The organism is Cupriavidus sp. 10L43_2, from assembly GCF_056395265.1.
The window spans coordinates 1-57,671 of record NZ_JBFTJE010000024.1 but is presented as its reverse complement, the minus strand read 5'-3'; the positions used below and the strand labels follow the sequence as shown (position 1 = coordinate 57,671).

Here is a 57,671-nt window from a genome sequence, read left to right as displayed (position 1 = left end):
GCCGAGATGACGCTGCGTCACCAGAACGGCGAGACGGAAACCGTGAAGGCGCTGCGCTATGACCTGACCGACAAGGGGCGCGGCTTCGTCAATGCCCATCCCGGGACGGCAGCGAAAGGCACGGACACCGCCGAGCCGGATCTCTGCTACGGGCACGTCCGCGTGAACAAGGTGACTGGCTGGGACACGCCCAAGGCCAGCGGCGTGGGCGACAAGGCGGCGCACGCCACCACCACCGTCCGCTACACCTATATGCTCGATCCGGCCCCCTGGGCCAGTGACGCGGCGGTGCAGGGCGCCTTCCCGGTGTTGGCCCGCGTGGTGCGGGGCAGCGGCACGATGGAGTTGACGCAGCAGTTGGTGGCCACCAGCGGCGGCTGGCAGCCGATGTAAGGAGGGGAAATCAGGCGTTGACGACGCGGCGCGCGAAGCGCTCCAGGTAGTCCATCAGCCGCTCCGCGCCGTCGGCGGCTTCGGCTTCGTTACCGCTGGCGATGGCCTGCGCCATGACCAGGTGGGCCTGGGCGCCTTCGGCAATCTCGCCCTCGTGCTGATAGGCGTACCAGAAGCGCCGGCATTGCACGATCAGCGGGATCACCGCCTTGACCGCCGAGCGGTTGCGGCAGGCCGCGTGGTTCACGTGGTCCAGCGCCTGGTCGGCGGCCATGTATTCGTCGAGGTTGCCACGCTGGGCGGCCTTGACCATCTTCTGGGCGCTGGCGATCAGCGCCTTGCGCTGGGTATCGGTGGCGCGGCGCGCGGCATTGGCGGCAATCAGCCGCTCCAGCACGCGGCGCGTGGCCAGCACGTCCAGATGGTCCATGACGTCGATGGTCGAGACGATCAGCCCACGCCGGGGCTGCTGGAGCACCAGCCCCATCGACACCATGCGCACCAGCGCCTCCCGCACGGGCGTGCGGCCCAGCCCGGTGAGTTCGGCCAACTCGGCCTCCACCACGGGGCTGCCGGGGGCGATCTCGAGCTTGGAGATCAGCGTCTCGATGCGGTCGTAGGCCACGTCGGCGGCGCGGCGCTTTTCACGGTTGTCGGTCTCGGCGCTCTGGTTTCTGGAAGGTGTCGGCATCTCGAACAGGTTGGCAGCGGGGGCGGCGGTCGACATTATGCCGTGACCGCCGCCGGGGGGCTCAGGGGGCCTTGGCGCACTCAGAGCGTGGCGCCGATCTTGCGCAGCTCCGGAATCGCCGGGGCCTTGGCCACCCACAGGGCGTCGAACTTCTGGATCGCCGGCGCCGGGTCGTAGTTGGCGACGCTCTTGAAATGGACCGACGATTGCTTGAGCTTCTCGATCAGCCCCGCCTCGGTGGTGACGATGTCGTTGATCTGCGCGGTCAGCGACTGCGTGACCAGCGCGCGCACGATGTCCTTGTCCTTCGCGTCCAGCCCTTGCCAGATCCGGCCCGAGACCAGCGGCGCGAACGGCATGAACAGCGCGTTCATCGGCAGCAGGGACTTGGAAATCTTGTCGTAGCGCTGGTTCCAGGACAGTTCGATGTCGGCCTCCAGCCCATCCACCTGGCCATTGGTCATGGCGTCGAACACAGCCGGGGTGGGGATCGGCGTGGGCGCGGCGCCCAGCATCGAATAGAAGTCGCGGTAGACCGGCGTGGGGTTGATGCGCAGCTTCATGCCCTTGAGGTCGTCCGGCGAATTGATGTCGCGCGTGGCGAACACGACCCGCATGCCGGTGATGCCCCAGCCCAGGCCGATGGTGCCGGTTTCGCGCGGCAGGGCGTCCAGCAGCTTCAGGGCCGCCGGCGTGCGCACCAGCTTGGCCACGCTGCTGGTGGAGCGCACCAGATAGGGCGCGTTGATGGCGGCCACGCTGGAGACGCGCGAGCCGAGTTCGGCCGCCTGGATCCAGCCCATGTCGAGCGCGCCGGACTGGAGCTGCTGCATCATCGCCGACTCATTGCCAAGCTGGCCCGAGTGGAACACGGTCACGGTCAGGCGGCCGTCGGTTTCCTTCTTGAGCGACTCGCCGAAGGCCACGGCGGCCCGGTTCCACGAGTGCCCGGCGGGCGTGATCAGCCCGAGGCGGAACTCCTTGGTCGTGGCGGCGCGCGTGGTCGAGGTGATGACCATGGGCGCGGCAACGGTGGCCAGCGCGGTGGTCTTGAGGAAACGGCGGCGGGTGATGAGGGTCATGGCGGCTCCTGTGCGGTTCGATGGGTAACGGCGAGGCGGATGGGACGGCTATGGATCGGGTTGGATCGGGTTGGATCGGTCGGCTAGTCCAGCAGGGCGATGGACAGGCTCGGGAACAGCGAGAGCAGCACCAGGGCCACGCAGCTGATCAGGAAGAAGGGCAGCGTGACCATGAACATCTTCCCCGGCTTGGCGCCGGTGACGGCGGAGGCCACGAAGAAGCTCAGCCCCACGGGCGGGGACATCAGCCCGAGCACGAGGTTGATGACGATGACCACCCCGAAGTGGCGCGGGTCGATGTGGTAGACCTCGGTGGCGATTGGCAGCAGGATCGGCACGGTCATGATCAGGCCCGGAATGCCGTCGATCACCGTGCCGATGATCAGCAGGATCACGTTGGCCAGCAGCAGGAATTCGACCGGGCTGTGGGCGATGGTCTGGATCCAGGCCGCCACCATCTGCGGGATCTTGCCGTAGATCAGCAGCCACGAGAACACGGCGGCGGCTGCCACCAGGAACAGCACGATGGCCGAATAGATGGCCGAGCGCAGCAGGATGGCCGGCATCGTGCGCAGGTCGAACTCCTTGGTCACGTAACGGCCGACGAGCGCCGCGGCCAGCGCGCCCACGGCGGCGGCCTCGGTCGGGTTAGCCACGCCGGCGAGGATGGAGCCGACGATCACCACCGGAATCAGCAGCGTCGGGCTGGCCTGGATCACGGTGGTGGCGCGCTCGCGCAGCGTCTTGCGCGCGCTGCGGGGGTAGTTGTAGAAGAGCCCCATGATGGCGATGATGATGAAGAACAGCACCGTCAGCAGCAGCCCGGGCAGGATGCCGGCGATCAGCATGTCGCCCACGGCCACCTGGGCCAGCACGCTGTAGACCACGAACATTACCGAGGGCGGGATGATCGGCCCCAGCATGCCGCCGTAGACGGTCAGCCCCGCCGCGAAGGTCTTGTCGTAGCCCTGCTTCTCCATCTCGGGCACCATCACCTGCGACATGATCGCCACCTGGGCCGTGGCCGAGCCGATGATCGACGACACCAGCATATTGGCCAGGATGTTGACGTAGGCCAGGCCGCCCTTGATCGAGCCGACGAAGGCCATCGACAGATCCACCAGCCGGCGCGTGATGCCGCCGCTGTTCATGATCTCGCCGATCAGGATGAACAGGGGGATGGCGATCAGGCCGTAGCTGTCCACGCCCGCGAACATCTGCGAGGGGAACGATTGCAGCAGCACGGTGGCGCCGGTGCTGAAAATGAACGCCAGTCCGGCCAGGCACAGGCAGATGCCGATCGGCACGCCGACCAGCATCACGCCGCAGAAGAAGAAGGTTGTCGGCATGTCAGTTCACCGTCTCGGAGTTGCCCACCTGGAACTCGGGGTAGGCGCGGCGCGGCGCCAGGTCGAGGTCTTCGAGCAGGTTGGCCAGCGCGTGCAGGCTCAGGGTGCAGGAGAACAGCGGCATGATCAGCTGGAGCACCCAGACCGGCCATTCGAGCGTCTGGGTGTGCTCGGTGTAGAGGAAGTTGAACGATTCGGCCGCGTACTCGCGGGCGTCGAAGCCGTAGCGGACGATGCCGACCGGGTCCATCCAGACCCAGCACATCGCCAGCAGAGCCAGCCCGAACAGCAGCACGCCGCCCGTGGAGATGGCCTTGGCAGCGCGGGCGGCCTTCGGGGGCAGGTGCTCGGTGAGCAGCCCGACGGCAAAATCGAGCCGCAGGCGGGTCATGACCGACGCCCCGACGAAGGTCAGCCAGACCACCGCGTAGACCGACGCTTCGTCCACCCAGTACAGCGGCAGCCCCGCGTAGCGCGTGACCACGTTGAGCAGGATCAGCAGCACGAGCAGCGTCATCAGGCCGCCGAGCGCATGGCGCTCCACGGCGAGCACGGCGTCCGAGGCGCGCATCACCCAGCGCACCGGTCGCTTGACGGTGGCCGTGGCCGTGGCGGGCGCATCGGTGGCAGTGAGGGAGGGAAGGTCAGGCATGGCAGGCAGACTCCAGGACGAAGGGGGCGGTCGTGACGATCACGGACACGACGGCTGGTGCAAGTTGGATGCCTGCTGCGGCCCCGGGGGCCGCCGCAGGCATGCATCACGCAGTTGGCCTCATACCACCGACTGGTACTTCGCCGGCCGCGTCTCCAGCGCCTGGCGCACCACGCGTTCGACGAAGGCGCGCTCCTCGCCCACCAGCGGCAGGCGCGGGCGGCGCATGAACTCGGAGCCCACGCCGACCAGGGTGTCGATCAGCTTGAGGTTCTGCACCAGCTTGTTCGAGACATCGAGGTGGAGCATCGGGGTCATCCACTGATACAGCTTGAGCGCCTCGGCGAAATTGCCCGCTTTCATCAGGTCGAACAGCGCCACGGTTTCGCGCGGGAAGGCGCAGCCCACGCCGGCCAGCAGGCCGTCGCAACCCAGCGCCAGCCCTTCGTAGGCCAGGTCGTCCACACCCATGAAGATCTGGTAGCGGTCGCCCAGGGTGTTGCGCAGGTCGGTCACGCGGCGGACATCGCCCGTGCTTTCCTTGATCGCCGCCACCCACTTGCAGTCGGCCAGCTCCACCATGTGCTCGGGCTTGAGGTCCACCCGGTAGGCGACCGGGTTGTTGTAGACCATCACCGGCTTCTGGGCGGCTTCCGCCATGACGCGCACGTTCTGCATCGCCTCGCGGGCATCGGCCACGTAGATCACCGAGGGCATCACCATGAAGCCGGACACGCCGAGCTTGTTCGCGCCGTCGATATAGCGCAGGGCGTCTCGCGTGCTGGTCTCGGAGACGTTGGCCAGCACCGGGATGCGGCCATCGGCGGCTTCCACGGCGATGCGCGCCACGTCGAGCTTCTCCTCCAGCGACAGCGTGCTGGCTTCGCCCAGCGAACCGCAGGTCACCAGGCCATGGATGCCATTGCGGATCTGGAATTCGATGTGACGGCTAGTGCCCTCGGCGTCGATCCGCTCGTCGGCGTGGAACTTGGTGGTGATGGCGGGGAAGATGCCGGTCCAGCGGGGATTGGTGGCGTTGCTCGAATTGGTCGAATTGGTCACAGGGGACTCCTCGGTTGGGTCGGGTTGGGCTCGCAAATATCTGCTTAATATATTTAGGATATCTTCCAGCATTGGTCTAGCAAGAGCAATGCCAGTGAATACCCTGATAGCCGGCGCGCCCGGAATCCGGCTTGGGGACTGGGATTGGGGGAAATGGGGAGGGAAAGGCGGGCGGAAGGGGGAGGAAGCCCGGGCCCCGGAGCGGGGCATGGCGTGCACCGCCGGCGGGTCCGGTGCACCGGCGCGGACGCGCCGCGTCAGCTAGATGGGCGGCTGTGTGGGCGCTTCAGCCCGCCAGTGCGAAGCCGTAGAGCGCGGCGGCATTGCGCCAGCGCAAGCCTTCCGACAAATCCGGCCGCTGTGCGAGCCAGGCCATCACCGCGCGGCATTCGTCGGCACGTGCGGGGGCCTCGTGGTTGGTCCACGGCCAGTCGCTGCCCCAGAGCAGGCGGTCCGGCCCGGCTATCTCGGCCCAATGCGCAGCCAGTGTCGGCCACTGGTCAGGGCTGGCCAGCCGGTAGGGCGCGCTGATCTTGATCCAGAGCGGGCGTCGCACGGCCACGGTGCGGGCCGTGTCGAAGACCGGGTCGTCCACGCCGAGCGGGCCGGGGCGGCCGAAGTGATCGAGCACGATGGGGGCCGGCGCATTGTCGAGCGCGGCATCGAGCGCGGCCAGCACCATCGCGCCGTCGCCATTGTTCGTGTGGACTTCCACGTGCCAGCCCAGCGCTGCCACGCGCTGGAACAGCGAGCGCCACGGCGCGGTGTTGATGCGCCGCCAGCCGGCATCGCCATACAGGTTCAGGCGGATGCCCCGGACCCCGGCGGCATCCAGCGTGGCGAGTTCGGCGTCGTCCACGGCCGGATCGACCACCGCCACGCCGCGCAGCCGCCCCGGCATGCGGCGCAGCGCAGCCAGCATCGCCGCGTTGTCGGTGCCGAGGAAGCTGGTCTGGACCACCACGCCGTAGGGGTCCACCGACGGGTCGCCCATCGACCCGCCCATCGACCCGACCATCGACAGCCAGTCCGCCAGCGACGCGGCGTAGGGCGGCCGGTAGCGTGCCGAAGCCACGGCCACGCCGGCATCGAAGACATGGAAGTGGCAGTCCACCAGCGTCTGGCTTGTCGTCATCGGCACGATTCTCCTCTGTGCGGGTTAGCCCCGATATGGCGGGCTGGCCCGGTCCGGATACTCTAGTCCTCTATAGGAGTGGAATCTAACACGGACACCAGATGCCAGACAATGCCATGCGCCAACCGGCCGCCGCCTCGGCAGGCATGAGCCGCTACGGGCAGATTGCCGCGCTATTGCAGCAGAAGATCGTCACGGGCGAGTGGTCGCCGGGCACTGCCATTCCGGCCGAAAGTGCGCTGGCGGGCGAGTTTGGCATCGCGCTCGGCACGATCCGGCAGGCGATTGCCGTGCTGGTGCAGCAGGGGCTGCTGGAGCGGGTGCAGGGCAAGGGTACTTTCGTGTGCACCGGGCTGACCGGGGGGAGCGGCGCCAGCATGATGCGCTTCTTCCGCTTCCGCTCGGAGGCCGATGCCGATGCGGCGCCCACGGCGGTGCCGCGCTCGGAGATCCTGTCCTGCCGCAGCGTGCGGCTGGACAAGGCCATGGCCAGCCGCTTCGGGCTGGAGGCCGGCGCGCGGGGTCTGGCCATCTCGCGCCGGCGCTGGGTGGCGGACACCCCGCGCCTGCTCGAATCGATCTGGCTGCCGTTGCCGCGCTGCTCGGCGCTGCAGGAGACGCCGATGGCCGAGTGGGGCGAGCTGCTCTATCCGCTGCTGAGCCAGCGCTGCGGCATCACCGTGCACCGGGCGATGGACGAGGTGACCTTCCGGCTGCTCGATGCCGAGGAAGCCGAGCTGCTCGCGCTGCCGCCCTCCCATCCCTGTGCGCTGGTCACGCGTCAGGCGTTCGATATCCAGGGCCAGTGCGTCGAATACCGGCTGACCCGGGGCGATGCCTATGCCTTCCGCTACACGGCCGAGATCCGCTGACCTCGCCCCAACATTGATTTGACGGAGACACCCCCATGCGTTCCCTGATCCCCCTCACGCTGGCCGGCCTGGCCTTGCAGCCGACCTTGCTGCACGCCGCCGACGCCGCCCAGCCGTGGCCGACGCGCCCGCTGACCATCGTCGTCACCTATCCGCCCGGCGGTGGTGCCGACCTGATGGCGCGGCTGATCGCGCCGGGGCTGGGACGGGAACTCGGCCAGACGGTGATCGTGGAAAACCGCCCAGGGGCGGGCGGGCAGATCGGCGCGTCGTACGTGGCCAAGGCCGCGCCCGATGGCTACACGCTGATGGTGGACGCGTCGTCCTACGCGGTGAACCCGAGCCTCTATCCGCGCCTGCCCTACGACCCCGCCAAGGCGTTCCGGGCGGTGGGCGTGCTGGCGCGCTATCCCAATGTGCTGGTGGCCAATCCCGCCTTCCCGGCGACGAACGTCAAGGACGTGCTGGCGCTGGCGAAGCAGAAGCCGGGCACGGTGGCGTTCGCCTCGTCGGGCAATGGCTCGGCGCAGCACCTGTCCGGCGTGCTGTTCGAGCAGCGCGCCAGCGTGGACCTGCTCCACGTGCCATACAAGGGCGGCGGTCCGGCGATGACCGATGTCATCGCCGGACAGGTGCCGCTGTTCTTCGCCAACGTGGCTTCCAGCCTCCAGCACATCAAGGCAGGCAAGCTGCGCCCGCTGGCGGTGACCAGCCATACGCGCACCTCGGCGCTGCCCAACGTGCCGACCATGCAGGAAGCCGGCGTGGCGGGCTACGAGGTCTATGAATGGAATGCCGCCTTCCTGCCCGCCAACACGCCGGAAGCCGTGGTGGCCCGGCTGTCGGACGCGCTCCAGAAGGTCATGGGCAGTCCGGAGATCCGCCAGCGCGTGGCCGAGCTGGGCGGCGAGGTGGTAGGCGCCCCGCCGGCCGAGGCGGCGCGTTATATCGACACCCAGACGCGGCTCTGGGCCAAGGTCATCAAGGACGGAAACGTCAAGCCGGAATAAGCGCCGGCTTGACGTCGTAGCACACTAAAAACGAAGGAGACCCCCATGTCCACAGATTCCCCCTTTGACGCCGATCGCCGGCACCTGCTCGGGTTGATGGCTGCGCTGGGCGCCGGCGCCCTGGCGCCCACGCTGGCGCGCGCGCAGGCAACCTGGCCGTCCAAACCCATCCGGCTGGTGGTGCCGTTCGCGCCGGGCGGCAGTTCCGAGATCGTGGCGCGCTCCACGGCGGCGGAGCTGACCAAGCTGCTCGGCGTATCGGTATTCGTCGAAAACAAGCCGGGCGGGGCGGGCAATATCGCCATGGGCGAGGTAGCGCGGGCCGACGACAACCACACGCTGATCCTCGGCCATATCGGCACGCTGGCGGTCAATCCGTACATCTTCCCCAAGCTGCCGTACGACCCGAACAGGGACTTCCGGCCGATTTCGCTGCTGTCGAAGGTGCCCAGCCTGTACGTGGTGCACCCGGACCTGCCGGCGAAGAACCTCAAGGAGTTCGTGGCCCTGGCCAAGAGCAAGCCGGGCAAGCTGAACTACGGCTCGGCGGGCAATGGCAGCGCCGGCCACCTGGCTTTCGAGTACCTGAAGGCGACCACCGGCACCTTTATCACCCACGTGCCGTATCGCGGCAGCGGCCCGCAGATCACCGACCTGCTGTCCGGGCGGCTCGATGCGGCGGCGGTGGGCGCGCCGGCCATCATCCAGTTCATCAAGACGGGCAAGGTGCGCTGTATCGCCACGGGCACGGCGCAGCGCATTCCGCAGCTCCCCGATGTGCCGACGGTGGCGGAGCAGGGCTATCCGGGCTTCGAGATGACGCAGTGGTACGGGCTGCTGGCGCCGGCCTCGCTGCCGCAGCCGGCGGTGGCCAAGCTGGCGGAGGCCACGATCAAGGCGGTGAAGAGTCCCACCTCGGTGGAGCGGCTGGGCGCGGACGCCGCCCTGGTGGTGGGCAGCACGCCCGAGGAATTCGCCCGCTTTATCGCGGCGGAGCAGCAACGCTGGAAGCCGATCGTGGCGCGCGCGGGCATCAAGCCGGACTAGGCGTTGCCGCCGTCCTACCTATACTTCAAGGCACCGGCCCCAGGCCGGTGTCAGGAGGCGATATGGGACGCAAGTACATCGATTGCCGCGACTATCCGAGCGAGAAAAACTGCACTGTGGCGCTGAGCGCCGACAATGAAGACGAACTGCTCGAGGCTGCGGTCCAGCATGCGGTGGCGGTGCATCAGCATCAGGATTCCCCTGAACTGCGCACGCAGCTGAAGTCCTTGTTCAAGGAGGGTGCCCCGCCGGCCTGAGCGCCGGCGTTGTCAAGCGAGAGGCGGGACCGGCCAGCGGCTGATCCCGCACTTCCGGCGCGCGGCTAGCGGTCCTGATACGGGTCGTACCATGCCCTGCGCAGGTGCACGTCCCCATCGTGACGATGGATGTGCAACTCGGCGTGCTCGCGCCGGGCCATGTCCCAGCCGGCGGCGATGGCCGCTTCCATGGTCGTGAAGCGCTGGGGCTTGATATCGAGACCACCGAACTGCAGTGCCCAGCCATACTCGGCGGGCAGAACGCGAATGATGCGCGATTGCATATCGTTCTCTCTCCGTATTCCCCGCCATTTTCTTCCGTCAGATTTACCGCTAGGCTAGATCCGTACCAAGGTACGGAGTCAAGCGCAATGCATCACACCATGACAATCGGGAAGCTGGCCCAGGCCGCAGGCGTTGGCGTGGAGACGGTGCGTTACTACCACCGCTGCGGGCTGCTGCCGATGCCGGAGCGCGCGTTCGGCGCCGTCCGCCAGTATCCGGAGGCGAGCCTGCAGCGGCTGCAGTTCATTCGCCAGGCGCAGTCGTTCGGCTTCACGCTGGACGAAGTGCGAGTCCTGCTGCGGCAGGGCCATGGCGACACGTGCGGCACGGCCCGGGTGCTGGCCGAGCAGAAACTCGGGCTGGTGGAAGATCGATTGAAGGATCTGCTACGCCTGCGCGACGAACTGAAGACCCTCATTGCGCAATGCCACGCCAATGGCAGCGGGACGTCCTGCCCCTTGATCGATAGCTTGTCCAACGTCAGACGGCAATCGCCGCCACCCGGGCCCTGAGCCGGGGCGCGGCGAAGTCCAGGAAGGCGCGCAGCTTCAGCGGAAGGAGGCCCTGCCCGGTGTGGACCAGGCTGATGGGCCACGGCGGCGGCTCGAACGCTTCGAGCACGATCTGCAACGCGCCCGCGCGCAGGGCGCCCGCCATCTGATAGGACACCACGCGCGTAATGCCCACGCCGGCCACCGCCGCATCGACAGCCGCCTCGGCCGTGCTCACGGCCAGCCGCGAACGCACCGGCACCGCAATCTCCGCCTTGCCCGCCTTCGCCCCCTTCACCCCCTTCGCCACCTTGCCCGCCGTGAAATGCCAGACCTGCCGCGAAGTCATCTGCTCAAACGTGATGCAGGCATGCTCGGCGAGATCCTGGGGGCGAGCGGGCGTGCCGTGCGCGGCGAAGTAGGCCGGGCTGGCGCACACCACCCGCCGGACGGTGCCGATCGGCATCGCAATGAAATTGCTGTCCGGCAGGTCGGCAATGCGCAGGGCGATATCGACATGCTCGTCCAGCAGGGCCACCACGCGGTCGGTCAGCACCATGCGGACGTCGATGTCCGGATAGGTTTTCAGGAAATCCGCCACCACGGGCAGCAGGTGCAGGCGGCCGAAGACGATGGGCGCCGTGATGACGAGTTCGCCCTTGGGCGCGGCATATTCGCCGGACGCGGCGCGCTCCGCCTCGCCTACCTCCTCGAGGATGCGCCGGCAGGCGGCCACGTAGGCGTGGCCGGTCTCGGTCAGCGAGAGCTGCCGGGTGGAGCGATGCAGGAGCCGGGTGTTCAGGTGCGCCTCCAGCTCGCCCACCTTCCGGCTCACGGTGGCAAGCGGCATCCGGAGCTGGCGCGCGGCGGCGGAAAAGCTGCCGGCCTCCACCACGGCCACCAGGATCGACATGGATTCGAAACGATCCGCCATATTCTCGATTTTTGGGAGAGTGATTCCCGATCGTGCCAGATTATCTTTATGGGTGGAAGGGCCTAGTATCGGGCGAACCCCTCAATCTGGAGTCCCTGCCGTGTCCACGCTTTCGAACCCTCACCCCCAAACCCTGCGCAAATCCGCCTCCGTCAGGCACCTGCCCGTCAACCTGTTCGCGTCGGTGATGGGGATTGCCGGGCTGTCGCTGGCATGGCGGCAGGCCAGCCAGGCGTTCGGGGCCAGCCCGTGGATTGCCGATGTGGCCGGCTGGCTGGCGCTGGCTGTGTTCGTCGTGCTGGGCACGGGCTATCTGGTCAAGGCGGCGAAGTACCCGGCGGCGGTGGCCAGCGAGTACCGGCATCCAGTCGCGGGGAATTTCTTCGGCACGATCACCATCGCCATCCTGCTGCTGTCCACGGTGGTCGCCCCGCTGAGCCAGCCGCTGGCCGAGGGGATGTGGACCGTGGGCACCGTGGCGACGCTCGCCATCTGCTTCGCCATCTCCAGCCGCCTGCTGCGCGGCAAGATCGACGCGGCGCACGCCGTGCCGGCCTGGTTCATCCCCGGCGTGGCCACGCTCGATATCGCCGTGGCCGGCGCCACCATGCCGATGCCGTGGGCCCATGAGGTGAACCTGTTCGCCATGGCCGTGGGGACGATGATCGCGCTGCTGTTCTTCACGATGATCATGGCGCGCATGATCCACCACGAGCCGGTGCCGGCCGGCATGGTGCCGTCGCTGCTGATCCTGCTGGCGCCGTTCGAGGTCGGCTTCCTGGCCTATACGAACATGACGCAGCGCGTGGATACCTTCGCCGCCTTGCTGTTCTACTTCGGCCTGTTCATCTTCCTGGCGCTGGCGCCCAAGGTGTTCCGCCGCGGCCTGCCGTTCGCCTCTGGCTGGTGGGCCATCAGTTTCCCGCTGGCGGCGCTGGCCATCGCCGCGCTGAAGTACGCGATGTTCGTCCAGGCCTGGCCGGTGACGGCGATTGCCATCGTCCTGCTGGCCCTGCTGAGCATCGCCATCGTGGTGCTGTTCGTCCGGACCCTGCACATCCTGTTCAACGGCGATTTGCTGGGCGGTTGATATAGATGCAAGCCCGGGGCCTGCCGAGGCCGCTGGCACCTAGACTGGTTCCGTTGCAGCTTATCTTTGCGCACTGCGCGAAAGGCCGGGGTTCAAGCATTGGAGGACCCATCATGCACACCGTCGTCAGAACGTATTCAGGAAGCGGCGCCAGCGAGCTATTCGACCTGCTGGCACAACACAAGGATGAGATCGAGCCGTTGATGCGGGAGGTTCAGGGCCTGCTCAGCTACACGCTGGTGCGCGGAGACGCCGGCGGCTTTTCGGTGACCACCTGCACCGACAAGGCGGGCACGGACGAAAGCGTCAAGGTCGCCAAGACCTGGATCGCGGAGCACGCTACCGGAATCTCCGTGGGCGCACCGACGATTACCGAAGGCACAGTGATCGTGCAGTCGAAGTGATGGATAGGGCAAGGCGCGGCGGTTCCTCGAAGGTAGAATCGCCGCCATGACTGGCCCCGATGACACCACCGAGTTCTGGCGCGACCCCGCCATGCCCTGCGCCGAGAGCCGCCGGGCGTGCCGGAGCCGTGCCGCCTATCGGCCGCACAGCCATCCGACCTGGTCGATTGGCGCCGTGGATGGCGGCGCCAGCGTTTTCACGGGGGCCGGCCCCGCGCCGGTGGCGCTGCCGCCAGCTCGCGGAACTGGCGGCGCTGGCCGGCCTGAGCCGCTACCAGCTGATCCGCGCCTTCCGCCGGGCCACCGGCATGACGCCGCACGCGTGGCAGGTCAACCAGCGCGTCAACTTGGCTCGCGACCGCCTGCGGGCCGGCGAAGCGATTGCCGAGGTGGCTTACGGGCTCGGTTTTGCGGATCAGAGCCACTTCCAGCGCGTGTTCAAGGCGCACGCCGCCGTGACACCGGCGCGGTATCGGGCCTGATCGGGCCTGATTGGGCCTGATCCTCCCAATCCTGCAATTTCCTTCAAGACGCGGCCCGCGCGGGGCGGCAGACTCCGGCGGTTTCCTCAGCGAGTCTGCGTCATGCACCTATTCCTCATCGTCGCCACGGCCCACTTTCTGGCGCTGCTATCGCCCGGCCCCGACTTCTTCCTGATCGCCCGTACCTCGCTGGCCGCCGGCTGGCGACGCGCCGCCGGGGCGTGCCTCGGCATCGCGCTGGCCAACGGCGTGTTCATCGCCGGGGCATTTGCGGGGGTCTCGGCGATGCGGGCCGACAGCGCGCTGTTCAGCCTGACGCAACTGGCCGGCGGCCTGTACCTGCTCTACCTCGGCTGGCAGTTCGTGCGGTTCGCCGGGACCACGCCCCTGGGAGAGGCAAAGGCGGGCGGCGGGGCGGCGACCGGCTTCGCGCAGGCGGTGGCCAGCGGCTTCCTGTCCGGCATCCTCAACCCCAAGAACGCCTTGTTCTACGCCAGCCTGGCCGCCATGCTCAGCGGGCCGCACGCCAGCGCGCCGTGGAAGGTGGCGTACGGCGTGTGGATGTTCGCCGCGGTGCTGGGGTGGGACCTGCTGGTCGCGGTGTCCATCGGCCACCCGCGCGTGCTGCGGCGCTTCGCCCGGGCGCTGCCCAAGCTGGAGCGCGCGGCGGGCGGCATGCTGATGGTGTTCGGGGCGGGAGTGCTCGTGGCGGTGGGCCGGCGGGCAGTCGGCGCGGTTCAACGTCTTTAACTCGCTTTGCCAAAAGTTTCACTTGCCCGACAGATTTGACATTCCATACTGGTTCGACCACGTCTGACTGTGACACGGGAGACTCTATGGGCCGGCCGGCACGTTGTGTGAGGACGCGGATCGCGCTGGGCGCCGCAGCATTGTTCCCCTCGGCCCTGCAAGCGCAGACGTCCATGTGCAGTACGAGTATCAGCGGAACGTTCTCGGTGGGCGTGTTCTGCCAACCGGCTGCGGGCACGCCATCCAATATCGGCACCTTGACGGGCACCACGTTCAATACGACGACCGGGGCCAGTATCCGGGCGACCACGTCCGCAGCCAACGCCACGGCGACCGTGGCGGGCACGACCATTACCAACCAGCCGGCCGCCGCCGCAAACGGGGTGACGGCCCAGGTCACCGGCACGGTAACGGCCGGCAATGCCGCCGCAAACATCGATGGCGGCACCACGTCGATCACCATGCAGGGCGCTGGCCTGGACGGGATTGGCGTGATCAACCTGAGCCCGGGTAGCTCGACGATTACGGTAACGTCCGGCACGACGCTCAACGTGACGAACCGGGTCACCGGCAACGAGCACGATGGGCTCGACATTACTGCCAACGGCGGCGGCAGCGCCACTATCGTGCATCAGGGCAGCGGGACCATTTCGACGGTCGGTGGCCATGGCATGAACCTGAAGACCACGGCGACCAGCGCGGGCGCGGTCTCGGCCACGGTCGGCAGCGGCGTGACCTTCCTTATCGACAACACCACGGCAATCGAGGATCCGTCGGACCCGGGTCTCGAGGCTGGCCCCGCCAATCATGCCGGCATACGCGCCTACAGCCCCGGCAGCGGCACCATCACCATCGACAGCAACGCCACGGTCCGCGCCACCGCGACCAATGCGTTCGGCATCATGACCGATGCCGGCACCGGCACCACCCGCATCCGCAACGGCGGCGCCATCACCACCGACGGGCTGAACGGCTTCGGCATCCGATCCAGCACGCAGGGCGGCGACGTCGCGGTGGTCAACGAGGGCGCCATTTTGGCCACGGGGCAGGGGGGCCATGGCATCTATGTCACGTCGGGACTGAACACGTCCGGCTCGCTGTCGGTCGACAACCGGGCGCCGATCACGGTTGGCGCCACGGGGAATACCGAGGGCTCACGCGGCATCTATATGATCGCCCGGGCTGGCGGGACGGCCACCGTCACGGGCACTGGTGACATTACGGTGTACGGCAACCCGGCGACAGTGCGCGCCTTCGGCATTACCGTGGGCGCGGAAGCTGGCGCCGTCACCGTCGACTATTCGGGCAACATCACCACCTACGGCGATGGCTCGGCTGCCATTCGCGCGCATTCCGTCAGCGGCAATACGCAGGTGACCTACACCGGTGCCCGCCTCGAAACCTTCAACGGCAATGCCAACGGGATCTACGCCACCACGGGTGCGGCGACCAACACGGTCGGCATCACGGCGCAGGGCACGATCATCACGCACTCGGACAATGGCGGTGGAGAAGGATCCGGCGGCGGCTCGTTCGGTCTGCAAGGCACCAGTCTGGGCGGCGATGTCGACATCAATTTCCTGAGCGGCAGCATCGACGTGAATGGCAGCGGCGCGGCCATCGTGGCGGGCAGCGGCTACAACGGCGGCACGGGGCTGGGGAAAGTCACCGTGCAGAATGCCGGCACGCTGACGGCGCGCGGCAACGCCCAGCGTGGGATCGCCACGCTCTCGGGAACGGGCGCGCAGACTATCATCAATCGCGGCGCGATCCAGACGCTCGGCGCGATCGACGCGCAGGGCATCCTGGCGCGGGGCAGCGGCGCGGCGGCGATGTCCGTCGTCAATGAAGGGGCGATCTCGACCGTCGGGAACAATGCGTCGGGCCTGGAGATCACCTCGGTGGGCGGCGCGGTCGATGTGCAGAACCTCCAGCCGGTTCGGGCGGGATGGGGCACCAGCGCGGGCATCGCCACGGCCGGGCTGACACAGGCCGTGCGGAATGCGTCCTCCATCGAGGCCCTGAGCGATCAGGCCGTGCGCGCCGACAGCAACGGCTCGGCGGGATCGTTCCGGCTCGACAACGCCGGCACCATGACGGGCGTGGTCTCGGCGGCGACGTCGGACGTCACGCTCAACAACAGCGGCACGTGGAACCTGCGCAGCTTCCTGGATAGCACGGGCAGCGGTTCGCGGGACTCCTGGAACGTCGCCATCGCCAACCTCGGCACGGGCTTGAACAACACGGTCGACAACACCGGCACGCTGGCGCTGGCCGCGCAGCCGGTGAGCGGGGCGGGCGGCACGCGGCAACCGGCGGACGCCATCGTCACCTTCAACCCCGCCGGCGCCTACCTGCCGCTGGGCCAGGCCGCCAACACGCCGGTCGCTGGCGGCGCGGTGCAGGGACAAATCCTCGGCGTGCGGACGTTCACCAACAGCGGCACCATTGATCTGACCGGAGGCGGTGCGGCGGTCGGCAACGTCCTGGTGATCGGGGGCGGCCAGACGGCAGGGCAGTACGGCGGGGGCCTCTATGTCTCCAATGGCGGGACGCTGAAGCTCAATGCCGTGCTCAATGAGGGAGGGCCCGCCTCCCGTGCCGACATGCTCGTGGCGGATGCCACGGCGACCGGGGCCGGCGGTGCCACACGGCTCCGTGTGAACAATGTCGGGGGGCAGGGCGCGCTCACGGTCGCCAACGGGATACCGCTCGTGGAAATCCTGAGCCCCGTGGCCACCGACAGCGCTCCCGGTGCCTTCGCGCTGGAAGGCCGCGCCGTGGCGGGCGCCTACGAATACCGGCTGTTCCAGGGCGCGCCGGATGGCAGCGCGGGTAACGTCTGGTATCTGCGGTCCGAGCAGGACCCGAATCCAACCCCAACTCCGACGCCGGGCGGGGCGCTCTATCGGCCTGAGGTGGCGGCCTACCTCGCCAATCAGCGCCTGGCTGGCCAGATGTTCGTCCATAGCCTCCATGACCGGCTGGGCGAGCCCCAGTACGTGGAAGGGCAGGATTTCGACCACGAGAACGACAAGCCGCGGTCGGGCTGGCTGCGCGCGGTGGGCAAGTGGGAGGGCAGCCGCAGCAGCAATGGTGTGTTCAAGACCAGCACGGACGCCTTTCTGCTGCAAGGGGGCGCCGAAATGGCCAAGTGGAAGGTCTTCGGCGAAGCCGCCCGCGCCCACCTTGGCCTGATGGGCAGCTACGGCAACGCCTGGACGGACGCGCAAGCGCAAGGCAACGCCTTCCGCGCCAAGGGCAAGGTGGAAGGCTGGAGCGTGGGCGCCTACGGCACCTGGTACCAGAACGATGAGCACAAGCTCGGCGCCTACGTCGACACCTGGTTCCAGTACGGCTGGTTCACCAATCGCGTGGAAGGCGACCTGCTGCCGGTGGTCCGCTACCATGCGCAGGGTTTCGCCGTATCGGCGGAGGGCGGGTATGCCATGCCGCTGCGCAACGATTGGGTGATCGAGCCGCAAGGGCAGCTGATCTACGTCGGCTACAGCGAGGACGACATCACCGAGCCGAATGGCACCCGCGTGAGCGGGGCGGACTCGCACGGCTGGATCACGCGGCTCGGGGCGCGGCTGCATCGCACCTACGTTCGCGATGACGCGCGCAAATGGCAACCGTACCTGACCCTCAACTGGTGGCATACCAGCGTCGGCAGCAACGTCTCGTTCAATCAGCTTCCCGTGGGCAGCATGTACCCGGATAATCGGTACGAAGTGAAAATCGGCGTCAATGTGGATTTGCGCAAGCGCTGGACTGGCTGGACCAATGTGTCCGGCGCGTGGGGCGCGCAGAGCTTCTATCAGTATGTGGTGCGCGCCGGGGTGAAGTACACGTGGTAGCTGTCGTCAGGGCAAATAGAGCATGAAACTCGCGGTAATCGGACGTGGAATGATCGGCGCGGCGGCGGCGCGCCATTTGTCGAAGATGGGCCATGAGGTGGCGCTGATCGGGCCCGATGAGCCGGCCGACTACGCTGGCCATGCCGGGGTCTTTGGTAGCCACTACGATGAAGGCCGTATCACGCGGCAGTTCGATTCGACGCCATTCTGGCGGGACATGAACCGCGCATCGATTGCGCGCTACGGCGAGATTTTTGCGGAAAGCGGGGTCGAGTTCTATCGGGAAGTCGGCGTGCTTCACGTGGGCCCTGGTCAGAGCCCGGACGTGTCCTCCATCGGCGGCATTGCGGCGGACGCCGGCATTCTTGTTGAAGCCTATGACGATGCGGGGCTCGCTCAGCGATTCCCGTACCTTGGATTTCCGGCTGGAACCCGGGGCTACTTCGAGCCGCAACACGCTGGCTATATCAGCCCGCGCCGTCTGGTCCGGGCGCAGACGATTGCGGCGCAGCGCGCCGGGGCGCGGATTCTCGCCGAACCCGCGCTCGGCATCTCGGAAAGCGCCACTGGCGTGACGATCCGGACGCGATCGGGCGATGTGGAGGTGGAGCGCGTTCTCGTTGCGGCCGGCGGACATACCCAATCGCTGCTCGGCCAATCCCTGGGTTTTGTGGTGTACGCACGGACTGCCGCGATGTTTCGGCTCGATGCGGCGGAGGTGCAACGCCTGGCCGGCATGCCATCGATGCGTTGTTTCGGACCCAAGGGTGCCGATCCCTATATCCTGCCGCCCATCCTCTATCCCGACGGCCAGACCTGGCTGAAGCTCGGCGGCGATCCGGTGGATATTCCCCTCGAAAGCGAGGGGAATATCCAGGACTGGTTTCGGTCCGGCGGCTCGATTCCCGTGGCGGAAGGGCTCGAAGCGCAGCTCCTCGAGCGTATCCCCGGCCTGCAAATCGAAGAACGGCGCGTCGTGCCCTGCATGACCACCTTCGGCACAACGGGCCTGCCGCGCATCGGGCCGCTTTCGGATCGCGTTACCGTTGCATTCGGCTGCTACGGCAAAAGCGCGAAGTGTTCGGACGAATTGGGCAGATTGGGATCCATGGCGCTGCTCGGTGAAAACCACGGGGTGCTTGCGGCTTGAAATATGCCGGCACGTACTTGCAATGCCGCCCCTTGCGCGCTGAAACGAGCCATTAACGCGTCTTGGTTACTGGCCGTTGCCACGCTGTTGAAGAATTCATCGAGGGGAATGCTGTCCTTGAATTCCGCGCCAGATACCTGACCGTCCTTGTCGATGTCCATGGCCTCATGGATGCTCGCCAGTTCCGCCTCACTCTTGCCGGCCAACTGCTTGCCCAGTTCGCTGAGGGATACCACGTTATCGCTGTTGAGGTCGGTGGCCTTGAGCTGCTCTGTCTTGAACGCGTCGACCATGTCCACCAACTTCAGGGCCATGCCCCGTGCCTTGAAACGATCCACGGCACCCGCATTCGCACTGGCCGTTTCCGCGGCCTGCGTGCGCCTGAGTGACGACGATGCCTGTGCACTGCGAATCGCATCGAGTCCACCGAGTCTGAGTTGGCTCATCAATATTTCCTTAGGAGAAAAGTGATGCCGGGGAATTCCGGCGCTGACGATTCTAGGCAGTGCGATAGGTCGCAATGCGCTAAAAAGGGGGTGTTTACTAAGTCACTTTGAATCTGCCGAGGCATCTTTCAAAAGAAGGCCGCCACGTTGTCAGTTATCAAGGGAAACATGGCAGTTTCCCTTGATCRGCGCGTCATGCGCGCGCCAACTCGACTTGCCCGCGGAGCGCGGCGACGATGGCCTCGCCGACGGCGCTGCCCGATGCCGGATTCTGGCCAGTGATCAGGCGACCATCGACCACGAGCTTGGACTGCCACGGATCGGCGGAAGCGAACTCGGCGCCTGCCGCGCGCAGCGCATCCTCCAGCAGGAACGGGACGTCCGCCTTGGCGTAGCCCTCTTCCTCGGCGTTCGAGAAGGAGGTCAGGCGGCGACCCTGGACCAGCGGCGTGCCGTCCTCCAGCGTGACGCCGAGCAGCGCGGCCGGCCCGTGGCAAACGGCGGCGACGATCTTGCCGCCGTTCCAGGCGCGCAGCACCGCACGCTTGACGTCGGGGTCGTTTGCGATATCCACCATGGGGCCAAGGCCGCCGGGGAAGAAGATCGCGTTGTAGTCCAGGACATCGACTTCAGAGAGCTTGCGGCTATGCGCCATGCGCCGGATCGCCTGGCTCTTGCTGAACGCGAGCTGCGCGGGATCGGTCTCGTCGTAGCCGTCGAACGGTGGGTTGCCACCGAGGGGCGACGCGTACTCCACGGCAATGCCGGCGGCGTCGAGCACTTCGAAGGGGTGGGCCACCTCCGGGTAGAAGTAGCCGGTGGCGCGCTTGTTCGGCCCGATCTCGGCCGCATTTGTCAAAATGAACAGGACATGCTTGACGGTCATGATGAACTCCTTCTGGTCTGCATTTCGCCGCACAGCGCGGTTAAATGAACTGTAGCCAGACAGGCAGCCTGGGAGTAGATAGCATCGCATTGACACATTGGCTCATGGCATAAGACAATCGGCCATGGACCCGACTAATACGATCCTCGACGAACTCCGCGCGATGGCGATCTTCGCCACCGTCGTGCGCTGTGGCAGCTTCGCCGCCGCGGCGCGCTCGCTTGGGCTCACCCGCGCCGTGGTGAGCCACCATATCCGCGCCCTCGAAACGAAACTTGGTGTGCCCCTGGCCCAGCGCAGCACACGCAGCTTCAGCCTCACCCCGGCGGGGCAGGCGTTCCGCGTGCATTGCGAGCGGCTACTCGATGAGGCCGTGGACGGCATCCGTAGCATGGAGTTGATGCGCGCCGAGCCACGCGGCGAGGTGTGGCTGACCTGCTCGCACCACTTCGGCACCAAGCGGATCCTGCCGGCGCTGGTCGCGTTCCGGCGGCGCTATCCGGCGGTTCGCCTTCATGTCGCGATGTCGGATGCCAACGTGGATATCGTCCACCACGGTGTGGAACTGGCCGTGCGGGCGGGGCCGCTGGCGGATTCGTCACTGCTTGCTCGCCGCTTGCTTCGGGAAGCCACCATGCTGTGCGCATCCCCGGCCTACCTACGTCAGCACGGGGCGCCCGGTTCGGTCGAGGAACTGGACGGTCATCGCTGGGTCGTCTATCCGCCGAGCCAGCGCACCACGCTCGTACGCGCTGGCGGCAAGGACATCGAGGTCCCGGTGCAGGGCGATGTCGTGACGGACAGCGCCGCCTCGCGGCTCGCGTTCGTGCTCGCGGGTGACGGCATCGCCAGGCTGCCGGCCTACGACGCCGCGTCGCTCCTGGCCTCCGGCGATCTGGTGCGCGTGCTGCCAGACGCCGAGACCGCGCCGCTGGAGATCTTCCTGGTCCATTCGAAGCAGATCGGCCCTAGCGCCAAGCTCCTGCGGGACTTCCTGCTGGCCACCGCGAGCGAGGACAACTGGTGATCGATTTCGGATAGCCTCCGGCGAACCGCCTCAGGCCCGGGGCGCCTGTGTTGTTCCTGTCTCACACGCTTCGTGGCGCGGAATAGTGCTGGGCGGAGAAGGCCTACCCGAAGCTGATTCACTTCAACCGCCTGCCCAAGGGCGGCCACTTCGCGGCCTGGGAACAACCGCAAGCATTCACGGAAGACGTCCGCAAGAGCTTCGTGTCGTTGCGATAGCGCGGACACGTGAGTCGGGGACTTTGGGGCGCGGACTTGTTCCACCATGTATCAATTCAAGTTCTCCTGGATGGCTTCATCGGGCCAATCCGCGCTTCTATAGTGCTCTCCATCGCTGGAGGCAAGGCAGCACGCCGATGCTTCAAGCACGTCAGGAGATAGACACATGACATTCTTTGCGAAACGCATCGGCGTAGGGTTGGCACTGGCCACCACCCTCGCGGCCGGGACTGGATGGGCGGCCGGCCTGTCGCCCACGTCCAACGGGGCCATCCTGCAGGAGGACATTCAGTGGTCGTCCTTCCCAGCCTTTCCAAAACGTGCGCGCCTGTCGGTGCTGGTCGGAGATCCGTCGGCCGCGGGGCCTTACGTGGTGCGCGTCAACGTGCCCGCAGGCGTGAAGTTGATGCCGCACGTGCATCGAGAGGATCGGGTCTACACCGTGATCTCAGGGGTGTTCTATATCGGTATCGGCGAGGAGTTCGAGCCGCAGAAGCTGGTCGCATATCCCCCGGGCAGCGTCATCGTGTTGCCAGGTGGCACGCCGCATTTCCACTGGGCCCGGTCGGGGGACTATGTCACCCAGGTAAGCGGGAATGGCCCGCTTGGGATCGACTACGTGAACGTCGAAGACGATCCGCGCCAGAAGGCACACATCCACTGAGTCGCAGCCTTGCGGCGAGCTAAAAAAGATTGAAGGAATGATATGGAACTGGTCTATGTTGCCGACCCGATGTGCTCTTGGTGCTATGGATTCGGCAAGGAATTGACGGAAGTCCGCAAAATCTTGCCCGATCTGCCGCTGCGGATCGTAGTGGGTGGCATCCGAGCGGGGGCCACCGATATCCTCGACGACGCCGGCAAGCGATTCCGCCTGCATCATTGGGGCCTGGTGGAGAACGCAAGCGGCCTGCCGTTCAATCGCGAGGGGCTGATGGCTCGGGAGAACTTCGTCTACGACACGGAACCCATCTGCCGCGCCGTCGTCACGGCTCGCCTGCTGGTCCCGCAGGGCGACCTCCTGACGCTATTCCGTGCCTTGCAGAAAGCGTTCTATGTCGATGCCCGCGACACCACCGACGGCAAAGTGCTAGCGGAAGTCGCCACGCAAGCGCTGAATCGGCAAGGCCATGACGTCTCCGCGAAGACGTTCCTGGATCAGTGGTCCAGCGACGCCGCCATCGCGGCCACCATCGAAGACTTCCATACCGCACGCATCTGGGGCATTTCAAGTTTCCCGGCGCTGCGCTTGCATCATGGCGGTCGTCTGTACCGCGTCTCGGACGGCTACGCACGAGCCGGCGATATCGCGCAACAACTGACGCGTGTGATCGATGCCGCCAGTGCGGCCGCTTGACGAAGGAGGAAGCCGCTAGCCCACATCCAGCGAAGCGGTCACCGGCGCAATTGGCAGGCTCAACGTGAACCACGTGCCTGTTGCGTCCGGCTCCCAGGATACCGCTGCATCGAGGGCCGACGCGCGGCGCTGCACGTTGGCGAGGCCTCTGCCGCCGTGTGCCAGTGGCACGCCGGTGGGGTCGAACGGCGTGCCGTTGTCGTGCACACGCACCATCACTGCGTGGTCGTCGTGGCTGGTCTGCACGCGGATCGCGGTCGCGTGGCTGTGCTTGAGCACGTTCGTGAACACTTCCTGCAGGATGCGCAGGATGTGGAGGGCGCTCTGGGCGCCGAGCCACTGCAGCGGCGGGATGTCGTCGACGTCCCACGTAAGCGAGATGCCCGCGGCTTCGAGCCTCGACCCCAGCCGGTAGCGCAACGTGGCCAGCAGCAGCAACAGGTCCGTCGATACCGGTTCCAGCGAGTCAATTGTCAGCTTGAGGTCGTCGATGCATTCGCGCAGCACCTGGGCGATATCGTCGGCGCGCGCCGTGCCGGATGGGTCCTTCTCGACCATGCGCAAGGCGCTGATCAACGATGATCCGAGGCCGTCATGCATGTCCTGCAGCAGCCGCTGTCGCTCACGCGTCAGCGTCTCGCGGCGCTCCACATCGCGCAGTTGCCGATGGCTTTCCAGCAGTTCCGCCTCCCGCTGCGCCAGACGCAGCGAGAGGTTGGCGTTGGCCTGCGCCACCTCATCCAGCGCGCTGGTATAGCGGCGATACATCAGCACCATGAACAGCAGCAGCTGCACGCATCCCAGGTAGGACAGCAGGTAGATACCCTCGATATCGATGCGGTAGTTCTGCAGCAGCACGTCATGCACGGCGATCGGCGTGCTCATCGCATTCCAGGCCGAGAACGTCAGCGCCTCGCGCGACCTGGCTAGCCAGGCAGCCCGCAAGGCCGCAATCGACACCACGAGGTTCAGCGCCACCAGCAGCAACTGGGACAGCGGGTAGAGGAACACCACATGCGTGAGCCACGACAGTGGCAGCGTGCTGGTGGCCAGGAACACGACCGAGCAGTACAGCGCGGCTTCCAGGCGCCGGTAGCGCAGGCCCAGATATCGGAAGATGAACAGGTAGCAGGCCAGGATCAGCCACGCGATACTGTTGAAGGCCAGCCAGCTGAACCAGGCCTCCGGAATCGGCAATGGGTCCTGGCCAACCAGATACTGGAGTGTGTGCAGGAAATAGGCCCCTGCGGCCAGGAAGCACAGCAGGTAGCGCGTTTCGTCGCGGCGCCGGAGCCAGACCAGCAACGAGAAGATGCCGACCGCAAGCAGGCCGCCGCTGGACAGATAGGGAAACTGCGTCTGGAGGAAGCTTCGTGCTGCGTAGCGCCAGAACAAGTCGTCGCGGGTGCCAATCCGCACCGACGACAGGGCGGCGCCGACCTGACCCACCACATCGATACGGATGACGATGTCGCGCGGCGCCTGCCCGAGCGCGATCCACAAGGGATAGTTGTAGCCGTTCCATACCGGCCCGCCGCGAGACTGCCAGAGCTGCTCGCCGTCCGCGTACACGGTGAGGCGTCCCACGGTCTGCCAGCGCGGCGCGTAGAGGTAGAGGGGTTCGCCGGCAGCGGCCGTGGCCGCCGGAAGCGCCAGTCTGACCCAGACCGTTTCGATCTGGCCTGACCCCACCTCATCGGGTGTCACGTGACGCGGCACGGCCATCGGCAGCGGCGTATCCCGCCATGCTTCGCCGGCGGCGGGCAGCGCGAGCTGCGGCGGAAGCCGGTCGAGCGTGCCGCCGGGCGTGATCCGTAGCTGCGCCGAGGTGATGTGCCAGGGCAGGACCTCCGCCAGCGCGCCCTGGAGCGAACCCGCCAGCAGCAGGGCCAGGACGAAGGGGAGCCACCGCCGCCATGTCGGCGTGCCCGCGCCGTCAGTCATCGCGCAGCAGGCCATGTTGCCGGGCCACGTTGATGGCCTCGACCTTCGAATGGACGTCCAGTTTGACGTAGATGCGTCGGACATAGGTCAGCAGCGTATGTCTCGATACGCCGATCCGTTGCGCAATTTCGTCGTGCGAGAAGCCCCGCGTGATGTCGTTCAGGACCTCATATTCGCGCGGGGATAGGGCGGAAGGCTTCGGGCCGGCCGCTGCCTGGGGGGCTCGCACCGGCGCATCGGCTGGCGGCGCCTGCAGGCGGGACAGCACCTGGCGGGCGATCAGCGGACTGATCGGGCTGCCGCCCTGATGCAGTGACCGCAGTTCCTGCACGATATGGGCCGCCGTGCTGTCCTTGAGCAGGTAGCCGGTGGCGCCCGCGGCAATCGACTGCATGACGTGGCTTTCGTCGCCGAAGACCGTGGCCACCATCACATCGCAGCGCGGCCATGCCACGCGTGCCGCGCGGATGGCATCGATGCCGGACCCGTCGGGCAGCCCCAGATCGACAACGAGGATGTCTGCGGCAGGGGCCGATTGCAGCAGCGCCAGCCCATCGCACAACGTCGTGACGACGCCAGCGGTGCGCATGTCGGGCGCGCTGGACAGCGCCTCGAGGAATGCCGCACTGAAACCGGGATCGTCCTCGATCAGGGCGACGCGGATGGGCGGGGAAAGGGGAGAGGAGCGGTCAGTGGACACGGGAGGTCGAATGCGAGACGAACGGGTCGACGCACGACATGCAACGGCCCGTGCAGCCGCTATCCCCCCACGATCGTGGGGCATGACGGCTTGTCGCACGATCTGGGGACATACAGCCCGAAAACCCAAGGCTATGATCCAGCCGGATTGTTGCACGCACGGGACCGGATGCAAAGACGGCGCGCGCGGGCATGCACCAAAACAACAGGCTCGACGAGCCAACAGACTAACGAACGGGGAAGGGTCGCAGAATGAAACGGGAAACCTGGGTGAAGGCATGGGCGGCCCTGGCGGTCAGTGTTGCACTGGGCGCATGCGGCGGGGACGGGGGAAACAACGGGGGGAACGGCGCGGGCAGTGGTGGCGGTAACGGCGGCGCGGGGACGCCATCGATGCCCGAAACACCGAGCACCCCGGGCAATCCGGAGACGCCCGCGACGCCGCAGGCCGTGACATACCTGGGCGTGATCAGCTTTGGCGACACGCTTGCCGTGACGCTCGATGCCCCGGCCGCAGGCCAGGTTCGGATCCGCTTCTCCGATTCGGCGTTCGGGCTGGCTGGTGCGGTGATCGGCCACTACGTCAAGAACGGGAACGTCTACACGGTCAGCGCGCTCGAGGCCGACAGCGCCGAACCGCCGCCGGCTTTCGTGACCGCGCTGCTGGGCTCGGTGACCGCATCGTTTACGGTGTCGGGCACCACCCTGACGGGCGAGATCTCCGGCCTGCCAAAACAGCTCGGCAACGGCAAGCTATCGGGGCAGGTCACCGCAAGCAGCGTCAGCACGCCGGTGACGGCCGCCGACCTGGCCGGTACCTACACCTTCCTGCGCGGACAATCCACGTACTACGCAAGTTCCGGAAACCTCCAGATTCAGTACGGCATGGGCGGTCAGATGCGCGTGGGCGCCGACGGTACCGTGCGGCTGTGCCAGGCTGGCACGTACAGCGACACCTGCAGCATGGGCCTCGCCGGCACACTCGCGCTGGCGGACCAGACGCGCTACCCGGGCGCCTACACGCTGACCCTGGGTGGCAAGGTCTGGGGACAGGTCTTCCCGCTGAAGACGAGCGGCGTCACTGCGCTGTACCTCGACCACCTTCAACTCGATTCCGCAGGCAACCGCATGACCGGCACGGGCGTCTTCCGGCCCGCCCAGACGCTGACGGCGAGCCAGGTAGCCGGGCAGTGGGTCTGCCGGCAGCCGGGCGTGTCGTATGCCGCTGTCACGGGTCTCGGCATTAGTGCCGCGCTCGATGGTTCGATGCAGGAGGAAACGCTGACCATCTCCGGCACGGGTTCGGTCACCAGTGCCGGGACCGGACAGGTCGCCTCGCTGGCGCTGAATCAGGCCAACAACCTGCTGGGCGTCTCATCGCCGGCCGCCATCCCGGGCACCATGTACGCGGACTGGACCGTGCCAGCGGTTCCGCCCAACACCGTCACGGGCCTGCGCACGCAGGTGTTCATGCCGCTCGACGAGAACAGCATGGCCTACTACGCCGAGGTGACCAGCAAGCCGACCGACCCGAGGAATTGGACGTTCGTCGTGCAGGGGATGTGTCGGAAGGGGTAGCTTGGGAAGCAACTGCCCGTAACCGAGATGGCATTTCCCGAACCAATAGGTTCTGACTGCACCCCCCACCGTCAGACAATCACCTACCCCCACAGAGCAATGTCAGGCGCAGGCCGTCTCTGACAATATCCGCCGACCGAGAAATCGGTAAGACCTAAATTCGCGTTCTGACCGCTGCCAATGCGCAGCGGTTTTTTTTTGTGCGTGTCACGCGTGCGCCGGGGGCCGCCAGTCCCCAGCGCCTACCTGAGATACCCCTCGAAAGTACTACCTAGGGATTTCCGAACCCGGGTTCAGACAATTACCGATGGCCGGCAGGTGTGGCGCCGCGCAACATCCACGCGGTCAAGCAGACGTCAGGTTGAAGGAGCCCAGTGGTGAAGCCAGTGATAGCCGGTCGGGAGCGGGTGTGATTGATACCGCGCTCGCCCATCTCGCCTTGCAGTTGAATCAGATGTTCCGCCGCCGCGTGGTGCTGGCGGAGGACATGGTCGTTGTGTCCAACCTGCAGGAGTTGGGGGGAGGCGCGGTGCCTTCGGTAGCCAACAAGCTGGTGCTGTTCCTGGGCGGGATCGAGCGCGATACTGCCGCGCATCGGGCGCGCGGCGCCGTCACGGCCGAGCAGGGCAGCCGCGTGGCCGGCGCCGAGCCGCTGTTCCTGAACCTGCTGGTGGTCTGCGCGGCCACGTTCAGTGGGCAGACTTACCCCGAGGCGCTGCGCGCCCTGGCCGACGCCATCACGTTCTTCCAGGCCACCCCGGTGTTCGACCATCAGAACACCCCTGACCTCGACCCCCGAATCGACCGCATCGTGCTCAATATCGAAAACCTGAGCACGGGCGAGATGCATAGTCTGTGGAGCATCCACGGCGGCCACTACCTGCCCTCGGTGCTGTATCGCGTGCGGCTCGTGTGCCTGGACCCCGCCGCGACGCAACGTCGCGACCCGCTGGTGGGGCGCCCCGAGGTGGGTGTTCGGCCATGACGTCCGGCTATCGTGCGGTCACCGCGCTGTCCATCCGACATCCGTACTTCTCCGCGGGATGGCCGGGCGCCTTGCACCTCGCGCCGGAGCCGCCCACGGCAGCGCTGATGTCCCGTTTTGGCCTGCTGCTGCGCGGCGAGCCGCTCCGCTTCGTGATCATGGCGGAAGCCAGCCAGCTCGACACCTTCTGGCGCGCGCGCGACGAATGGCCTGAAGCCGGCCTGTCGTTCACGGCCCGCTCCGCCGATCCGCTCTGGGCCTACTACACCGACGTGCGTGCCCCTGTCTTTGCGGAAAGACCGACGACCGGTGCCCTGCGCGTGAATTTTCCGCTGGCCTCGCGCGATTGCCCGACGCTGGCCGACTGGCTCGCCGCCGCGCCACTCGACCATGTTATCGACGTGCCGGTGCGCCATACGTTCTGGAAATACCTGCTGATCGGCGACTGGGGCACGCTGGATACGCTGCATTGCGCGGATCTTGCCGGCGCGGTCAGCTTTGCCGAGCCGGTGCCCGAGACGCTGCCGGACGGCGCCACCGTGACTGCCATCCGCTCGGCCGCGCCGCTGCCGCTGGCGGAGCGCCCGCGCCACCGTTTCCAGCTGCGCCGCGCATCGGGTGCGGGCGCCCGCGTGCTGGTGCCGCGCCTGCCGATGGCAGCTCCTGTGGCGTTGCGCCGGGAAGTCATCGACGGTGCGCTGTGCGATGTATCAGAGATCTTTGTCAACCGCTAACCGTTTTCACCGGGAGAGTGTGCAATGGGTGCAATGAAGACGCCTGGCGTCTATATCGTGGAGAAGAACGCCTTCCCGAATTCGGTGGTGGAGGTGGCAACGGCCGTTCCGGCGTTCATCGGCCATACGCAGATTGCCGATAACCGCAACAAGCCGCTCAGCATGAAGCCGTGGCGCATCAGCTCCATGGCCGAATATCACCAGTACTTCGGCTTCTCGCCGTTTCCGCGTTTCACGATCGCCGAAAAGACCGATGCCTCGGCGATTGCCGCGTTCCGCGTGGCCGGCAAGGACTACGTGCTCGAGATGCCGGAAGGCAAGGACGGCGGCGGCTACATGCTCTATCGCGCGCTGCGCCATTTCTTCCAGAACGGCGGTGGCCCGTGCTACATCGTCTCCGTGGGCGACTATACGCAGGACCTCGACCTCGACAAATTCAAGGCTGGCATCGACGAACTACTCAAGGAGCAGGAGCCGACCATGGTCGTGATTCCGGAGGCCGTGCGTTTCAAGGCCGCCGAATGCATCGACCTGCAGCAGGCCGTGCTGGCCCACTGCGGCGACAAGATGCGCAGCCGCGTGGCAATCCTCGACATCTGGGGCGGCGACAAGCCGCGCAGCGACCCCGCCGGCGATCCCGTAGCCGCATTCCGCAACGCGCTGGGGATCAATTTCCTGGATTTCGCCGCCGCCTACTACCCGTGGCTGAACACCACGGTCATCGGCGACAAGGACATCAGCTACGAGAACATCGCCAACCCGGACGTGCTGATGCAGTTGCTGCGCACTGACCTGGGCCTGCCGGACACCTTGCCCGACGACGCACCGCCCAAGACGCGGGAACTGGCCGGCGCCGTCGCCGACATCGGCAAGGACTGGAGCGCCGCCACGCCGCCACTGACGGACGACGCCATCCTGACCAGCAAGGCGTTGCTGAACAAGACGCTGACTTCGGTCAGCAGCCTGTTCAACACCATCCTCAACGAAGTCAAGTACCAGTTGAACCTGCTGCCCCCGAGCGCGGCGATGGCCGGCATCTACACGATGGTCGACAACACGCGCGGCGTCTGGAAGGCGCCCGCCAACGTCAGCCTGGCCGGCGTGGTGTCGCCGTCGGTGTCGATCTCCGCGGTAGACCAGGAAGAGCTGAACGTCACCACGCAGGGCAAGTCGATCAACGCCATCCGCAGTTTCATCGGCGAGGGGGTGCTGGTCTGGGGCGCGCGCACGCTAGACGGCAACAGCCTCGACTGGCGCTATGTGAACGTGCGCCGCACGATGATCATGCTTGAGGAATCGTGCCGGCTGGCGGCCAAGGCGCTCGTTTTCGAGCCCAACGTGGCCAATACCTGGGTCACCATCAAGAGCATGATCCAGAACTTCCTGACCAGCATCTGGAAGCGCGGCGGTCTGGCCGGCGCGGTGCCGGAGGACGCGTTCAGCGTGCACGTCGGGCTGGGCGAGACCATGACGCCCGACGACATCCTCGAGGGCATCCTGCGCGTGACCGTGCTGGTGGCGATGGTGCGGCCGGCGGAGTTCATCGAGATCACGTTCCAGCAACAAATGCAGAAGTCCTGACGCCGGGTCGCGGGCAGGGTCCAAAGACAAATCACAGATAGCAAGGGAGAAGTGTCATGGCAGACGACGGCTCGGCACAGTCGAAGAACGTGTGGCCCATTCCGAAGTTCCACTTCCAGGTGAAGTGGGACTCCACGGTCATGTCTTTCGAGGAGGTCTCGGGGCTCGACGTCGAGGCCCAGCAGATCGAATACCGTTCGGGCGACAGCCCGGTGTTTTCCACGGTCAAGATGCCCGGGCTCAAGAAGTTCGGCAACGTCACGATGAAGAAGGGCGTTTTCAAGGCCGATAACAAGTTCTGGGACTGGTTCAACCAGATCAAGATGAACACCATCAAGCGCGTGCCGGTGATCATCAGCCTGCTGGACGAGACCGGCAATCCGACCATGGTCTGGACGCTGAACAACGCCTGGCCGGCGAAGATTACGGGTACCGACCTGAAGGCACAGGGCAACGAGGTGGCCGTGGAAACCATCGAGATCGCCCACGAGGGCCTGACCATCGCCAACAGCTGACGCGGGATCTTCCATGCAGAAATCGGCGCGCTTCGGCACCGACTTCACGCCGGTTTCGTTCGCCTTCTCGGTTGGCTTCACCAACATCGCCACGGGCGTTGACTGCTCCTTCCAGGAGGTGTCGGGCATGGACCAGACGATGGAGGTGGAGGACGTGCAGTGCGGCGGCGAAAACCGCTTCGTCTACAAGCTGCCGAAGGGCATCCGCCAGGACAGGCTGGTGCTGAAGCGTGGCGTGGCGGACATGCGTTCGCCGCTCATGCGCTGGTGCAAGTCGGTCCTTGGCGGCGGCTTCGTGCAGGCCGTGACACCGATGGACGTGAGCGTCTACCTGCTGGACGAGGTGGGCAACAAGGTACGCGGCTGGACCTTCCATGCGGCGTACCCGGTCCGCTGGGGCGTGGACGAGTTCCAGTCCACCAAGAACAACCTCGCCATCGAGACCATCGAGCTGGCCTACCTGAACTGCACGCGGGAGCTCTGAGCCCATGACGATCGAAGTCCGCCAGATGGTAATCCGCTCCGAACTCGGCAACGGCCAGCGGGGTGCGGCACCGGCCCGTGCCGAGGCCGAGCCCGATCCCGCGCAGTGCTGCGACGAGGACGAGGCCGCCAGCACGCGCCACCGCGAGCAGCGCGCGCAACTGCGCATGCTGCGGGCGCAGCTGGCCCGGCTGAGGGAGCGCTAGATGCCATTGCAGTCGGCCGAATTGACGCCACTCAAGATCACGGCCTGCGAGGACAAGGGCGGCGTGGTGTCGCCCCAGGCCGGCGCGGGCAAGTCCGTCTCGCTGCTGATCAACCCTTCGCAGCTGCGCCACGAGCGCAACACGTGCTTCAGCAAGGAGAAGCCGATGGGCGACACGGGCTCGGGCCGGCCGTTCAGCCATATGCAACCCGGCAAGCTTTCGTTCGCGGTGATCTTCGACGGCACCGGCGTGGTGCCGCGCCCGGCCAACAGTGCCGTGCCGGCCGAGGTGGAGGACCAGCTCAAGGCGCTGAGCGCCGTGATCTACGAGTACAAGGGCGTGCAGCATCAGCCCAGCATCGTCCAGATCCTCTGGGGCCAGCTTATCTTCACGGGCCGGTTGACCAGCTTCAGCACCGACTACACCATGTTCCGCCCCAGCGGCGTGCCGCTGCGCGCGACGGCCTCGCTCGCCTTCGACTCGTATACCAGCAGCAAGCAGGCCAAGCTCGAGGCGGACGCCAGTTCGCCGGACCTGAGCCACCTGGTGCAGGTGCGCGATGGCGACACGCTGCCGCTGCTGTGCGAGCGCATCTACGGCGACAGCCGCTATTACATGGCCGTGGCACGCTTCAATGGCCTGCGGCAGTTCCGTGCGCTGACGCCGGGCATGGCGCTACATTTTCCGCCGCTGGAGTAGCGCATGCCGACCTATCCGTCGATCGACACCGATGGCGTGCTGCGCCTCACCGTGAGCGCCAACGGCACCGCGCAGCCGGATCTCGCCGTGGTCTCGGTGACCGTGCGCCGCGCGTTCAACCGCATCCCATGGGCCGAGATCGTGATCCGCGACGGCGATATGCCCACCGGCACCTTCGCCTGCGGCGACTCCGCAGATTTCGCGCCCGGCAGCGTGGTGACCATCAGCGCCGGTTTCGGCAACGACGAGGCGCAGATCTTCAGTGGCGTGGTGATCCGCCACGGCGTACGCATCGAGGGCCAGAACGATTCGCGGCTCGTGATCGAATGCCGCGACGCCGCGGTAAAGATGACCGTTGGCCGCAACAATGCCAATTTCATCGACAGCACCGACAGTGACGTCCTGTCCACGCTGATTGGCGCACACGGGCTGACGGCCAAGGTCGACACCACCGTGGGCAGCTATGGCGAGATGGTTCAGTTCCACAGTTCGGACTGGGACTTCCTGCTGGCGCGCGCCGAGTTCAACGGCATGCTCGTCGACGTGGAGGACGGTACGGTCAACGTCCAGACGCCGCAGGCCGGCGGCGCCGTCGCGTTCGGCGTGACGTGGGGGCTCGACCTGTACGAGTTCGATGCCGACATCGACGCCCGGCTGCAGTACCAGTCGGTGCAAGCCACCGCCTGGGACCCGGCTGCGCAGGCCATCGTCCAGGGCGACGCGGCCGCGCCGGCGCCGTTCAACGCGCAGGGCAATCTCGACAGCGCCACGCTGGCCGATGTCATCGGCCTGTCCGTCATGCCGCTGCGCACGGCCACGACGCAGTCGCCACAGATGCTGACGAGCTGGGCCAAGGGCGTGCAGACCCGTGCCGAGCTGGCGCGCATTCGTGGCCATCTTCGCTGCATGGGCACGGCCCTGGCCCGGCCAGGTGTGCTGGTGCAGGTCAGCGGGGTGGGCCAGCGCTTCTCGGGCGCGGTCTACGTCACCGCAGTGGAGCATGCGCTGGTGGGCGGCTTCTGGCACACCGATGTCGAGTTCGGCCTCGATCCGGCCTGGCACCCCCTCCAGCACGACGTGGTGGCGCCGCCTGCGTCGGGGCTGCTGCCCGGCATCGGCGGCCTGCAGATCGGGGTGGTGCTCAAGCTGGACGGCGACCCGCTCAACGCGCAGCGCATCCAGATCTCGCTGCCGGTCACGCAGGCGCAGACACAGGGCGTCTGGGCCCGGCTGATCCAGGGCTATGCGTCGAACGGCTTCGGTGCCTTCTTCCTGCCCGAGGTCGGCGACGAGGTCATCGTCGGCTTTCTCAACGACGACCCCTGCCACCCGGTGGTGATCGGCGCGGTCTACAGCGCCAACCATGTGCCGCCGTATGCCATCGAGGCCGCCAACGACACCAAGGCCATCGTGACCCGCGCGCGCCACGTGATTGCGTTCGACGAGAAGAACAAGACCGTGACCATTACCACGCCGGGCAAGAACAAGGTCGTGTTCGATGACACCGCGCAGTCGATCCTGCTGCAGGACCAGCACAACAACAGCGTGAAGCTCTCGGAGGCCGGCATTGCCTGCGACAGTCCCTACGACATCACGCTCACCGCCCAGGGCAGCATCCGCATGAGCGCGAATGTGTCGATCGAACTGACGGCACAGGCTGACGTCAAGGCCGCCGGGCTCAATGTGCAATGCGAGGCACAGGTCGGCTTCACAGGCAAGGGCGGCGCCACGGCCGAGCTGTCCGCCGCCGGCCAGACCACGGTGCAGGGGGCCATGGTGATGATCAACTGAGCCCCACCGGCCGCCCCGCACCTTACTGAACCGAATCGAATCGAACCGAACCGAGCCCACTGCCTGCCGCCATGCCTCCCGCCGCCCGCTTGACCGACATGCACGCCTGTCCGATGCAGACCCCGGGCCTCCCGCCCATTCCCCACGTGGGCGGGCCGGTGATCGGCCCCGGCGTGCCGACAGTGCTGATCGGCAAGCTGCCGGCCGCCGTGGTTGGCGACAACGCGGTCTGCGTGGGCCCGCCCGACGTCATCGTGCAAGGCTCGGCCACAGTCATCATCGGCGGCCGCCCGGCGGCACGCGTGGGCGACACCACGGCCCACGGCGGCACGGTGGTGATGGGCCTGCCCACGGTCATCATCGGAGGCTGACGATGAACGAGACGAGTCCGTTCCTGGGCCGGGGCTGGCAGTTCCCGCTGCGCTTCGACCCGCGCAACGGCCAGGTCGGCATGGTGGCCGGCGTGGAGGATATCGAGGAAAGCCTGCGCATCCTGCTCGGCACCTATCCGGGCGAGCGCGTGATGCTGCCGGCCTACGGCTGCAGCGTACGCCGCGCGGTCTTCGACACCCTCAACGAGAGCACGCTGACCGAACTCAAGGAACTGATCCGCCGGGCGATCCTGTTCTTTGAGCCGCGCATCCTGCTCGAGCGGATCGACGCCGACGTGCTGCCGCTGGAAGGCCGCGTGGACCTGCAGGTGTGCTACATCGTCCGCACCACGAACACGCGGCACAACCTCGTCTATCCGCTCTATCTCGACCAGGCCACCGAGCCGGTCCGGATGTACTGAGGCGGCGCGGTATGTCAAACGGTACGCGTCAGGAGGACCGCCTGGCCGATGCGCTCGCATCGCACCACCTGCTGCCGGACGAGTTCGGTCTGGCGGACCGCCTGCGTCTCACCCTGGCGCAGGCGCGCGGGTTGCGCTTCGGGGCGGGCGGCGACGCCAACTGGGATACCGTGCTGCGCCAGGACGAATCCATCCTGCTGGCCGAGCTGGCATCGTTCCCGCTTGAGCGTCTGGAACGGGATTTCCTGGCCGCGCTGGACAGCGAAGGCGAGGGCGCGCTGTGGGCGCGCATCTGGCAGCTGGTGCGCGCCTACGACGGCTGGTGCTGGTGGCTCGGCGGGCAGGGCGTGATCGCTCACGGCGTGGGGGACCAGCCGCCCGTGGCCGACGGCAACGGCATGGGCGATGCGCTACGCGAGGCGCTCTACGCACAGATCTCCCAGGGACTGGCGAGCGTGCTGCGCACCGGCATCGACGCCTTCGGCCACGGCGGCGGCACGCTGCACCCGGCCTGGGCGATGCCGGCCGGGCATGGCGCCCACGCCGACGCCCCCCTGGCCGGCACGTTGCCCGAAGACGATGCCGCCGCGCGGCGGCAATGGCTGCGCCGTGGCTGGCTGGCCATGCGGTTGGCCATCGCGCGGCTGCAGCCACTGGCACGCGCGCGGCTCGGGCCCAGCCTTGCCACCGGCCGGCACGAGCCCGCAATGGGCCTGCTTTTGACGGCGCTCCAGCTGTTCCAGTACAGCCGCGCGCCGTTGAACCGCTTTCCGGACCGGCTGATCGATTTCTACTACCGCGACGTGCTGCGCCTGTCCCCGCGCCCGGCGGTGCCCGAATCGGTGCACCTGCTGCTGGGCCGTGCGCCGCGTTATGCCGGGCCGGTCGATATCGACGCCGGTACGCGCTTCCTGGGCGGCAAGGACGCGCAGGGCCGCGCGCTGGCTTTCGCCGCCGATACCGCGCTGACGGTGACCGATACCGCGGTCGCCATGCTGTGCAGCCTGCGTGTGGCGCGCGACCCGAGCATTTCGCCTGAGCGGGAATTCGACTATCCCACGCGCATCCAGGTCGAAACGCTGCCGCTCCTGCCGCCCGAGGCCGCGTATGCCGAACGTGCGCCGTGGTGGCCGCTGCTGGGGGGCGCCGTGCGCGACTCGGCCGCGCAGGCGCACGACGCGCGGCTCGGCTTCGCCATTGCCTCCCCGCTGCTGCGGCTGCGCGAGGGCCAGCGCGAGATCCGCGTCCGGCTGCAGCTGTCGCATCCGGCCAGCGACGATCCGGCGCTGCAACGCGCATTGCGCACCGCGCACGCGGCGCGCACCGTCGACTGGCTCGCCGATCTGTTCCAGCGCTACGCGGCGCGGGAGCGCCAGCAGTTTCCGCCACGCCCACGTCCACGCGCAACGCCGGCCCCAGTGCCCGCTGAATCGTCCGAGCCCGCCACGCTGGCCCAGGAAGCCTGGGCGCGCTCGCCGGATTTCGGGTCCGACGTGCAACTGGCCTACCTGCTCGCGGCCTGCCTGGCCTGCGCCGATGCCGAGCGGTTCGCGGAACGGCTGGGACGGCTGTTCGCGGCCTGGCTCGTGGCAGGCGAGGAAGACCTGCGCGCCGCCGATCTCACCGCACTGCGCGCGCACGCCGCCAGGCTCGATCCGTCACGCGCGGGGCGCCGCGTGGAGATCGACGATCCGCTGATCCTGATCCACCCACCGCGCGACGCCGCGCAGGCCGGCGCGCTGCCGGACCGCGCGCTGATCTTCGAGCGGGTGTTCGCCGATGTCTGGCACGTCCAGTTGAGCGTGCCCACGGGTTGGCTGCGCATCGACACGGTCTTCACACGCCGGCGGCCCGGCAGCGGCGACCATGCCGGCGGGGCCATCGAACTGACGCTGCGGCTCGGCCCCGAGCAGCCCCCGGTGGTGCCGTGCCAGCCCGCCAGCCATGGCGCACCGTGGCCGGCGCAAGCCGTGCTCCAGTGCATGCTGCGCACGCAGAGCCGGCTCTTTGCGCACGGCCTGCTGGCGCAGTACGCGGTCCACGATATGCGCCTCAGCGTGAGCGTGCAGGACATGCGCGACGTGGTGCTTTACAACCAGCTTGGGCGCCTCGACCCCTCCAAACCGTTCCTGCCGTTCGGCCCGACGCCTGCCGTCGGCAGCCATCTGGTCCTGGGCAGCGCCGAGTTGGCCTGCAAGCCGCTACAGGCGCTGCAGGTCGACCTGAAATGGTCGGGCCTGCCCACCGCGCCGGGCGGCTTTCCCGAGCATTACGCAGGCTATCCCGGCGACTGGTCGGCCAGTGACTTCGGTGTCGGCGCGCAGGTGCTGACCGATGGGCAATGGCGCGGTGCGGATACTGCGGTGCTGTCGCTGTTCAGCACGCACGACGGCGATGGCCGCGGCGAGCGCCTGGTGCCCGGCCACCGGCTGGTGTTCCCGAGCACGGTGCTGCGCCGGTTCCAGCGCGCGGCCGCACCGGTCGCCCCGGGCCAGCCGTTCCAGTATGGCCTCGGCACGCGCGCCGGTTTCTTCCGATTCGATCTGAGCCAGCCCGCCGGCGCGTTTGGCCACGCGGCCTATCCGGCGCTCCTCGGCGCAGCGCTCACCCGCAATGCGCGGCGCAAGCGCGCCGGCCCGCTCCCGCGCGAACCCTACACGCCGGTGCTGGAAAGCCTGTCCCTGCGCTACCAGGCCAGCCAGGACATCGACCTCGTCGGGGAGCCGAACGGCGGCCATGTCGATGGGCTGGTGCAGGCGGCCTATCACCTGCATCCGTTCGGCGTTTCGCCGATGGCGCGAGCTGGCGGCCAGCCGCCCGCGCTGCTGCCGCGCTTCCCCCATGACGGCAATCTCTACATCGGCCTGTCCGGCGGCAATCCACAGGGGGCGCTGAGCCTGTTCTTCCACCTGCGCAGGGAGGCAGCGGCCGGGCGCTGGGCCGATGCCGAGCCAGCCTTGCATTGGGCGGCGTGGCGGGACGGTGGCTGGCAGCCGCTGCCGGCGCACGCGCTGGTCAGCGACGGCACGCAGGGCATGCTGCGCCCGGGCATCGTCCGGCTCAACCTGCCGGCCGGCATGGCGACGGACTGCCTCGCTGTGTCGCGTCCCGCCGGCCAGGCGTACTGGCTGCGGCTCAGTGCCGATTGGGGCTTCCTGCGGCTGGCGGGTCTCCATGGCGTGCACGCCCACGCCGTGCACGCCACGCGCTGTGCCCCGGCCGATGCCGGCATCGCCCCGGACGCGGTGCAGGTAGCCTTGCCGCCGGGCAGCATCGACCGCCCCGAGCGCAGCGTGCCGGGTCTCGGCGCGGTGGTGCAGGTCGGCCCGTCCGAGGGCTGGCGCGCCGCCGATCGCCCTGAGGCGGTGCGCCAGCGCGGTGCCGAGCGGTTGCGCCACAAGGCGCGCGCGGTCACGCGTTGGGACTACGAGCGGCTGGTGCTCGATGCCTTCCCGGCGGTGTGGAAGGCCAAGTGCTTCCCCCACCACGAGGTAACGATCGACGACGACACGGCGGCCAACCGCAGTACGCGCCATCGCCACCTTGCCAACCATCCCGGGCAGGTGCTGGTTGTGGTGGTGCCGCATCCGCATTCGGGCGACCTGTTTCGCAGCACCGAAGCCCCGCGCTTCGACGCCGCCGTGCTCGACGCCATGCAGCGCCACCTTCAGTCGTGTGCGCCGCCCGGCGCGGCCGTGCGGGTGCGCAACGCTGCCTACGAGCGCGCGCAGCTGCGCTGCATCGTGCAGCTGCGCGCCGACGCCCACCCCGGCGCGGCGGTGCGCCAATTGAACCGGGCGATCGTCGAATACCTGTCGCCGTGGCATGCGGATGGGCTCGGCGCGGAGTTCGACTGGAGCGTGCGCGCGGAGGCCGTGGAAGCGTTCCTGCGCGGCCAGCCCGGCGTGGCCGCCGTGGGCCGTGTRTCGATGCTCCATATCGTGCGCAACGACAGCCAGTTCAACGCGCTGCGCGACACCGCCACGCACGTGACCCACGGCGAGGCGCGCACGCTGCGCCCGGCGCAGCCGTGGAGCCTGCTGCTGCCCACGCGGCGTCACCTGATCGAGTTGCGCGACGAGGTCGGCCCGCTGGTGCCGCAGCGCACCGGCATCGCCCGGCTCGAGGTGGGCAATACCTTCATCGTGGGCCGTTCGCTGCCGACGTCTTCCGCGCAGGAGCGAGATGACCAGTAGGAACCGAGAATCCCTCAAACGCTATTTCCGCGAAGGCGCGCTGCCTGACGAGGACCATTTCGCCGATCTGATCGACTCGATGCTCAACATGAGCGACGAGGGCTTCCGCAAGACGGTGGAACATGGTTTCGAGGTCTATTCGCCGGTTGGTCACGATGCGTTGATCAGCTTCTTTCGCGACCAGGACCCCGAGCGGCCCGCTTGGCGCATCGGCTTCGGCGGTGAGCGCGACGCGCTGCTGGTGCAGGGCCGCGCGGCCGGTGCCGGTGAAGGGGAGGGCAAGGAGGAGGGCGAGGTGGGGCCGGCGCTGCTGTGCCTGGACCAGGCGCGGCGTATCGGCATCGGCACGGAGCAGCCTGCGGCCACGCTGGACGTGGCCGGAGCGGTGCGCAGCCGGGGGCGCCAGGGCGCGTTCGGGCGCACGCATGCGACCCCGCTGCGCGCCGACGGCACGTGGCAAGACCTGACCGACGACCTGGAGGGCTGTCAGGCGTTCGAGGTCATGGCCGGCGCGGGGCTGCGCGGCAAGGGCCGCTTCGGGATGGTCCACGCCATCGCCGTCAACACCTACAACCCCACGCTTGGACTGTTCGACTTCCTGAACCGCAAGCGCGGCATCCGCTGCACGCACGGCTACTACAGCCGCCGCTGCGACAAGCTCGAATTGCGCTGGACCGGCACCAGCGGGCGCAATGCCACGTACCGGTTGCAGATCCGCACCGGCTGCGATTTCGGGCCGGACGTGCAGATCCAGGCGCAGCTGACCCAGCTCTGGTTCGATCCGCACATGAGCGGAGGCCAGCCGTGAGCCGAACCAACCCCGCACCCATGACCGGGCCGATGTCGGGTCCGGGCGCTTCCACCGATCCGCCGCCACGCGGCACCGTGTTGCCACCCGGCGCAGTGGATGCCGACGCGCTCGGTACGGCCGCTATCGCACGGCTGTACGGCGACGCGCCGTTCAGCTATCCCGACCTGCGCGCGCGGGGCATTGCGCTCTCGCAGGCGGCCAGCGGCCAGCTCTGGACCGACTACAACCTCCACGACCCCGGCGTCACGCTGCTCGAGTCGCTGTGCTACGCGATGACCGAAGGCGTATTCGCCGCGGACGCCGACGTGGCCGACCTGCTGACCGCGCCCGATGGCCGCATCCATTACCGCCGCCACGCGCTCCACGGCGCGGAGGAAGCGTTGCCGTGCCGGCCGACCACCGAAGCCGACTGGCTGCGCTACCTGCTGGACCGCGTGCCGGCGGTACGCCAGTTGCGCCTGCGCATGCCCGCAGCGGACGGGCGATGGCAGATGGCGCTGCGCGTGGCTGATGGCGACGGCGAGGCCGCCGCGCGCGACACCGTGCGCGCCTACCTGGCCCAGCGCAACCTGGCCGAGGATCTCGATGGCGCACCCGGCATCCTGCGCCCGCGCTGGTGCGCGCTGGAGATCCGTCTCAGCGTGGAAGGCCCGCGCGAGCTTGGCGACATCCTCGTCGAACTGGTGCGCCGCTGTGCCGACATCGTCGGTGCCGCGCCGCCGCGCCAGCCAGTGCAGGCCCGCCTCGCCCAGCGCGACGCCCAGGGCCGCGTGCTGCCCACCGACGAACTGTTCGACGGCCCCGCCGTGCAGTGCGGCTGGATGGCCACGGAAGACCTTCGGCACGATCCGGCCAACCGGCTTTACTTCAGCGACCTCGCACGCGCACTCCGCGAGATCGACGGCGTGGCTGACATCAGCACGCTACGGCTCGTGCCACTTGACGCCCCGGCCACGGACGTTACCCATGACGAGGCCGGCGACAGCCTGCCGTGGCAGGGCCCGGACTGGGCGCTGCAATTGCGCTGGCCGGAAGATGCCGATGCGCTGGCACGCTGGGAAGTCAGCCGGCGCGGCAGCCGGCTCCATCTGGATACCCATGCCCTGCTGGTACGGCTGGCCGATGCTCGGCAGGCTGCGCGCGTCGCCCTGACAGCGCCACGTACGGCGCCGTATGCAGGCCAGTTGCTGCGGCGGCCCACCGGACACTACCTGCCCGATGCCCCCTACCTGTCGAGCTGGCACCACTTGCCATCGCTCTATCGGGAGGCTCACCTCGCGCCGAAGGCCGACCCGGCACGGCAGGCCCAGTTCGGCGCCTATCTTGCCCTGCTCGAACAATGGCTGGCGCACGGCAGCGCGCAGACCCAGCACCTGCGGGCACTGTTCAGCGTGGCACGCGCGTCGGCCGACAGCTACTGGTGGACGCCGCTGGACGCCACGCACATCCCCGGCCTGGCCGGGGTGCCGGCCGACACGCCGGCGGCCGTGCAGGCGGCGCTCGGCCAGGAAGACGACGCACCCGAGCGACGCAGTCGCGTGCTGGACCTGATGCTGGCGCTGCACGGCGAATCGTGCGACCAGCACAGCATCCAGCGATTCGGCGTGTACTACGATAGCGCCGCCTGGCAGGCCCATCTGCTGACTTGCAAGCGGCGCTTCGTTCAGCGGATCGTGCGCCATACGCGGGACCGCGCCGGCGGCTTCGACTACAGCCGCCCCTCACTGGGGCGGCGGGGCAATACCGCGCCGCTGCAGGAGCGCGTGGGGCTGCTGCTCGGCTTCGCCGAGACGCACAGCCGGCGCCTCGCGGGCGTGCTGGCGCGCCACGGGCTGGCCCTCGACGAACGCCCGCCGCACGTCGCCCAGCCGCCCATCGCCCCCGCCACCCGCCCGACACCCCAGGCGGGCGCGCCCGACCACCCCGAGCTGCTGGTGATGTACCCGCCGGCACGCGCGCGGCTTGTCGCGCATTACGAGGAAGACCTGGCCGAGCGCCAGGTGCATGAACGGCTGGCTTTTCACTTCCCGCAACTGGCGCCGCAGGCGCTGCCGGCAGCACTGTTCCGCTGCGCAGTTCATGCCGGGCGTTATCACCGCGTGGAAGGGGCATCGGGGCCGGAACTGTGGTTGGGGCCGGACGAAGCGGGCCATTGGTGGCCGCTGCCGGTGCGCGACGGACCCGGCGGCGTGCTGGCACCCGCGCTCTACCTGCATGAGCTGGCCTGCCGCGTGCAGCGCGAGGCGGAAGGTCTTCATCTGGTCGAACACATCCTGCTGCGCCCGCTGGGGCAGGGTGGCGGCCAGCCGGACGTGCCCGAAACCTTCTACGCCCACCGGATCAGCGTGGTGCTGCCGGGATGGACCGCACGCGGCGCGGACCGGAGCTTTCGCGATCTCGCAACGGAGACCATCGGGCTTGGCTGTCCGGCGCATGTCAAGCCGGACGTCCATTGGCTCGACACCACCGCGCTGGCCGCCTTCGAGCGGGAGTTCGCGGCATGGCTGGACGCCCGCATGGCCCACGCCCGCGACAGCGCCGCCGTGGCGCAGCTCGACGCCTGCGCCGCGCGGCTGCGGCGGCGGCTGGCCGCCCTGGCGGGAGACCCGCCATGAGGCAGGCGCATGCGATCGAGACGCTGACCTGGCACGCGCTGGGCTCCGACGACCGCGAGGCAGCGCGCGCCCATCAGGCCCGCCTCAGCGCGTTCCTGAACGGGCCCGGGCGGGCGACGATTGCCCGTGTGTTTTCGCGCCTCTCCGTGCCGGGCGAGGTGTGGCAAATTGAGCGGCTCGAAATCGACACCGGCCCGATGCCAGCGGATGGCAGCTTCGGCCAGTGGTCAGCCATTCTCGAGCGCCAACTGGCCGACGCGCTGCATCACACACTGCATAACGCGCGTCACGGCCAGCGCGGAGGGAGCATGCGTGCGGACGCCGCCGCGCTGGCCGGCATGGCGCCAAGGCCGGCGGACCACCAGCGGCTGGAGCACTTCCTCTTCTATCTGCGCCACGGACACCTGCCGTGGTCTCGCAGTGCGATGGCGGGGCGTGGGTTGTCGGCGTGGCTGGCCACGCTGGCACGGCGCACGGGGCCGCGCCTGTGGTCGTTGCTGCGCGCGCTGCGCCCCGCGGACTACGTGCTCGCGCGCCTGAGCCAGATCACGCCGTACCAGGGGTTGCAGGCGCTGGTGGCGATTCGCCATCGGGAACTGGCCGAGAGCCTCGACATGCTGGACGCGCAGATCCTCGCGCCGCTCCAGGCGCGCGGTCGCCTCAGCGCCTATCAAGTGCAGCAGCTGCAGCAGGCGTGGCGGGTGGCGGCGTTCCGCACGCTGTGGGACCGGCACGCCGGGCACCTTGGCGCAGATGGCATCCAGCGCTTGCGGCGCGAGCTTGGCGCCGCGCTGGCGCGGCAACTGGGGCAGGGCGGACTGGGCGCGTGGCGGCCCGCACGCCGGCAACCACCGGGCCGCGCCAACGATGCCGCGCTCGCCCCCCTGCTGTTTGCTGGCGTCATCGACACCGTGGCTCCCGGCGCGATGCTGGCCCCGGTGCCTGCGCGCCTCGCCCCAGGCATGCCGGGGGGCGCGCCCGAGCACGCGCGGCGACCGCTGGATGCCGCGCTGGAACGGCTTGGCACCGCACTGGACGGTAGCGTGCCACTGCACGGCGCGGCGCTGGAGGTGCTGCTGCAGGATCTGTATCGACGCGAACCCGACGTGCTGCGGGCCCGGCTGCGTGGGCTGGTGCTGCGGGACGGGCAGGCCGAACAGTGGCTGGCGCGGCACGGCGCGCCGCTGACTGGCCGTGTGCTGCGGGCGCTCGCACCGCGCGACGACGCGGCGCGCGGCGCGAGCCTCGGCGTGCACTGGGCCGAGTCGCTGCGGCAGTTTGCGCTGGCCGCGCTGGCCCGCCCGGCCGGCGTGGGCCGCGCCGCGCGACCCGGGGGCGTCTCGGCGCTGCAAGCGTGGCTCGCGGCGTACAGCCTGCGGCAACTGGCGCTGGGCGAGCGCGCACCGACCGACCAGCGTGGCTGGGAACGGCTGTGGCAGCGCGCGCTGCGGGCATGGCAGCCTGACCATCGCCCGTCGCGCCGCCCGGCGGCTTCAGTGGCTTCAGCGGCTGCAGCGGTTTCATCGGCGCCCATCCAGGCCGTTCCAGGCCCTCAGGCTGTCYAGGCCATGCAGGGATCGACGGCAAGGCCGGCGACGTATGCGCCACAGACGCCTCGTGCGTTGGCCGGCCGGCTCGACTGGGACGCGATTCACCGCATCGCTTCCCGCACACTGCGGATTGCCCATCTGCTCGCCTTGCCGCAGCGTCCCGCCGCGCGGCGGGACTGGATGGTGCGGCGGCAGGCGACGAGCTGGTTGGCCGATCCCGCGCTGTGTGCCGACTGGATTGCGGTGACGCGGCCCACACAGCGCTGGGCGCTGTTGGGCGTGCTGTTCCCGCGCGAGCTTGGCACGTTGCGCGAGGCCAGCGCCGCGTTGGCGCAGACCGCGGCGCTGCTGGGTCCCGACCTCTCGGCAGCGGCGCGGGCGCGCAGCCACTGGCGCTTTCTCGCACACCATGTGCTGGTGGAGCAGCGGCCGATCACGGCGGCATCGCTCGCGCGGCGCCATGCCTTGTACCTGTATCGCGAGCAGGGCCACGGCGCAGGGGCGCTTGGCCAGTGGCTGCGGCGTGTGGCGCAGGCCAGTGCCAGGCCGGAGGCGCCCGAAGCCACGCCCCCGCTTGCGCCGCCGGTGAAGCTGGCGAAGCTGGGGCAGTGGGGTCGGCTGGGGCGCTGGTGGCGGCGTGGGCATGCAGCCCCGGCGTCCTTGCCGGCGCCAGCCCTGCCTGCAGGCGCCATCCGTGCCTTGCACGCTGCACCCACCGAAACCGAGCAATGGGAAGCCCGCCAGCCACTGGACTGGCCGCTTCCGCCATCGACAAGGAATTCACCCGTGGCCGACCGCCCAACCCCTCCGGCGCCGGCGCGCCCCGAAGCCGCCGTGCTGGCCGAACTCGCCGCGCTGGAAGCCGCCATCGCAACGGGCACGCATTACGTGTCCGATGCCGGGCTCGTGTTGCTGGCCAACTATAGCCAGCAACTGTTCCGCATGCTGGACCTGCTCGACGGTCCGCGCCTGCGCGATGCGCGGGCGGCATCGAAGGCGGTGCGCTGTCTGGCGTGGCTGGCGCACGGTCACGACGACGCCAGCGAGCCCGAGTGCATCCTGCCGAAGCTGCTTTGCGGCATGCCGCTCGGCGAGCCGCTGTCCGCGCCTGCGGAAGGCCCGACCTGGCTCGACACGGAGACGCGCGCGGTACTCGACAGCCTGCTGGGCGCGGTGATCGCCCACTGGAAGACGATCGGCCAGACCTCCCCGGATGGCCTGCGCGAGACGTTCCTGCGCCGCGAAGGCCGGTTGGTGCGCGAGGAAGCCGCCGCCGGCACGCACTGGCGCCTGGTGGTACGGCCTGCGCCGTTCGACATGCTGCTGGACCGCCTGCCGTGGTCGTACGCCACCATCAAGCTGCCCTGGATGCAGGAGGCGCTGTATGTCGACTGGCGCTGAGGTGGACATTGCCCTGCACGCCGAGGCGTTGCGGCGCGAACTGGACTGGCTTGTCGCCGCGCTCGATGCCCGCTTCCGGCAGCATTTCGCGCAGCCGGCCGGGGCGTCTCCCGCAGCGCATGGCGACGCGACCGAGGTGGCGCCGGACGTGCCGCCGCCGCCCGCGCTGCCCGCCGGCAGCGCGTTGTCCGTCATCGTGACGCAGCACGGGCTCGCGGCCCACGAGCGGCTGGTGCTGGCGCTGGCGCTGGCACCGCACCTGCGGCCCTCTGCGCTCGACCTGTTTTTCGTCAAGAACCGCGATTTCGACCGGGGCTTCACTGAATTCGGCGGCAGTCGGGCGCAGCACCACGGCGGCTTCCTGCCGAGCGGGGAAACGGCCATCTTCCTGCTGGCTGGCGAGGACCTGGCCGCCCGGATCGCCGCGCTGGCCCTGTTCGACCCCGATCATGCGTTTGCGCAAGCAGGCCTGCTGCAGCTCGATGGGGAGATCGGTGGCGAACCGCAGTTGAGCGGCGCGCTGCGCGTCAGCGCCGAGACGCTCCAGCGCCTGCAGACCGGCGTCTGGCACAAACCCGACTACAACGCGCAGTTTCCGGCGCGGCGCATCGCCACGGCGCTGGCGTGGGACGACCTCGTGCTCGCGCCGGACGTGATGGACGAGATCGAGATCGTGCGCACCTGGCTGCGCGACGGCCCGGCCCTGATGGAGACCTGGGGCCTTGCCAGGACCGTCAAACCCGGCTACCGCTGCCTGTTCTACGGCCCACCCGGCACCGGCAAGACGCTGACCGCCACGCTGCTGGGGCAGGACGCGGGCGTGGACGTGTACCGGATCGACCTGTCGATGGTGGTCTCCAAGTACATCGGCGAAACCGAGAAGAACCTTGCGCGCGTGTTCGACCAGGCGCAGAGCCGGCGCTGGGTGCTGTTCTTCGACGAGGCGGACGCGCTGTTCGGCAAGCGCTCTGCCACGCAGAGCAGCAACGACCGCCACGCGAACCAGGAAGTGGCCTACCTGCTCCAGCGCGTGGAGGACTTCCCGGGCACAGTGATCCTGGCCACCAATTTGCGCGGGAACCTCGACGAGGCCTTCTCGCGCCGCTTTCAGTCGATGATCTATTTCCCGATGCCTGATGCAACCCAGCGGCTGCGGCTGTGGCGCAGCCTGATCCGCGAGCCGGGGCGGCTTGCGGCCGATATCGATTTGCCGGAGCTGGCCGAGCGGCATGAGCTGTCTGGCGGGGCCATGGTCAACGTGCTGCGCTTCGCCGCCTTGCAGGCCCATCGGGAGGGCGCGGTGCAGATTGGGGCCGGGCATCTGTTGCACGGCATCGCGCGCGAGCTGCGCAAGGAAGGGAGGACACCATGAGGCCAGCGCGGCGGGGTCTTGCGGCGGCGCTATTCGCGGCCGGGCTCGGGTTGCTCTGGCCTGCCCCGGCGGCAACGCCGGGGCAGGCATCGGCCGGGGTGGCCCCGCCTGCCCCGGCTTCCGTGCCGGCTTCGGCTGCCGTGGCGGTGCCGGCGTCCGCGCCGGCCGGTGCGCCGCTGGCGGTGGTGACGGTGGTCGCCTCGGCGCCGGCTGCGCTGTCGTGCGCGGTGGCGCCGGGCCAGCCCGTGCCCGATCAGTGCATTGCCGATGCCGACCCGCTGTCGTTCGAAAAGACGGCTGTGACCACGCTGCCGGCGGCGGTAGAGAACCTGCCGTATACGTACCGCTTCCGCGCCACGGGTGGCGAGCCGCCCTACGTGTTCCGCGCGGCTGACAACGGCTTGCCGGAGGGCCTGGCGCTCGATGCGGCCGGTAACGTGCAGGGTGCCACGGCGAGACGCGGCCGGCACACCTTCCTGGTCGAACTGCGCGACCGCTGGGGACAAGGCGTGCGCCAGCGCTTTGCGCTGAACGTGGTCGGGCCGCGCGCGCCGTCGCCGGCACGGCCGGCTTCCACGCCCGCCGCCGATCCGCCGATCCAGACCGTGCCGATCGCGGCCACGCAAACCCCGCTGCGAGGGCGCACGCTGATCGATACGTGGCTGCTGACCGAGGCTGTGCTCGGCAAGATCGCCCCGCCCGCGGCACCGCCGGCGCCGGAGGGCGAGGCCGAAGGCGAGGGGGCGGGCCCATCGACGCCCCCGGCGCCCCCGGCACCACCGGCGCCAGACCCCGATGGCCTCGACGAACTGAGCGAGGCCGGCGCCAGCCAACTGGCCACACTGTTGCAGCCGTTGGTCAATGTGGAATACCCGACGCGCGCGCTGTTCACCGCGGCCCTCGATGCGCGTGTCTGCACCTACGCGGCGGAGCTGACCGCCAAGGTCGCGCTCGATACCGGCAAGGCCGCCCCCGGTGCCGCGCAGTGGCGCGAGCGCTGCCTCACGGCATGGCAGGGCCCGCCGCCGAAGACGCCGCCCCAACTGGCCGAGACGCCGGTCAAGTGGCAGGACCTGCCGGCTACGCTGCTGCCGCCGCGCGTGCGCGCCTGGCTGGTCGAGCAGGCCATGACCAGCCACGATGCCGCCAAGGCCGTGGCACCGGGCTGGTCAGGCACCGGCTGCAACTGCTTCGTGTCCGAGTCCACCGGCAAGGTCTATGGCATGGTGCCGAACTGGAGCGATCCGAAGACCGGGCCAAAGACCGACTTCGGGCTCTATGACCGGCTGGTCGGCTATGCGCAGCCGTTCGACGAGGACGGCAACGTCACGCCCCTCGCGCCCGATGCGGCGCAGATCGACTTCCTGCGTGCGATCCACCGTTATGGCAGCAAGCTGGACGTGACGCTCTATCGCAAGGACTGGCAGTTTCTGCTGCGCCTGCCCGAGACGCAGCGGCGGCGCGTGGCCGAGGAGGCCGCACGGCAGGCGCTGCGGCTGATCGACACGCCGCTCCGGCGGCTGGACACCCGCTGGGAGGACCGCGTTCCCGGGCTGGCTGGCGAGAGCCATGTCGGCGACGGCATCACGCTGTTCCTCGACCAACCGCCGTTGCCCGGCGATGCGCGCTACGCCGCGTTCGACGACTTCCGCAACCGTCTGGTGCACGCGCTGATTGCCGAGATGCGCCAGCGCCACCGCCACTACACGCTGAACCTGATGGTCCAGGCGGCGGACCTCGTGCCTGCGCTGCGCCACGGCGACGAGCCGGCCACTGCTACGGCGCCCAAGCCGTCCAATCCGCCCACGCCCGCCGCACGGGGCAGGGCGCCTCCGCCGCCGGCGCCGCCGGCTGACCCTCCCTCTGCTACCTGGACCTTCGACGGGCTGCTCGACTATCTGGTGCGCGCCGAGGATCCGCCGTTCCGGGATGGTCGCATCGCCGTGGGCGCGGGTGGCTATCGATCCCACACCAATGTCACCGTGCGTTACCTGGTGGCGCTGCCGGAGCCGACCACGCTGAGCAAGAAGACGCTGCGCGAGGCCGTGGAGAGCACGCCGGCGCTGGCCGGCACCAACCGGGCAATCCTGATGCGGCGCATCCTGCCGCTGGTGTCGGTGGGCAGCAGCCAGGCGCAGCAGATGAGCGACGACATGGCTTACTTCAACGACAACTTCGGCGGGGTGGCGCTGTGGCCGCAGCCGGTGGCCGATGCCACGTTCACCCACCTGGTGGAAACCACCTTGCGTGGCACCATCCTGGCGGGCGAGACGCGCGAGGGCGCGCTGTGCAATCTGGTCTGCGACTGGCGCTGGGCGCTGCGCGCGGCGTTCTGGCTGCTGCTCGGCATCGCGGCCGTGTCGTTGGCCGCGTTGCTCCTCTCGTGCCGTATGCGCGCGCTGGGCCGGCCGTACCAGCTTTATGTCGTGGTGGCGGGCATTGTGCCGCTGGTGATCGGCGGGCTGCTGTTGCGCTGCGATCCCGACCTCGCTTCCGCGAACTTCAGCAACCAGCTGCTTTTCGCGGTACTGGCGGTGGTGATCGTCGCGCTGCTGGTGCCGCTGCTCAAGCCCAAAGTGCAGAGGCCCTGAGCCATGGCGAAGCGCTTGCTACTGGCTCAGGCCCTCGCGCATCGCGTAGCGCGTCAGCTCGGCGATGCTGCGGATGCCGAGCTTGCGGAAGGTGTTCTCGCGATGGCTGGCGATGGTTTTGTCGCTGAGAAACAGCAGGCGGGCGATCGACTTGGTGCTGTGCCCCTCGGCAAACAGCTGCGCGATCTGGCGCTCGCGCGCGGTCAGCTGCGGCAGCCGCAGCGGCACCTCCACGGCGGCGGGGCTGCGCGCGGCGTGGAGCACGCCGCCGATCAGCTCGCCGCTCAGGTAGACCTGGTTAGCCATCACGCGGCGCACGGCGCGGGCCAGTTCGTCGTAGGAGTTTTCCTTCAGCACATAGCCCGATGCGCCGGCGTCGAGCGCCGCGATGACTTCCTGGTGCTGGTTGTTGACGGACAGGCACAGCATCTTGCACGGCATGGACTCGGCGGCCAGCCGGCGGATGGCCTCCATGCCGTTCATGATCGGCATGCCGATGTCGAGGATCGCCACGTCCGGCCGGACCGAGCGCACCAGGTGAAGCAACTCGATGCCGTTGCGGGCCTGGGCCAGCACTTCCATGTCGGCTTCACGCTGCAGCAGTGCGATCAGGCCCTCGCGGATCATCGCGTGGTCGTCGGCGACCACGATGCGGATGGTCATGGCGCGCCCGCGCCCGGCCAGCGGACGCGCGCGCGCACGCCCCGGCCTGGCGCAGTCTCGAGAGCGAGTTCCGCCCCGACCTGGCGCAGCGCGCCCGGCAGCCCGCGCAAGCCGCAGTGGCCGCGCGCGGGCTGGTGGAGCAGGGCGGCGTCGAAGCCGGGGCCGTCATCGGCGATCGTAATGTCGATGGCGCCATCGACCCCGCGCAGGGCCAGCGCCACGCGCGCCCCCGACGCATGCTTGCCGGCGTTGGCGAGCAGCTCGCGTATCGCGCGCAACAGCACACGTGCCACCGCCGCTGGCGGATCGGCGGGCAGCGGCGCCGCATCGACATCGATATGGATACCCTGCCGGCTCTGCTGCCGCGCGGCCTCTACGATCCGCGCGCATTGCACCGGAAACGCGCATGGGGGCTCCGGGGCTGCCGGCGTGGCCGCATCGAGCAGGCCGGCAATCACGTCGCGCGTGGTGCGCAGTGCGTCCTTGACGAGTTGGCGGCCGTGGCGCAGCGCCGCGTCGCGCGGGTCGCTGCTCGTGCTTGCGGCAGCGGCGGCGGCTCCCTGGGTGGCCGTGTCGATCTGGATCAGCGCGAACGAGAGGCGTTGCGCAAGGTCGTCGTGCAATGTCTGGGCCAGGGCCGCGCGGGCGGCGGGGTCAAGCGCGGTATGGCTGCCCCGATGGTAAGAGACGGCACGCAAATCGTCGAAGTGCGATGCCGGCACAGGCAATGAACCACTCATCATTCGTCCGAATTCCCGAAAAGACTCAACAGCTCTCCGGCAATGCCTTTGCATTGGACGCATGGTTGCGGCGCCGTCAGCCGGGATTTTGGCCGGCCTCGTACAGGATGGAACCTGGGGGCCGACGCGTATCGGACAGTACTATAGATCGCGTACCCGCTGCGCATCCTGCGGAAAAAACGCGTAAAACAACGAGCGATTTCTTCTTGTTTAATCGAGATGTAAGCGGCGTTTAATCCCGTATCGCGCCGCGATAGCGGGGCGCTTAGTCCCTGGCGCCTCCGACCACTTCATGTGACATCGTCGCGTGACATTCGATTGACTAGTATTGGATCCACCCTCAAGTAGACGGAAGAAGACGGACCTGCCATGCGCCTGAAAGTGGAAAAGCCCCATCGCCCCGAAGCCAGCCACGCATCGCCGCGCGCGCGACGGGAGCCTGAGAACGCCCACGACGCCATGCACGACGGGCGCCTGCAGGCGCCCGTCCAGCGGCAGGCCCAGGACCTCGCCAGCCATGGCGAGCGCGCTAACGCGCTGCGGGACCGGCAGGCGATGGCCGATGCGCGGTCCGATGGCCTGCCGGCACAGCTGAAGTCGGGGATCGAAGCGCTCTCGGGCATGTCAATGGACCACGTGAAGGTTCATTACAACTCGCCAGCGCCGGCGCGCGCGCAGGCATTGGCTTATGCCCAGGGCCACGACATTCATCTGGCGGCCGGTCAGGCGCATCACTTGCCCCACGAGGCGTGGCACGTCGTGCAACAGGCGCAAGGCCGCGTGCAGCCCACACGCCAGCTCAAGGCGGGAATTCCCGTCAATGATGACGAAGCTCTCGAGCGGGAGGCTGACCGGATGGGCAGCCTGGCGCTGGCAGGGGGGCAGGGCACGGCAGCGCCCCGGTCTGGCGTGGCGGCCGCGCACGGGGCTATCCAGCGAAAGCCAGACGCGTATGGCGACGTCGAGCATGCGACAAAGAAGGCCGGCAAGCAGGCGGAGGGCCATCCCGAGGCGCCGCTCGATGCCTCGCTCAAGTTCCAGCGTTTCCGCAAGCTGAACCGCCTTGCCGGCGCGCTCTACCAGAACCGGGCGGTGCCCCATATCGACCCGGTGGTGACGGGGCTGAAGACCTTCCTGGTGACCGTCGATACCGATCTCGGCCTCACCGAGGCGACCATGCCGGCCGATGACGGCATTCACCGCGACAGCGTCAGCGCACTCCAGGAGGCCGTGAAGCCGGACACCGCCCTCACGCCGCAGGACTACGAGGCATACAGTTTGCTCGGGCCGCTCGATTTCTGGCTCGAGAACCAGCACAGCTCGGACGATGTCCAGCTTGAACTGCGCAAGCTGCGCCTGAGAATGGCCGAGCGCCCCGGCGTCAGCATCGTCGCGCATCGCGGCCATGGTCCCACCAACCGCACGCGCGGCGGGCTGATCCGCCAGACCGATCTGCGCCGCACCGGCAACCCCGCGGAAAACTCGAAGTCGGCGTTCGACGCGGCCTATGCCCAGACCACGCGCACCCCCACGGCACCGTCGCTGGACGGTATCGAGTGCGATGTCTTCCTGTCGCAGGACGATGTGCCGATCCTCAGCCACGAAGGCAACATCAAGGAACAGCTCTCTGACGCGCAAAAATTGGTGCACCACGCACTGGTTGGCGACAACACGCATATCGAGGACCTGACCGCTGCCCAGCTGACCGGCATCCAGCGCACCGCCAGTGCCGACAGCGCATTCCTGACATTGAGGGGCTTCCTCGACGGCACGCTTGGCGTCGCGCAGTCTTACTTCACGGCCAGTGGCAAGCCGCTGCGGGTGGAAATCGAAATGAAGGGACACCAGGCCGACGAGAAGATCACGGCGGCAACCAACCTGATCACGGGGCCGAATGCGAAGCAGCGCAAAAAGGATGAGAAGACGCGGCTGGAGGCCGAATACAGCGGCAAGCTGGAGGGTGCGGTCGCCAAGGCCATCAGCCAGTTCAAGAAGGCGCATCCCGAGCCCTGGTGGGAAATTATCCTGTTCAACAATTCGCCCGATGCGGCGAAGCGCTTCGACGACCTTCGCAAGAAAAAGCCGCACCTGGGCCAGATCTACACCGGACTCGGCTCGAACAACACCGTCCATGGTGCCGACGCCCGGGTGGACGAACTGCGCATGGCGGCATCGGGCGAAAACCTGGCGCTCATGAAGGGCAACAAGAACTTCATCGTGACCTATGTGCCCGGGGCGGAACGCGCGGCGGAAACCCCCGACGCGCCTCTGGGCGACCTTGATTTCGCGCCCACCCAGAAGCCCGAGTATGTGGACCGGGTCAACAACGAGATGCGAGACACCACGGGGGCCCAGTCGACCATCATCTATCGGATTCTGGCCGAGACGGCCGGCGCGAAGAACGTGCACCTGCTCACGGACATGCCCCGCAACGCCGGATACTACAAGGGCATGCAGGCGCTGGCGGCGGACCTGAACGGCAAGGCGCCGAATGCGATGCATATCGCCTGGAACGGGCTGCGGGAGGACCAGAAAACGGCCGTGCGGACGCTGGTGCTGGTCTCCCCGGAGACCTATCCGGAGGCCTACCGGCGGATCTTCCACCACCAGCGGCGACGCGGAAAGCGGGGGCTGTGACAGGGCGCCACCGCTGGCGCCCGGCGTCTGCTTCTAGTCGTCCAGGTAGGCCGTGAGCGATTTCTCGCTGCCCACGGGCCCGAAGATCGGCTTGTGGGCCTTCGTGGCCTTCCAGCGCTTGCTTGCCGTGCGCTTCTCGCGCAGCGACTTGACCGAGGTGTCGGTGTAGAACTGGTCGAGATTCACCTGCAGGTCGGACAGCATCGTGAGCTTGTCCTCCAGCGCCTGGCGCTCGTCTGTGTCCACGGTCTTGTCGAGTTCCATCTCCAGACCAGTCTCCATCTTGTCGATCAGGGCTTTCTTGCGCTTCAGGTAGTCGGACTCCAGCCGCGTGACGTGGAAGTCCGTACCGTGCTGCTGGTTCGCCCATTCGACGCGCCGCTTCAGCAGCTTGCGGCGCTTCGTATGCTTGCGGTCGCGCTCCTCGGCGGTTTTACGGCCGGGGCGCGCCGGGCGCGCCGAGTCCATTTCGTCGATCAGCTGCTTCTGCGAAGCCACCTTGGAAAGCGTGGCCAGACTGACCGTGAACAAGTCCATCCTCGGCTTGTTCTGGAAGATGTTCTCATCGACGTCCATGACGCTGGCGTCGCTGTGCGTCCCATAGTCTTCTGCATCGGACTGGTCATCGTCCGACTCCTCGCCGCGGGTGCTGAACTTCGGGAAGCCGAGCGTGTTCTGCACGTAGGTGGTTGCCTCGTCCGGCGTCGTCAGATGCGTGCCGTCCATCTGGGTCATCTGCTGGGCGAAGGCGTTGTTCAGGTGCAGCCGCTGGGTGAAGAAATTCTCCGGGGAGGGCGCCTTGTTTTCCGGCAGGGCCCGATAGGCGAGTTCTAGGATCTGCTTGGTGCAGAGGAAAACGGCCTTGTAGGTGGCACCGTCGAGGGTGCTCTGGGGCAGCGGCCGGTTGACATCCATCAGTGCGGAGAACGCCAGCTCGGGCTGGTCCGGTTCGGTGGGCTTGGGGGGCAGGGTCCTGCCGAAGCCGTGGCTGGCGTCGTGCACCAGCATGGCCTTGGACTTTTCCAGCTCGAACTGGCGGAACCGGTTTTGCCCGGCCTCCTCGTCGGTCGGGCCCTGCTTCCGGCGCCCCTTCAGTTGCGGATGATTGAACGCCTGATATTGCAGGGCATGCTGCACCATCAATTGGATGTCGGCGTCCATCCGGACATCGACATGGAGCTTCATGCGCTCGAAATTGTCCACCGCGGCCTGGGCGGCCTGCTTGGCCTGTTCGGGATCCATGCCCTGGGTGGCCGCTGCAAGGATCGAATGGAGGTCGACGTACGAGAAATCGCCCACCGGATCGGCCTCCACGGCCTCTGTATCCGAGTCGTCGTCGCTACGCTTGCGCTTCTTCTTGTTTTCCGCTTTGGTCTTCGCCTCCTGCTCTTCTTGCGCCAGATGCCGATGGGTCCGCGAGCGCGCTTCCGGATAAGACGCGTCCACGTTCCGGGTGGTATGCAGGCGGCGGCCAATCTGTTTCAGCGCGAACCGTTCCAGGCGGGGGTCGTCGAGCTTGTCGAGGAGTTCATGCGTGTTCAGCGTGCCATGGTCGCCCTTGGTGGCGAGCGCAACCAAGGCGGCGATCTGACTGGGCGTGGCCTCGTCGCCATAGAGTTCCCTGGCGAGCTTCCCTGCGGCGGCCCGGCTGCTGATGTCGCGCAATTCCTCATCCTTCTTGTAGACGAACTTGCCTTGCAGGACCGGAGACGTGCCGGCGGCAGTCAGCGACGCGAGCGCCTGGCGCTGATGCAACTGCCGGGGCGAGCGGTCGACCAGCGCCTGCCGGCCGCCCGCCGCCACCGGCGTCGCCGATCGCTCGGCGGAGCCGGGTTCCGTGGCATGAGGATCAGGGGCCTTTTTCTGCCTCGTCAGGGATTCACGCATTGGGATCGCTGGAAGGTTGGGATTGCCGAGGACACTAGCAGGCCGCTCGCGTGTTGTCCACGAGGGCCGTGGTGGGTATTCGATGCGCTCGCACCAGCCACCCCCCGATTGGGGGATGTGGCATATCGCCGGCGCTGATAGAGTCGCGCGCAAGCTGCCCCGTTGAGGGCGCAAGTGGCCGCCGGCTCAAGGCTTGGGCGGCCCTCTCTATATAGATACGGGTTGGGGCCATGTTCTCACACGCTATTGCCGGCGCGCGCGCTGCCGGCCTTGCCTTGCTCGCCGCGGCCTTGCTCGCCGCCTGCGGCTCCGATGATCCCCCCGAAAGCCCGACCGTCACGCCCGCGGCAGCGCGCCTGGTGGTCGACACCGGCAGCGCCGCGCCGGTGGCGGGTGGCACGCTGACGCTCAAGGCGACGCTGCTGGCCGCCGACGGCACCGAGGTGAAGGGCGCGAGCTTCGCCTGGACGTCTTCCGATCCGGCCGTGGCCACCGTGGCGAGCGCCTCGGACAAGGCGCCAGCCGCCTCGGCATCGGTCATGGGGCCGGTCGGCACCTACGCCACGATCCAGACCCTGGCCGCCGGCGCGGCCAACATCACGGCCACGGCGACGCTGGCCGATGGCAGCCGCATCAGCAGCATCACCCATCTGGTGGTGCAGGCCGCGCCCGCCAAGTCGTACACCCTTGTGCTGACCCCGGCGAGTCTGGTCGTGACGGCCGGCGGCGCCGCGCAGACCGTGACCGTCGCCGTGCGCCGCTCGGACGGCGTGGACGGGGCAGGGGATCTCACCAACTGGGCGTGGACAACGGATGGCGCCAGCTTCGTGGCCACCCCAGCCGCCGACGGCCACAGCGCCCAGGTGGCGAGCCCTGTCTCGGCCGTCGCCGCCGCAGCCGGCGTGCTGACGGCCTGCGCCGACGCCCCGGCTGGCGGACGGCTGTGCGCCAATGCGGCGCTGTCGCGAGGCGCTGCACCGACGATCTACACCGTGGGCGGCACCGTGTCGGGCCTGGCTGCGGGCAAGAGCCTGCAACTGGCCGACACCAATGGCGACACCCAGGTCGTCAATGCCAACGGCAGTTTCGCGATGCCGGCTTCGCGCGCTGTCGGCACGGCCTACAACGTCACCGTGGCCGGCCAACCCGCCGGGCAGACCTGCACGGTGGGCAATGGCAGCGGCACGCTCGCGGCGGCCAGCGTGACCAACATTGCGATCACCTGTGTGCAGGCGCAGTTTGCCGTGGTGGCCAACAGCACAGACCGCACCTTATCTGTCTACCGGATCGACCCGATCAGCGGCGCGCTCGCCGCGGTGCAAGGTAGTCCGTTTGCGGCCACGGGGCAGATCGCCGATCTCGCCTTTTTGCCGTCGGGACGGGTAGCGTACGCGCTGATGCGAGACACAGACAGATTGATGCCATTTGCGCTGGACCCGGCATCCGGCGTTTTGGAAGCCGTGCCAGCTGCCGCGATACCGAGTCCAATCGCGGGAGTTAGAACCATCGCCGTGTCGCCCTCTGGGCAGTCGTTCTACGTAGGCTTGGATTCTGGCTGGACATTTCGGTACGACGTGGATGCCGCCAGTGGTATGCCGCGTGGCTGGACTAGCAACATCAAGGTGGGATCCGCAACGCAGGCGGGGACGGCTATCGCGATTTCACCCGACGAACAGTGGATCTACGTGGCCGGCACGAGTGCGGATGCGGTCACGACGTTGCGGGGCGATCTTTATATCGGATTTTTTGCTGACACGCCTTCCGGAGGCATCGGACCGAATGCGGCTGTGCTTTCGCCGAACGGGGCGTTTCTCTATACCCCTAACATGGGCAGCGGCACCGTCGGCGTTCATGCACTGGCTGCCGGTTCTGGCCTCATTGTCGGTACCAACGCGTTTGCAGTGGGTTCGGCGCCGACCGATATCGCGATGGCACCTTCCGGCCAGTTTGCCTACGTGGCCAACAGCGGCAGCAACAATATTTCGTCTCTTCAGATCGATGCCACAACAGGCATGCCGACAACGGCTCCGGTGAATGTTGCTGCCGGGATAGGCACCCAAAGGCTGCGCGTGACGCCGAACGGGAAGTTTCTGTACGCGCCGGCGCTCAATGGATCGGTCTACGGCTACGCGATTAACGGGACGAGCGGTGCCTTGACCGCGGTGCCGGGCAGCCCATTCCCCACCGGCAACGGCAACGTGGCGATCGCCATTGTCGAGCCGAGGCCCTGAGGAGAGGCGGGCCGGTTGCGGTTCCAGCAGGACCGCAAC

At 68.0% G+C, this 57,671-nt stretch carries 49 protein-coding genes (1 of these 49 running past the window's edge); 34 read left to right on the top strand and 15 right to left on the bottom strand.

Annotation, left to right across the window (positions count from 1 at the left end; genetic code table 11):
- Positions 1–393: the 3' portion of a hypothetical protein gene (locus tag AC1DEL_RS25365; protein WP_092296424.1), read on the top strand. The gene continues 276 nt to the left of window position 1, outside the view; only the last 393 of its 669 coding nucleotides appear in the window; the start codon falls outside the window, past its left edge; its stop codon occupies positions 391–393.
- A 10-nt stretch (positions 394–403) separates the two neighbouring features.
- Here the strand turns inward: AC1DEL_RS25365 and AC1DEL_RS25360 are convergent, their stop codons facing one another.
- The 6 genes from AC1DEL_RS25360 to AC1DEL_RS25335 form a co-directional block, all read right to left on the bottom strand.
- The gene (locus AC1DEL_RS25360) at positions 404–1,084 is read right to left on the bottom strand and encodes a GntR family transcriptional regulator (protein WP_441593325.1); all 681 of its coding nucleotides are present in this window, start codon (positions 1,082–1,084) and stop codon (positions 404–406) included.
- Between the two features lie 80 nt (positions 1,085–1,164).
- A complete protein-coding gene (locus AC1DEL_RS25355; protein ID WP_092296418.1) occupies positions 1,165–2,166 on the bottom strand; it encodes a TRAP transporter substrate-binding protein in 1,002 nt (333 codons plus the stop codon).
- Positions 2,167–2,249: 83 nt separating this feature from the next.
- Positions 2,250–3,515, bottom strand: coding sequence for a TRAP transporter large permease (locus tag AC1DEL_RS25350; protein ID WP_092296416.1), 1,266 nt, complete (start codon positions 3,513–3,515; stop codon positions 2,250–2,252).
- Between the two features lies 1 nt (position 3,516).
- The gene (locus tag AC1DEL_RS25345; RefSeq protein WP_092296413.1) at positions 3,517–4,167 is read right to left on the bottom strand and encodes a TRAP transporter small permease; all 651 of its coding nucleotides are present in this window, start codon (positions 4,165–4,167) and stop codon (positions 3,517–3,519) included.
- 120 nt (positions 4,168–4,287) lie between these two features.
- The gene (locus AC1DEL_RS25340; RefSeq protein ID WP_477125954.1) at positions 4,288–5,229 is read right to left on the bottom strand and encodes a dihydrodipicolinate synthase family protein; all 942 of its coding nucleotides are present in this window, start codon (positions 5,227–5,229) and stop codon (positions 4,288–4,290) included.
- 286 nt (positions 5,230–5,515) lie between these two features.
- Entirely contained in the window at positions 5,516–6,364 is an 849-nt protein-coding gene (locus tag AC1DEL_RS25335; protein ID WP_477125953.1) for an amidohydrolase family protein, read from the bottom strand.
- A gap of 101 nt (positions 6,365–6,465) precedes the next feature.
- Here AC1DEL_RS25335 and AC1DEL_RS25330 point away from each other — a divergent pair, with 101 nt between their 5' ends.
- The 4 genes from AC1DEL_RS25330 (at position 6,466) to AC1DEL_RS25315 (ending at position 9,550) form a co-directional block, all read left to right on the top strand.
- The gene (locus tag AC1DEL_RS25330) at positions 6,466–7,236 is read left to right on the top strand and encodes a GntR family transcriptional regulator (RefSeq protein ID WP_477125952.1); all 771 of its coding nucleotides are present in this window, start codon (positions 6,466–6,468) and stop codon (positions 7,234–7,236) included.
- A gap of 35 nt (positions 7,237–7,271) precedes the next feature.
- Positions 7,272–8,246: a tripartite tricarboxylate transporter substrate binding protein gene (locus AC1DEL_RS25325; RefSeq protein ID WP_092296401.1), complete on the top strand. Its 975-nt coding sequence runs from the start codon at positions 7,272–7,274 to the stop codon at positions 8,244–8,246.
- A 45-nt stretch (positions 8,247–8,291) separates the two neighbouring features.
- Positions 8,292–9,293, top strand: coding sequence for a Bug family tripartite tricarboxylate transporter substrate binding protein (locus AC1DEL_RS25320; RefSeq protein WP_092296398.1), 1,002 nt, complete (start codon positions 8,292–8,294; stop codon positions 9,291–9,293).
- Between the two features lie 62 nt (positions 9,294–9,355).
- On the top strand, positions 9,356–9,550 hold the full coding sequence (locus tag AC1DEL_RS25315) for a DUF1059 domain-containing protein (RefSeq protein WP_092296395.1): 195 nt from the start codon (positions 9,356–9,358) through the stop codon (positions 9,548–9,550).
- Between the two features lie 65 nt (positions 9,551–9,615).
- Here AC1DEL_RS25315 and AC1DEL_RS25310 read toward each other — a convergent pair whose 3' ends face one another.
- Positions 9,616–9,834 (bottom strand): DUF2188 domain-containing protein, encoded by a 219-nt coding sequence (locus AC1DEL_RS25310; protein ID WP_092296392.1) that lies wholly within the window; start codon positions 9,832–9,834, stop codon positions 9,616–9,618.
- A gap of 99 nt (positions 9,835–9,933) precedes the next feature.
- Between AC1DEL_RS25310 and AC1DEL_RS25305 the strand changes: the two genes are divergently transcribed.
- The gene (locus tag AC1DEL_RS25305; RefSeq protein WP_441593145.1) at positions 9,934–10,347 is read left to right on the top strand and encodes a MerR family transcriptional regulator; all 414 of its coding nucleotides are present in this window, start codon (positions 9,934–9,936) and stop codon (positions 10,345–10,347) included.
- On the opposite strand, the gene AC1DEL_RS25300 is transcribed toward AC1DEL_RS25305, so the two are convergent.
- Positions 10,316–11,260, bottom strand: coding sequence for a LysR family transcriptional regulator (locus AC1DEL_RS25300; RefSeq protein ID WP_477125951.1), 945 nt, complete (start codon positions 11,258–11,260; stop codon positions 10,316–10,318). The genes AC1DEL_RS25305 and AC1DEL_RS25300 overlap by 32 nt on opposite strands.
- A gap of 100 nt (positions 11,261–11,360) precedes the next feature.
- On the opposite strand from AC1DEL_RS25300, the gene AC1DEL_RS25295 reads away from it, so the two are divergent.
- From AC1DEL_RS25295 to AC1DEL_RS25270, 6 genes are all read left to right on the top strand, one after another.
- Positions 11,361–12,350: an SLAC1 anion channel family protein gene (locus tag AC1DEL_RS25295; protein ID WP_477125950.1), complete on the top strand. Its 990-nt coding sequence runs from the start codon at positions 11,361–11,363 to the stop codon at positions 12,348–12,350.
- A gap of 113 nt (positions 12,351–12,463) precedes the next feature.
- A complete protein-coding gene (locus AC1DEL_RS25290; RefSeq protein WP_092296383.1) occupies positions 12,464–12,754 on the top strand; it encodes a hypothetical protein in 291 nt (96 codons plus the stop codon).
- Positions 12,755–12,933: 179 nt separating this feature from the next.
- Entirely contained in the window at positions 12,934–13,236 is a 303-nt protein-coding gene (locus AC1DEL_RS25285; protein ID WP_369823479.1) for a helix-turn-helix transcriptional regulator, read from the top strand.
- Between the two features lie 102 nt (positions 13,237–13,338).
- Positions 13,339–13,986, top strand: coding sequence for a LysE family translocator (locus tag AC1DEL_RS25280; protein ID WP_441593138.1), 648 nt, complete (start codon positions 13,339–13,341; stop codon positions 13,984–13,986).
- Positions 13,987–14,159: 173 nt separating this feature from the next.
- Positions 14,160–17,846, top strand: coding sequence for an autotransporter outer membrane beta-barrel domain-containing protein (locus AC1DEL_RS25275; protein ID WP_477125949.1), 3,687 nt, complete (start codon positions 14,160–14,162; stop codon positions 17,844–17,846).
- Between the two features lie 22 nt (positions 17,847–17,868).
- Positions 17,869–18,996, top strand: a complete 1,128-nt coding sequence (locus AC1DEL_RS25270) for an NAD(P)/FAD-dependent oxidoreductase (protein ID WP_477125948.1) — start codon at positions 17,869–17,871, stop codon at positions 18,994–18,996.
- Here AC1DEL_RS25270 and AC1DEL_RS25265 read toward each other — a convergent pair.
- The gene (locus AC1DEL_RS25265; protein ID WP_143093914.1) at positions 18,906–19,442 is read right to left on the bottom strand and encodes an EF-hand domain-containing protein; all 537 of its coding nucleotides are present in this window, start codon (positions 19,440–19,442) and stop codon (positions 18,906–18,908) included. The genes AC1DEL_RS25270 and AC1DEL_RS25265 overlap by 91 nt on opposite strands.
- Positions 19,443–19,635: 193 nt before the next feature.
- Positions 19,636–20,328: a type 1 glutamine amidotransferase domain-containing protein gene (locus AC1DEL_RS25260; RefSeq protein WP_477125947.1), complete on the bottom strand. Its 693-nt coding sequence runs from the start codon at positions 20,326–20,328 to the stop codon at positions 19,636–19,638.
- Between the two features lie 124 nt (positions 20,329–20,452).
- Between AC1DEL_RS25260 and AC1DEL_RS25255 the strand changes: the two genes are divergently transcribed.
- From AC1DEL_RS25255 to AC1DEL_RS25245, 3 genes are all read left to right on the top strand, one after another.
- Positions 20,453–21,355 (top strand): LysR family transcriptional regulator, encoded by a 903-nt coding sequence (locus tag AC1DEL_RS25255; protein WP_477125946.1) that lies wholly within the window; start codon positions 20,453–20,455, stop codon positions 21,353–21,355.
- A 384-nt stretch (positions 21,356–21,739) separates the two neighbouring features.
- Positions 21,740–22,237, top strand: coding sequence for a cupin domain-containing protein (locus tag AC1DEL_RS25250; protein ID WP_218158040.1), 498 nt, complete (start codon positions 21,740–21,742; stop codon positions 22,235–22,237).
- Positions 22,238–22,279: 42 nt separating this feature from the next.
- The gene (locus tag AC1DEL_RS25245; protein ID WP_477125945.1) at positions 22,280–22,930 is read left to right on the top strand and encodes a DsbA family protein; all 651 of its coding nucleotides are present in this window, start codon (positions 22,280–22,282) and stop codon (positions 22,928–22,930) included.
- 15 nt (positions 22,931–22,945) lie between these two features.
- Here AC1DEL_RS25245 and AC1DEL_RS25240 read toward each other — a convergent pair whose 3' ends face one another.
- Together AC1DEL_RS25240 and AC1DEL_RS25235 are read right to left on the bottom strand one after the other, a co-directional pair.
- On the bottom strand, positions 22,946–24,874 hold the full coding sequence (locus AC1DEL_RS25240) for a sensor histidine kinase (RefSeq protein WP_477125944.1): 1,929 nt from the start codon (positions 24,872–24,874) through the stop codon (positions 22,946–22,948).
- On the bottom strand, positions 24,867–25,574 hold the full coding sequence (locus AC1DEL_RS25235; protein ID WP_477125943.1) for a response regulator: 708 nt from the start codon (positions 25,572–25,574) through the stop codon (positions 24,867–24,869). Before AC1DEL_RS25235 ends, AC1DEL_RS25240 begins: the two co-directional genes overlap by 8 nt.
- A gap of 392 nt (positions 25,575–25,966) precedes the next feature.
- On the opposite strand from AC1DEL_RS25235, the gene AC1DEL_RS25230 reads away from it, so the two are divergent.
- The 17 genes from AC1DEL_RS25230 (at position 25,967) to AC1DEL_RS25150 (ending at position 49,474) form a co-directional block, all read left to right on the top strand.
- Entirely contained in the window at positions 25,967–27,151 is a 1,185-nt protein-coding gene (locus AC1DEL_RS25230) for a hypothetical protein (RefSeq protein ID WP_477125942.1), read from the top strand.
- 409 nt (positions 27,152–27,560) lie between these two features.
- On the top strand, positions 27,561–28,136 hold the full coding sequence (locus tag AC1DEL_RS25225; protein ID WP_177219951.1) for a Pvc16 family protein: 576 nt from the start codon (positions 27,561–27,563) through the stop codon (positions 28,134–28,136).
- Positions 28,133–28,870: a hypothetical protein gene (locus AC1DEL_RS25220; RefSeq protein WP_477125941.1), complete on the top strand. Its 738-nt coding sequence runs from the start codon at positions 28,133–28,135 to the stop codon at positions 28,868–28,870. The genes AC1DEL_RS25225 and AC1DEL_RS25220 overlap by 4 nt, the downstream gene beginning before the upstream one ends.
- Positions 28,871–28,894: 24 nt before the next feature.
- Positions 28,895–30,451: a phage tail sheath family protein gene (locus AC1DEL_RS25215; protein WP_477108829.1), complete on the top strand. Its 1,557-nt coding sequence runs from the start codon at positions 28,895–28,897 to the stop codon at positions 30,449–30,451.
- 56 nt (positions 30,452–30,507) lie between these two features.
- Positions 30,508–30,966, top strand: coding sequence for a phage tail protein (locus tag AC1DEL_RS25210; protein ID WP_092296337.1), 459 nt, complete (start codon positions 30,508–30,510; stop codon positions 30,964–30,966).
- A gap of 13 nt (positions 30,967–30,979) precedes the next feature.
- Positions 30,980–31,450 carry a phage tail protein gene (locus AC1DEL_RS25205; protein ID WP_477110744.1) on the top strand — a complete coding sequence of 157 codons (471 nt, stop codon included), beginning with the start codon at positions 30,980–30,982 and terminating at the stop codon, positions 31,448–31,450.
- Positions 31,451–31,454: 4 nt separating this feature from the next.
- Positions 31,455–31,655: a DUF5908 family protein gene (locus tag AC1DEL_RS25200; RefSeq protein WP_092296331.1), complete on the top strand. Its 201-nt coding sequence runs from the start codon at positions 31,455–31,457 to the stop codon at positions 31,653–31,655.
- On the top strand, positions 31,656–32,354 hold the full coding sequence (locus AC1DEL_RS25195) for a LysM peptidoglycan-binding domain-containing protein (RefSeq protein WP_092296328.1): 699 nt from the start codon (positions 31,656–31,658) through the stop codon (positions 32,352–32,354).
- Between the two features lie 3 nt (positions 32,355–32,357).
- On the top strand, positions 32,358–34,145 hold the full coding sequence (gene vgrG, locus AC1DEL_RS25190) for a type VI secretion system tip protein VgrG (RefSeq protein WP_477113777.1): 1,788 nt from the start codon (positions 32,358–32,360) through the stop codon (positions 34,143–34,145).
- 98 nt (positions 34,146–34,243) lie between these two features.
- Positions 34,244–34,516, top strand: a complete 273-nt coding sequence (locus tag AC1DEL_RS25185) for a PAAR domain-containing protein (RefSeq protein WP_255370870.1) — start codon at positions 34,244–34,246, stop codon at positions 34,514–34,516.
- Positions 34,517–34,518: 2 nt separating this feature from the next.
- Positions 34,519–34,938, top strand: coding sequence for a GPW/gp25 family protein (locus AC1DEL_RS25180; protein WP_092296319.1), 420 nt, complete (start codon positions 34,519–34,521; stop codon positions 34,936–34,938).
- Between the two features lie 11 nt (positions 34,939–34,949).
- Positions 34,950–39,134 (top strand): hypothetical protein, encoded by a 4,185-nt coding sequence (locus tag AC1DEL_RS25175; RefSeq protein WP_477125940.1) that lies wholly within the window; start codon positions 34,950–34,952, stop codon positions 39,132–39,134.
- Positions 39,124–39,942, top strand: coding sequence for a hypothetical protein (locus AC1DEL_RS25170; RefSeq protein ID WP_092296313.1), 819 nt, complete (start codon positions 39,124–39,126; stop codon positions 39,940–39,942). Before AC1DEL_RS25175 ends, AC1DEL_RS25170 begins: the two co-directional genes overlap by 11 nt.
- Positions 39,939–42,560 (top strand): hypothetical protein, encoded by a 2,622-nt coding sequence (locus tag AC1DEL_RS25165; protein WP_477125939.1) that lies wholly within the window; start codon positions 39,939–39,941, stop codon positions 42,558–42,560. Before AC1DEL_RS25170 ends, AC1DEL_RS25165 begins: the two co-directional genes overlap by 4 nt.
- A complete protein-coding gene (locus AC1DEL_RS25160) occupies positions 42,557–45,511 on the top strand; it encodes a contractile injection system tape measure protein (protein ID WP_477159211.1) in 2,955 nt (984 codons plus the stop codon). Before AC1DEL_RS25165 ends, AC1DEL_RS25160 begins: the two co-directional genes overlap by 4 nt.
- Positions 45,495–46,883 (top strand): ATP-binding protein, encoded by a 1,389-nt coding sequence (locus AC1DEL_RS25155; RefSeq protein WP_092296304.1) that lies wholly within the window; start codon positions 45,495–45,497, stop codon positions 46,881–46,883. Before AC1DEL_RS25160 ends, AC1DEL_RS25155 begins: the two co-directional genes overlap by 17 nt.
- A complete protein-coding gene (locus AC1DEL_RS25150) occupies positions 46,880–49,474 on the top strand; it encodes a putative Ig domain-containing protein (RefSeq protein WP_477125937.1) in 2,595 nt (864 codons plus the stop codon). Before AC1DEL_RS25155 ends, AC1DEL_RS25150 begins: the two co-directional genes overlap by 4 nt.
- An 18-nt stretch (positions 49,475–49,492) precedes the next feature.
- On the opposite strand, the gene AC1DEL_RS25145 is transcribed toward AC1DEL_RS25150, so the two are convergent.
- Both AC1DEL_RS25145 and AC1DEL_RS25140 read right to left on the bottom strand, forming a co-directional pair.
- Complete coding sequence (locus AC1DEL_RS25145; protein WP_441593103.1) at positions 49,493–50,137, bottom strand: response regulator; 645 nt, start codon at positions 50,135–50,137, stop codon at positions 49,493–49,495.
- Entirely contained in the window at positions 50,134–50,880 is a 747-nt protein-coding gene (locus AC1DEL_RS25140; RefSeq protein WP_177219950.1) for a sensor histidine kinase, read from the bottom strand. Before AC1DEL_RS25140 ends, AC1DEL_RS25145 begins: the two co-directional genes overlap by 4 nt.
- A 366-nt stretch (positions 50,881–51,246) precedes the next feature.
- On the opposite strand from AC1DEL_RS25140, the gene AC1DEL_RS25135 reads away from it, so the two are divergent.
- Complete coding sequence (locus AC1DEL_RS25135) at positions 51,247–53,514, top strand: eCIS core domain-containing protein (protein WP_477125936.1); 2,268 nt, start codon at positions 51,247–51,249, stop codon at positions 53,512–53,514.
- A 33-nt stretch (positions 53,515–53,547) separates the two neighbouring features.
- Here the strand turns inward: AC1DEL_RS25135 and AC1DEL_RS25130 are convergent, their stop codons facing one another.
- A complete protein-coding gene (locus AC1DEL_RS25130) occupies positions 53,548–55,401 on the bottom strand; it encodes a hypothetical protein (protein ID WP_477145038.1) in 1,854 nt (617 codons plus the stop codon).
- A gap of 230 nt (positions 55,402–55,631) precedes the next feature.
- On the opposite strand from AC1DEL_RS25130, the gene AC1DEL_RS25125 reads away from it, so the two are divergent.
- Positions 55,632–57,632 (top strand): lactonase family protein, encoded by a 2,001-nt coding sequence (locus AC1DEL_RS25125; RefSeq protein WP_477125934.1) that lies wholly within the window; start codon positions 55,632–55,634, stop codon positions 57,630–57,632.
- The last annotated feature ends 39 nt before the right edge of the window (positions 57,633–57,671 follow it).

Bases quoted from the DNA above. Each gene is read 5' to 3' on its own strand.
- AC1DEL_RS25360 (WP_441593325.1), bottom strand. From the start codon at position 1,084: ATGCCGACACCTTCCAGAAACCAGAGCGCCGAGACCGACAACCGTGAA.
- AC1DEL_RS25355 (WP_092296418.1), bottom strand. From the start codon at position 2,166: ATGACCCTCATCACCCGCCGCCGTTTCCTCAAGACCACCGCGCTGGCC.
- AC1DEL_RS25350 (WP_092296416.1), bottom strand. From the start codon at position 3,515: ATGCCGACAACCTTCTTCTTCTGCGGCGTGATGCTGGTCGGCGTGCCG.
- AC1DEL_RS25345 (WP_092296413.1), bottom strand. From the start codon at position 4,167: ATGCCTGACCTTCCCTCCCTCACTGCCACCGATGCGCCCGCCACGGCC.
- AC1DEL_RS25335 (WP_477125953.1), bottom strand. From the start codon at position 6,364: ATGACGACAAGCCAGACGCTGGTGGACTGCCACTTCCATGTCTTCGAT.
- AC1DEL_RS25330 (WP_477125952.1), top strand. From the start codon at position 6,466: ATGCCAGACAATGCCATGCGCCAACCGGCCGCCGCCTCGGCAGGCATG.
- AC1DEL_RS25325 (WP_092296401.1), top strand. From the start codon at position 7,272: ATGCGTTCCCTGATCCCCCTCACGCTGGCCGGCCTGGCCTTGCAGCCG.
- AC1DEL_RS25320 (WP_092296398.1), top strand. From the start codon at position 8,292: ATGTCCACAGATTCCCCCTTTGACGCCGATCGCCGGCACCTGCTCGGG.
- AC1DEL_RS25315 (WP_092296395.1), top strand. From the start codon at position 9,356: ATGGGACGCAAGTACATCGATTGCCGCGACTATCCGAGCGAGAAAAAC.
- AC1DEL_RS25310 (WP_092296392.1), bottom strand. From the start codon at position 9,834: ATGCAATCGCGCATCATTCGCGTTCTGCCCGCCGAGTATGGCTGGGCA.
- AC1DEL_RS25305 (WP_441593145.1), top strand. From the start codon at position 9,934: ATGACAATCGGGAAGCTGGCCCAGGCCGCAGGCGTTGGCGTGGAGACG.
- AC1DEL_RS25300 (WP_477125951.1), bottom strand. From the start codon at position 11,260: ATGGCGGATCGTTTCGAATCCATGTCGATCCTGGTGGCCGTGGTGGAG.
- AC1DEL_RS25290 (WP_092296383.1), top strand. From the start codon at position 12,464: ATGCACACCGTCGTCAGAACGTATTCAGGAAGCGGCGCCAGCGAGCTA.
- AC1DEL_RS25285 (WP_369823479.1), top strand. From the start codon at position 12,934: ATGGCGGCGCCAGCGTTTTCACGGGGGCCGGCCCCGCGCCGGTGGCGC.
- AC1DEL_RS25280 (WP_441593138.1), top strand. From the start codon at position 13,339: ATGCACCTATTCCTCATCGTCGCCACGGCCCACTTTCTGGCGCTGCTA.
- AC1DEL_RS25275 (WP_477125949.1), top strand. From the start codon at position 14,160: ATGTGCAGTACGAGTATCAGCGGAACGTTCTCGGTGGGCGTGTTCTGC.
- AC1DEL_RS25270 (WP_477125948.1), top strand. From the start codon at position 17,869: ATGAAACTCGCGGTAATCGGACGTGGAATGATCGGCGCGGCGGCGGCG.
- AC1DEL_RS25265 (WP_143093914.1), bottom strand. From the start codon at position 19,442: ATGAGCCAACTCAGACTCGGTGGACTCGATGCGATTCGCAGTGCACAG.
- AC1DEL_RS25260 (WP_477125947.1), bottom strand. From the start codon at position 20,328: ATGACCGTCAAGCATGTCCTGTTCATTTTGACAAATGCGGCCGAGATC.
- AC1DEL_RS25255 (WP_477125946.1), top strand. From the start codon at position 20,453: ATGGACCCGACTAATACGATCCTCGACGAACTCCGCGCGATGGCGATC.
- AC1DEL_RS25250 (WP_218158040.1), top strand. From the start codon at position 21,740: ATGACATTCTTTGCGAAACGCATCGGCGTAGGGTTGGCACTGGCCACC.
- AC1DEL_RS25245 (WP_477125945.1), top strand. From the start codon at position 22,280: ATGGAACTGGTCTATGTTGCCGACCCGATGTGCTCTTGGTGCTATGGA.
- AC1DEL_RS25240 (WP_477125944.1), bottom strand. From the start codon at position 24,874: ATGACTGACGGCGCGGGCACGCCGACATGGCGGCGGTGGCTCCCCTTC.
- AC1DEL_RS25230 (WP_477125942.1), top strand. From the start codon at position 25,967: ATGCCCGAAACACCGAGCACCCCGGGCAATCCGGAGACGCCCGCGACG.
- AC1DEL_RS25220 (WP_477125941.1), top strand. From the start codon at position 28,133: ATGACGTCCGGCTATCGTGCGGTCACCGCGCTGTCCATCCGACATCCG.
- AC1DEL_RS25215 (WP_477108829.1), top strand. From the start codon at position 28,895: ATGGGTGCAATGAAGACGCCTGGCGTCTATATCGTGGAGAAGAACGCC.
- AC1DEL_RS25210 (WP_092296337.1), top strand. From the start codon at position 30,508: ATGGCAGACGACGGCTCGGCACAGTCGAAGAACGTGTGGCCCATTCCG.
- AC1DEL_RS25205 (WP_477110744.1), top strand. From the start codon at position 30,980: ATGCAGAAATCGGCGCGCTTCGGCACCGACTTCACGCCGGTTTCGTTC.
- AC1DEL_RS25200 (WP_092296331.1), top strand. From the start codon at position 31,455: ATGACGATCGAAGTCCGCCAGATGGTAATCCGCTCCGAACTCGGCAAC.
- AC1DEL_RS25195 (WP_092296328.1), top strand. From the start codon at position 31,656: ATGCCATTGCAGTCGGCCGAATTGACGCCACTCAAGATCACGGCCTGC.
- vgrG (WP_477113777.1), top strand. From the start codon at position 32,358: ATGCCGACCTATCCGTCGATCGACACCGATGGCGTGCTGCGCCTCACC.
- AC1DEL_RS25185 (WP_255370870.1), top strand. From the start codon at position 34,244: ATGCACGCCTGTCCGATGCAGACCCCGGGCCTCCCGCCCATTCCCCAC.
- AC1DEL_RS25180 (WP_092296319.1), top strand. From the start codon at position 34,519: ATGAACGAGACGAGTCCGTTCCTGGGCCGGGGCTGGCAGTTCCCGCTG.
- AC1DEL_RS25170 (WP_092296313.1), top strand. From the start codon at position 39,124: ATGACCAGTAGGAACCGAGAATCCCTCAAACGCTATTTCCGCGAAGGC.
- AC1DEL_RS25155 (WP_092296304.1), top strand. From the start codon at position 45,495: ATGTCGACTGGCGCTGAGGTGGACATTGCCCTGCACGCCGAGGCGTTG.
- AC1DEL_RS25150 (WP_477125937.1), top strand. From the start codon at position 46,880: ATGAGGCCAGCGCGGCGGGGTCTTGCGGCGGCGCTATTCGCGGCCGGG.
- AC1DEL_RS25145 (WP_441593103.1), bottom strand. From the start codon at position 50,137: ATGACCATCCGCATCGTGGTCGCCGACGACCACGCGATGATCCGCGAG.
- AC1DEL_RS25140 (WP_177219950.1), bottom strand. From the start codon at position 50,880: ATGATGAGTGGTTCATTGCCTGTGCCGGCATCGCACTTCGACGATTTG.
- AC1DEL_RS25135 (WP_477125936.1), top strand. From the start codon at position 51,247: ATGCGCCTGAAAGTGGAAAAGCCCCATCGCCCCGAAGCCAGCCACGCA.
- AC1DEL_RS25130 (WP_477145038.1), bottom strand. From the start codon at position 55,401: ATGCGTGAATCCCTGACGAGGCAGAAAAAGGCCCCTGATCCTCATGCC.
- AC1DEL_RS25125 (WP_477125934.1), top strand. From the start codon at position 55,632: ATGTTCTCACACGCTATTGCCGGCGCGCGCGCTGCCGGCCTTGCCTTG.